Origin of the sequence: Citrobacter sp. RHBSTW-01044, assembly GCF_013781945.1 — a bacterium.
GTDB classification, from domain to species: Bacteria; Pseudomonadota; Gammaproteobacteria; order Enterobacterales; family Enterobacteriaceae; genus Citrobacter; species Citrobacter braakii.
Window position 1 is genome coordinate 2869299 of the sequence record NZ_CP056180.1, and the last position, 56551, is coordinate 2925849.

The 56551-nt window shown below is 48.9% G+C and carries 60 protein-coding genes and 3 pseudogenes (2 of these 63 only partly in view); 23 read left to right on the plus strand and 40 right to left on the minus strand.

Annotated features, from left to right (window positions below):
- A protein-coding gene (locus HV352_RS13995) for a terminase large subunit (protein WP_075847151.1) crosses the window boundary here: on the minus strand, nt 1-952 show its 5' portion. Its footprint begins 776 nt before the window's first position; the window shows 952 of its 1728 coding nt (coding positions 1-952); its start codon is at nt 950-952; its stop codon lies off the left edge, out of view.
- Nucleotides 949-1446, minus strand: a complete 498-nt coding sequence (locus tag HV352_RS14000; protein WP_016152730.1) for a phage terminase small subunit P27 family — start codon at nt 1444-1446, stop codon at nt 949-951. The genes HV352_RS13995 and HV352_RS14000 overlap by 4 nt, the downstream gene beginning before the upstream one ends.
- A gap of 214 nt (nt 1447-1660) precedes the next feature.
- On the opposite strand from HV352_RS14000, the gene HV352_RS14005 reads away from it, so the two are divergent.
- Complete coding sequence (locus tag HV352_RS14005; protein WP_003841965.1) at nt 1661-2176, plus strand: hypothetical protein; 516 nt, start codon at nt 1661-1663, stop codon at nt 2174-2176.
- 135 nt (nt 2177-2311) lie between these two features.
- Here the strand turns inward: HV352_RS14005 and HV352_RS14010 are convergent, their stop codons facing one another.
- Complete coding sequence (locus tag HV352_RS14010) at nt 2312-2674, minus strand: HNH endonuclease signature motif containing protein (protein ID WP_071886915.1); 363 nt, start codon at nt 2672-2674, stop codon at nt 2312-2314.
- A gap of 274 nt (nt 2675-2948) precedes the next feature.
- On the opposite strand from HV352_RS14010, the gene HV352_RS14015 reads away from it, so the two are divergent.
- Together HV352_RS14015 and HV352_RS14020 are read left to right on the plus strand one after the other, a co-directional pair.
- Nucleotides 2949-3488, plus strand: a complete 540-nt coding sequence (locus tag HV352_RS14015) for a cytochrome b (protein ID WP_088583146.1) — start codon at nt 2949-2951, stop codon at nt 3486-3488.
- A 115-nt stretch (nt 3489-3603) separates the two neighbouring features.
- On the plus strand, nt 3604-3963 hold the full coding sequence (locus HV352_RS14020) for a hypothetical protein (protein ID WP_137352520.1): 360 nt from the start codon (nt 3604-3606) through the stop codon (nt 3961-3963).
- Between the two features lie 9 nt (nt 3964-3972).
- Here the strand turns inward: HV352_RS14020 and HV352_RS14025 are convergent, their stop codons facing one another.
- The 3 genes from HV352_RS14025 to HV352_RS14035 are packed head-to-tail and all read right to left on the minus strand — an operon-like array spanning nt 3973 to nt 5298.
- Complete coding sequence (locus tag HV352_RS14025; protein WP_087050957.1) at nt 3973-4476, minus strand: hypothetical protein; 504 nt, start codon at nt 4474-4476, stop codon at nt 3973-3975.
- Between the two features lie 23 nt (nt 4477-4499).
- On the minus strand, nt 4500-5048 hold the full coding sequence (locus tag HV352_RS14030) for a lysozyme (RefSeq protein ID WP_075847143.1): 549 nt from the start codon (nt 5046-5048) through the stop codon (nt 4500-4502).
- Entirely contained in the window at nt 5020-5298 is a 279-nt protein-coding gene (locus HV352_RS14035) for a phage holin (protein ID WP_003832349.1), read from the minus strand. Before HV352_RS14035 ends, HV352_RS14030 begins: the two co-directional genes overlap by 29 nt.
- 258 nt (nt 5299-5556) lie before the next feature.
- Here HV352_RS14035 and HV352_RS14040 point away from each other — a divergent pair, with 258 nt between their 5' ends.
- The gene (locus tag HV352_RS14040) at nt 5557-5850 is read left to right on the plus strand and encodes a hypothetical protein (RefSeq protein WP_048233519.1); all 294 of its coding nucleotides are present in this window, start codon (nt 5557-5559) and stop codon (nt 5848-5850) included.
- A 136-nt stretch (nt 5851-5986) separates the two neighbouring features.
- Here HV352_RS14040 and HV352_RS14045 read toward each other — a convergent pair.
- Together HV352_RS14045 and HV352_RS23710 are read right to left on the minus strand one after the other, a co-directional pair.
- Nucleotides 5987-6094 (minus strand): annotated as a pseudogene (locus HV352_RS14045) (putative holin); the annotation flags it as partial.
- A 92-nt stretch (nt 6095-6186) separates the two neighbouring features.
- The gene (locus HV352_RS23710; RefSeq protein ID WP_049268779.1) at nt 6187-6375 is read right to left on the minus strand and encodes a hypothetical protein; all 189 of its coding nucleotides are present in this window, start codon (nt 6373-6375) and stop codon (nt 6187-6189) included.
- A 143-nt stretch (nt 6376-6518) separates the two neighbouring features.
- Between HV352_RS23710 and HV352_RS14050 the strand changes: the two genes are divergently transcribed.
- Nucleotides 6519-6893, plus strand: a complete 375-nt coding sequence (locus HV352_RS14050) for a FlxA-like family protein (protein WP_170975985.1) — start codon at nt 6519-6521, stop codon at nt 6891-6893.
- A 317-nt stretch (nt 6894-7210) separates the two neighbouring features.
- Here the strand turns inward: HV352_RS14050 and HV352_RS14055 are convergent, their stop codons facing one another.
- The 7 genes from HV352_RS14055 to HV352_RS14085 form a co-directional block, all read right to left on the minus strand.
- Nucleotides 7211-7810, minus strand: a complete 600-nt coding sequence (locus tag HV352_RS14055; protein WP_137366892.1) for a hypothetical protein — start codon at nt 7808-7810, stop codon at nt 7211-7213.
- A 13-nt stretch (nt 7811-7823) separates the two neighbouring features.
- Nucleotides 7824-8864: a DUF968 domain-containing protein gene (locus HV352_RS14060; RefSeq protein ID WP_137366893.1), complete on the minus strand. Its 1041-nt coding sequence runs from the start codon at nt 8862-8864 to the stop codon at nt 7824-7826.
- Nucleotides 8861-9220: a RusA family crossover junction endodeoxyribonuclease gene (locus tag HV352_RS14065; RefSeq protein WP_137366894.1), complete on the minus strand. Its 360-nt coding sequence runs from the start codon at nt 9218-9220 to the stop codon at nt 8861-8863. The genes HV352_RS14060 and HV352_RS14065 overlap by 4 nt, the downstream gene beginning before the upstream one ends.
- A 2-nt stretch (nt 9221-9222) precedes the next feature.
- On the minus strand, nt 9223-9423 hold the full coding sequence (locus HV352_RS14070; protein WP_003832333.1) for a hypothetical protein: 201 nt from the start codon (nt 9421-9423) through the stop codon (nt 9223-9225).
- Between the two features lie 128 nt (nt 9424-9551).
- Complete coding sequence (locus HV352_RS14075; protein WP_049268782.1) at nt 9552-9797, minus strand: hypothetical protein; 246 nt, start codon at nt 9795-9797, stop codon at nt 9552-9554.
- A 45-nt stretch (nt 9798-9842) separates the two neighbouring features.
- Nucleotides 9843-10076, minus strand: coding sequence for a DinI family protein (locus tag HV352_RS14080; protein WP_044700595.1), 234 nt, complete (start codon nt 10074-10076; stop codon nt 9843-9845).
- Nucleotides 10077-10359: 283 nt separating this feature from the next.
- Nucleotides 10360-11451, minus strand: a complete 1092-nt coding sequence (locus tag HV352_RS14085; RefSeq protein ID WP_044700597.1) for a permease — start codon at nt 11449-11451, stop codon at nt 10360-10362.
- A 100-nt stretch (nt 11452-11551) separates the two neighbouring features.
- On the opposite strand from HV352_RS14085, the gene HV352_RS14090 reads away from it, so the two are divergent.
- Nucleotides 11552-11848, plus strand: coding sequence for a metalloregulator ArsR/SmtB family transcription factor (locus tag HV352_RS14090; RefSeq protein ID WP_038641364.1), 297 nt, complete (start codon nt 11552-11554; stop codon nt 11846-11848).
- A 67-nt stretch (nt 11849-11915) separates the two neighbouring features.
- Here the strand turns inward: HV352_RS14090 and arsC are convergent, their stop codons facing one another.
- The 9 genes from arsC to HV352_RS14130 all read right to left on the minus strand — a co-directional run bounded on the left by arsC (nt 11916) and on the right by HV352_RS14130 (nt 18751).
- Complete coding sequence (gene arsC / locus HV352_RS14095) at nt 11916-12341, minus strand: glutaredoxin-dependent arsenate reductase (protein WP_038641366.1); 426 nt, start codon at nt 12339-12341, stop codon at nt 11916-11918.
- A 12-nt stretch (nt 12342-12353) separates the two neighbouring features.
- Nucleotides 12354-13643: an arsenite efflux transporter membrane subunit ArsB gene (gene arsB / locus HV352_RS14100; RefSeq protein ID WP_044711231.1), complete on the minus strand. Its 1290-nt coding sequence runs from the start codon at nt 13641-13643 to the stop codon at nt 12354-12356.
- A gap of 47 nt (nt 13644-13690) precedes the next feature.
- Nucleotides 13691-15442, minus strand: a complete 1752-nt coding sequence (gene arsA, locus HV352_RS14105) for an arsenite efflux transporter ATPase subunit ArsA (RefSeq protein WP_048235610.1) — start codon at nt 15440-15442, stop codon at nt 13691-13693.
- A gap of 17 nt (nt 15443-15459) precedes the next feature.
- On the minus strand, nt 15460-15822 hold the full coding sequence (arsD, locus tag HV352_RS14110) for an arsenite efflux transporter metallochaperone ArsD (protein WP_044711234.1): 363 nt from the start codon (nt 15820-15822) through the stop codon (nt 15460-15462).
- A 46-nt stretch (nt 15823-15868) separates the two neighbouring features.
- On the minus strand, nt 15869-16222 hold the full coding sequence (gene arsR, locus HV352_RS14115) for an As(III)-sensing metalloregulatory transcriptional repressor ArsR (protein ID WP_044711237.1): 354 nt from the start codon (nt 16220-16222) through the stop codon (nt 15869-15871).
- A gap of 123 nt (nt 16223-16345) precedes the next feature.
- A complete protein-coding gene (locus tag HV352_RS14120; RefSeq protein WP_135912879.1) occupies nt 16346-16891 on the minus strand; it encodes a replication protein P in 546 nt (181 codons plus the stop codon).
- Nucleotides 16803-17714, minus strand: coding sequence for a DnaT-like ssDNA-binding domain-containing protein (locus HV352_RS23715; RefSeq protein ID WP_048236453.1), 912 nt, complete (start codon nt 17712-17714; stop codon nt 16803-16805). Before HV352_RS23715 ends, HV352_RS14120 begins: the two co-directional genes overlap by 89 nt.
- Before the next feature lie 252 nt (nt 17715-17966).
- Complete coding sequence (locus HV352_RS14125) at nt 17967-18521, minus strand: toxin YdaT family protein (protein ID WP_181633803.1); 555 nt, start codon at nt 18519-18521, stop codon at nt 17967-17969.
- A gap of 2 nt (nt 18522-18523) precedes the next feature.
- Nucleotides 18524-18751 (minus strand): YdaS family helix-turn-helix protein, encoded by a 228-nt coding sequence (locus tag HV352_RS14130; RefSeq protein WP_047357952.1) that lies wholly within the window; start codon nt 18749-18751, stop codon nt 18524-18526.
- A 130-nt stretch (nt 18752-18881) separates the two neighbouring features.
- Here HV352_RS14130 and HV352_RS14135 point away from each other — a divergent pair, with 130 nt between their 5' ends.
- On the plus strand, nt 18882-19289 hold the full coding sequence (locus tag HV352_RS14135; RefSeq protein ID WP_167394269.1) for a helix-turn-helix domain-containing protein: 408 nt from the start codon (nt 18882-18884) through the stop codon (nt 19287-19289).
- Nucleotides 19290-19645: 356 nt separating this feature from the next.
- Here the strand turns inward: HV352_RS14135 and HV352_RS14140 are convergent, their stop codons facing one another.
- Entirely contained in the window at nt 19646-19960 is a 315-nt protein-coding gene (locus tag HV352_RS14140; RefSeq protein ID WP_071681809.1) for a hypothetical protein, read from the minus strand.
- 84 nt (nt 19961-20044) lie between these two features.
- On the opposite strand from HV352_RS14140, the pseudogene HV352_RS23720 reads away from it, so the two are divergent.
- The 8 genes and pseudogenes from HV352_RS23720 to roxA all read left to right on the plus strand — a co-directional run.
- Nucleotides 20045-20188, plus strand: a pseudogene (locus HV352_RS23720) (hypothetical protein); the annotation flags it as partial.
- Between the two features lie 45 nt (nt 20189-20233).
- Nucleotides 20234-20572: an Rrf2 family transcriptional regulator gene (locus HV352_RS14145; protein WP_249415444.1), complete on the plus strand. Its 339-nt coding sequence runs from the start codon at nt 20234-20236 to the stop codon at nt 20570-20572.
- A gap of 141 nt (nt 20573-20713) precedes the next feature.
- On the plus strand, nt 20714-23185 hold the full coding sequence (locus tag HV352_RS14150) for an exonuclease (protein ID WP_181635478.1): 2472 nt from the start codon (nt 20714-20716) through the stop codon (nt 23183-23185).
- Nucleotides 23186-23251: 66 nt separating this feature from the next.
- Nucleotides 23252-23467 (plus strand): excisionase family protein, encoded by a 216-nt coding sequence (gene xisR, locus HV352_RS14155; RefSeq protein WP_003832298.1) that lies wholly within the window; start codon nt 23252-23254, stop codon nt 23465-23467.
- On the plus strand, nt 23467-24753 hold the full coding sequence (locus HV352_RS14160) for a site-specific integrase (RefSeq protein ID WP_057064235.1): 1287 nt from the start codon (nt 23467-23469) through the stop codon (nt 24751-24753). Before xisR ends, HV352_RS14160 begins: the two co-directional genes overlap by 1 nt.
- A gap of 73 nt (nt 24754-24826) precedes the next feature.
- Nucleotides 24827-25498, plus strand: a complete 672-nt coding sequence (gene phoP, locus HV352_RS14165; protein ID WP_003846709.1) for a two-component system response regulator PhoP — start codon at nt 24827-24829, stop codon at nt 25496-25498.
- Complete coding sequence (gene phoQ / locus HV352_RS14170; RefSeq protein WP_046274777.1) at nt 25498-26961, plus strand: two-component system sensor histidine kinase PhoQ; 1464 nt, start codon at nt 25498-25500, stop codon at nt 26959-26961. The genes phoP and phoQ overlap by 1 nt, the downstream gene beginning before the upstream one ends.
- 92 nt (nt 26962-27053) lie before the next feature.
- Nucleotides 27054-28175 (plus strand): [50S ribosomal protein L16]-arginine 3-hydroxylase, encoded by a 1122-nt coding sequence (gene roxA / locus HV352_RS14175; protein WP_016152697.1) that lies wholly within the window; start codon nt 27054-27056, stop codon nt 28173-28175.
- Between the two features lie 104 nt (nt 28176-28279).
- Here the strand turns inward: roxA and pepT are convergent, their stop codons facing one another.
- Entirely contained in the window at nt 28280-29506 is a 1227-nt protein-coding gene (gene pepT / locus HV352_RS14180; RefSeq protein WP_080858658.1) for a peptidase T, read from the minus strand.
- 250 nt (nt 29507-29756) lie between these two features.
- On the opposite strand from pepT, the gene potA reads away from it, so the two are divergent.
- The 3 genes from potA (at nt 29757) to HV352_RS14195 (ending at nt 32806) form a co-directional block, all read left to right on the plus strand.
- Nucleotides 29757-30893 carry a spermidine/putrescine ABC transporter ATP-binding protein PotA gene (potA, locus tag HV352_RS14185; RefSeq protein WP_016152695.1) on the plus strand — a complete coding sequence of 379 codons (1137 nt, stop codon included), beginning with the start codon at nt 29757-29759 and terminating at the stop codon, nt 30891-30893.
- A complete protein-coding gene (gene potB / locus HV352_RS14190; RefSeq protein WP_016150058.1) occupies nt 30877-31740 on the plus strand; it encodes a spermidine/putrescine ABC transporter permease PotB in 864 nt (287 codons plus the stop codon). The genes potA and potB overlap by 17 nt, the downstream gene beginning before the upstream one ends.
- A gap of 832 nt (nt 31741-32572) precedes the next feature.
- Nucleotides 32573-32806, plus strand: a complete 234-nt coding sequence (locus HV352_RS14195; RefSeq protein ID WP_029139493.1) for a hypothetical protein — start codon at nt 32573-32575, stop codon at nt 32804-32806.
- 19 nt (nt 32807-32825) lie between these two features.
- Here HV352_RS14195 and HV352_RS14200 read toward each other — a convergent pair whose 3' ends face one another.
- The 6 genes from HV352_RS14200 to cspG all read right to left on the minus strand — a co-directional run bounded on the left by HV352_RS14200 (nt 32826) and on the right by cspG (nt 43522).
- Nucleotides 32826-41408, minus strand: coding sequence for a glucoamylase family protein (locus HV352_RS14200; RefSeq protein WP_181634823.1), 8583 nt, complete (start codon nt 41406-41408; stop codon nt 32826-32828).
- Nucleotides 41409-41564: 156 nt separating this feature from the next.
- Nucleotides 41565-41729: a YnfU family zinc-binding protein gene (locus tag HV352_RS23600; RefSeq protein WP_175299807.1), complete on the minus strand. Its 165-nt coding sequence runs from the start codon at nt 41727-41729 to the stop codon at nt 41565-41567.
- Nucleotides 41730-42426: 697 nt separating this feature from the next.
- On the minus strand, nt 42427-42600 hold the full coding sequence (locus tag HV352_RS14205; protein WP_016152691.1) for an addiction module toxin, GnsA/GnsB family: 174 nt from the start codon (nt 42598-42600) through the stop codon (nt 42427-42429).
- 206 nt (nt 42601-42806) lie between these two features.
- Complete coding sequence (locus tag HV352_RS14210) at nt 42807-43037, minus strand: hypothetical protein (RefSeq protein ID WP_019076503.1); 231 nt, start codon at nt 43035-43037, stop codon at nt 42807-42809.
- Nucleotides 43038-43110: 73 nt separating this feature from the next.
- Nucleotides 43111-43299 carry a cold-shock protein gene (locus HV352_RS14215; protein ID WP_087121842.1) on the minus strand — a complete coding sequence of 63 codons (189 nt, stop codon included), beginning with the start codon at nt 43297-43299 and terminating at the stop codon, nt 43111-43113.
- A 10-nt stretch (nt 43300-43309) separates the two neighbouring features.
- Nucleotides 43310-43522, minus strand: a complete 213-nt coding sequence (gene cspG, locus HV352_RS14220; RefSeq protein WP_016152690.1) for a cold shock protein CspG — start codon at nt 43520-43522, stop codon at nt 43310-43312.
- Between the two features lie 1350 nt (nt 43523-44872).
- Here cspG and HV352_RS14225 point away from each other — a divergent pair.
- Complete coding sequence (locus HV352_RS14225; RefSeq protein ID WP_181634824.1) at nt 44873-45964, plus strand: FUSC family protein; 1092 nt, start codon at nt 44873-44875, stop codon at nt 45962-45964.
- Nucleotides 45965-46454: 490 nt separating this feature from the next.
- Here the strand turns inward: HV352_RS14225 and HV352_RS14230 are convergent, their stop codons facing one another.
- Together HV352_RS14230 and HV352_RS14235 are read right to left on the minus strand one after the other, a co-directional pair.
- Nucleotides 46455-46643, minus strand: coding sequence for a cold-shock protein (locus HV352_RS14230; RefSeq protein WP_071600303.1), 189 nt, complete (start codon nt 46641-46643; stop codon nt 46455-46457).
- A 429-nt stretch (nt 46644-47072) separates the two neighbouring features.
- A complete protein-coding gene (locus HV352_RS14235; RefSeq protein ID WP_005127641.1) occupies nt 47073-47285 on the minus strand; it encodes a cold-shock protein in 213 nt (70 codons plus the stop codon).
- 553 nt (nt 47286-47838) lie between these two features.
- Here HV352_RS14235 and HV352_RS14240 point away from each other — a divergent pair.
- Complete coding sequence (locus HV352_RS14240; RefSeq protein WP_016152687.1) at nt 47839-48051, plus strand: KTSC domain-containing protein; 213 nt, start codon at nt 47839-47841, stop codon at nt 48049-48051.
- A gap of 138 nt (nt 48052-48189) precedes the next feature.
- Here HV352_RS14240 and HV352_RS14245 read toward each other — a convergent pair.
- Nucleotides 48190-48297, minus strand: a pseudogene (locus tag HV352_RS14245) (antitermination protein); the annotation flags it as partial.
- 238 nt (nt 48298-48535) lie between these two features.
- Between HV352_RS14245 and potC the strand changes: the two are divergent.
- Nucleotides 48536-49315 (plus strand): spermidine/putrescine ABC transporter permease PotC, encoded by a 780-nt coding sequence (gene potC / locus HV352_RS14250; RefSeq protein WP_003030794.1) that lies wholly within the window; start codon nt 48536-48538, stop codon nt 49313-49315.
- Nucleotides 49316-49342: 27 nt separating this feature from the next.
- A complete protein-coding gene (potD, locus tag HV352_RS14255; RefSeq protein ID WP_029139492.1) occupies nt 49343-50389 on the plus strand; it encodes a spermidine/putrescine ABC transporter substrate-binding protein PotD in 1047 nt (348 codons plus the stop codon).
- A 51-nt stretch (nt 50390-50440) separates the two neighbouring features.
- Here potD and cobB read toward each other — a convergent pair whose 3' ends face one another.
- The 5 genes from cobB to lolC all read right to left on the minus strand — a co-directional run bounded on the left by cobB (nt 50441) and on the right by lolC (nt 55468).
- Nucleotides 50441-51262, minus strand: coding sequence for a Sir2 family NAD+-dependent deacetylase (gene cobB / locus HV352_RS14260; RefSeq protein ID WP_016152685.1), 822 nt, complete (start codon nt 51260-51262; stop codon nt 50441-50443).
- Nucleotides 51263-51277: 15 nt separating this feature from the next.
- Nucleotides 51278-52189, minus strand: coding sequence for an N-acetylglucosamine kinase (gene nagK, locus HV352_RS14265; protein WP_016152684.1), 912 nt, complete (start codon nt 52187-52189; stop codon nt 51278-51280).
- Between the two features lie 141 nt (nt 52190-52330).
- Nucleotides 52331-53575: a lipoprotein-releasing ABC transporter permease subunit LolE gene (gene lolE / locus HV352_RS14270; RefSeq protein WP_016152683.1), complete on the minus strand. Its 1245-nt coding sequence runs from the start codon at nt 53573-53575 to the stop codon at nt 52331-52333.
- Nucleotides 53575-54276 (minus strand): lipoprotein-releasing ABC transporter ATP-binding protein LolD, encoded by a 702-nt coding sequence (lolD, locus tag HV352_RS14275; protein WP_003832278.1) that lies wholly within the window; start codon nt 54274-54276, stop codon nt 53575-53577. Before lolD ends, lolE begins: the two co-directional genes overlap by 1 nt.
- Nucleotides 54269-55468, minus strand: a complete 1200-nt coding sequence (gene lolC / locus HV352_RS14280) for a lipoprotein-releasing ABC transporter permease subunit LolC (protein WP_003030806.1) — start codon at nt 55466-55468, stop codon at nt 54269-54271. The genes lolD and lolC overlap by 8 nt, the downstream gene beginning before the upstream one ends.
- A 261-nt stretch (nt 55469-55729) precedes the next feature.
- On the opposite strand from lolC, the gene HV352_RS14285 reads away from it, so the two are divergent.
- Nucleotides 55730-56551 carry the 5' portion of an acyltransferase family protein gene (locus tag HV352_RS14285; protein ID WP_181634825.1) on the plus strand. The gene runs 243 nt beyond the window's last position, so the window shows 822 of its 1065 coding nt (coding positions 1-822); its start codon is at nt 55730-55732; its stop codon lies beyond the right edge, outside the window.

The following is a 56551-nucleotide window of genomic DNA, read 5'->3' on the forward strand; positions in this document are numbered from 1 at the left end:
GGGCGTTATTAATAGCTCTCTGTTGCTGGCTGAGGAGAAAGTCACGATAGACCGACACGCCCATATTCGGGTTAGCTTTTTCCAGCACTTTAGGATCGGTCCAGTCATCCCCCTCGTCGACGGTGTATATCACGCCGAACAATTCCTCATTCGGTACTGTGCCATTCAGCATCTCAATCACTTCACGCCGTTTGTCGTAGCATGGCCCCTCAATGTTGTAACCCGCCGTCGTGATCGCCCACATTAGTGGTTGTCGCCGCGCCCCCATACCCGTCAGCATAGTGGTGTAGAGCGAATCTGTGGGATGTTCGTGATACTCGTCAACAATCGCACAGTGCGGTGAAGCGCCGTCCCCAGGGTTACCAATCAGCGGCTCAAAACGCGCGCCATCTTCTGGCCGGTTCAGGTTGGATGCATTAACTTCGATCCCGAACGCTTCCACCAGCAGCGGTGTGCGCTTACACATCAGACGAGCGGGCCTGAATACTTCCCACGCCTGCTTTTCAGTTGTGGCCCCGGAATATACTTCAGCGCCAAACTCGTTATCACAGGTAAAACAGTACAGCGCCACACCTGCCGAAATAGCTGATTTCCCATTTTTACGCGGTATCTCCGTGTAAACCTCGCGAAATCGTCGAAGCTTCGACCCTTTCTGGACCCAGCCAAAGGCGCAGCACACAATAAACAGTTGCCATGCCTCCAGAGTGATCGGCATCCGCTTGAATGCCCACTCTCCTTTTGTATGTGGCAACAACTGGATAAATTTCGCGGCCTTTTCTGCCATGTCTTTATCGAAGCGGTAACGAAATTTCTTACTCTTTTCAGCCGCCATGTCATCGATATGACGCTGGCAGGCCTGAATGACAAACTGGCACGCCGGAATTTTCCCCCGCACAACGTTGCGGGCGTATTGATTCGCGGCGTTTACGTTGGGGTACGATTTCCGGCTCATGAGTTGATCATCTTCAGGAATGGGTTAGAGGCTTTCTTCTGTCCGGCAAGGCCGATCAGTCGTTGACGACTGCTGGGGTCAAGTCCAAGCATGGAGCCGGTAGAACTCATCTCCGATTCCTGCTCTTTCTTTGCTGTTAGCTCAGGGTTTTTTATCTTTCCCCCCATAGCACCAGTGATAGACAACCCATCTCTGGCGATATTTTTAACCGCCCTGCGCCAGAACTCGTAGGCAACACACCAGCGCTCGAGTACGGCAAGATCGGTAACACACAGTAATCCCTGCCCACATAATTCTTTCGTGGTCAGTTCCCACATGACGGACGCCATTGGCAGACCTTCATCCTCAGAAAACCAGTCAGGTGGTGCCACGCCTTTAATCGGTGTGAATACAGGTTCCTCTTTATTCAGGGCTCGTTTGCCGGGGTTCCCTGCCAGCTCCTTGCGCGCCGTTGGCTTGGGGCGACGCCCGGAACGCCCCGCCGTTCCAGCCATAAGCGACACTCCTGGTTAAATTTCATTTTTCGCGGGTATAAAAATACGAGGAAGCGGGCAGTCCTAAAGAGCGAAAGGTGTCAGGGATTTGATCCCCCCTCCCCCTTGAAGATGACAGCAAGAAAGCATGCAAAAGCAGATACTGGTCATCCATCAGGATGTTCAGCATAGTGTCTTCAGTTAATCTGAATAAATAAACGATGGAGTCTAAGAAATGGATAAAACTAGAAAATATGATAGAGCCTTACAACTTGAGATCCTCAACGCTCTTATAGATTGTGCTCCTAACTCTTTAAACAAGGCACAGGAGCGAGACCTCATTGAGAAGTTTGATAACTATGATCACTTTGTGGCGTGCATGCTATATCTTGAAATGCATAGTCTTGTTTCTACACCCTTCGTACGCAGCGAAACCATGGCTGGCGTTGATTTTATCTTCAACGCCCCATACTGCAACATTACAGAGAAAGGAATTGATTTTCTTCTTGATGATGGCGGCTTAAGTGCAATCCTTAAGGTTCAAACAGTTCGGTTACACAATGACACGATTGTTGCCCTTGAGGATATAATCCGTGTCGCAAATATATCTGAAGATCAGAAGAAGGGATTGATTTCAAAACTCCGAGAGCTTCCGGGAGACGCCATAAAACATTTGACCCTACAGTTACTGACTCAGGGGGTTCTGAATCTGCCGAACGCACTTCGACTAATTCAAACAACCCTCCAGTAGGGCTAAACTCGTCAGAGGGGCGAATTAACTCAAATTTGCCCCATCCCAGTGTTTTACTCAAAAACACCCAAAATTCCTTCCGGGTATCTGCATGAATGTAGAAACTGTTCTTATGCATTACAACAGTGAATATTATCATCGAGTACGTTCTCTTGCTGTCTTTGCTCTGTGGCATTCCCAGCACAACGACTCAAGGTTGGAATCGTCATCAGTACCGCCATGAGCTTTTGGAATGATGTGGTCAACGCTTGCCGCTTTCTTCGCTATCCTCTGTCGGCGATGGTTCTGACACAGGTATTTATCACGCTGAAGGATACGCGCTCGTTTAATTTCCCAGAGTCGCCCGTATCCACGTTCTTGCCTACTCTTTCCTGACTGATAATTCCGCCAGCCGTCACCAGCATGCTGCTGTCGGTGTTGGTCACAATATCCGCTGACATCATTGGTGATTGCCGCACACCCTTTGTGTCGGCATGGGCGTTTAGCACGTGCTGGCATCGGCATAGTCCTGTTTGTTGGATACAAATTGTGTAATAAGCGGAAAGTAAAAATGAACCAGTAGCTGATTAAAAGTTCTCATAAATAGCGAGAATCTGCGCAGTTCTTGCCCCGTAACATCACGGATTACCAGAAAGAAATAAAAATGATAATTATTATCAAAATATTCAAGTAAGATCGCTGGAATAACAAATTCTTAATCTCTCAACAAAATAAGGATTTGTTAAGCTTCATGATTTATGGTCGATGTAACACCCCGTTTGAGGCAAGAATAATGGTCAAATTCTCAAAACTTCAGATTCGCTTACACTGGCTAACCCTGATATTAATAGCGATAACCTATGCAGCTATGGAGCTTCGTGGCTGGTTTCCCAAAGGCAGCAACACCTACCTTCTCATGAAAGAAACACATTATAATGTTGGGGTGTTTGTCTGGTTTTTAATGATAATACGATTAATTATTAAACATAAGTATCATGACCCAGCCATCATTCCACCCCCACCAGCCTGGCAGATGATGGCGGCTAAAATAATGCATATCCTGCTGTACATTTCTTTTTTGGCTCTGCCATTATTAGGTATTACAATTATGGCTTACGGTGGGAAGGACTGGAGTTTCTTAAGTTTTAACATTGCACCTTTCGTTACTCCTGACGGGGAAACAAAATCACTTATTAAAGATATTCACGAAACACTGGCAAACGTCGGATACTTTTTAATCGCAGCGCATGCAGGTGCAGCGTTATTTCATCACTACGTCCAGAAAGATAACACTCTTTTGAGAATGATCCCTGATTGTAACGATAAGAAATAAATACAAATTTTAATGTTTAACATTACAGCAGGCACTCAGTGAATGCCTGCTGGAATGCTCTATGAGTTGGGTTCGTTAAATGATATGTTTCCAAATATAACCATAAGGAGATGAAATGTTTAATTTTCTCAAAACACTCAACAGGCTCATCAATCAAAAAACCACCCAAGAGGTACCGCAGGAATATTCAACCGAGCAGCTTCTGCAGTGGGCTACTGGGTGCATGTTAGAAGGTTTGCCGGACAAGTTTTACGAAGCGAGAATTTCCTGTTTCCGCAACATTGACAATGAAGGACGTACCGCAATCGCTTCAATACATGACGTCAAGTTGACCATAGAAAGCGAATACACTCCTTTCTATCCGCCCGATGATCTTTACGCCACACATTGCATAGAGAAAATGCTTGCTGGAAATAACTGGAGCCAAGCAACTATAACTTTCAACCCAGAAACGACAGCCTTCACATGGGAATAACTTTCTCTTCTATGGCGAGGCTCTGGTATTTTCTATTTCACGTATTCCGGCAAGCTGATTGTTTGCCTTCTCAATGGTGGCCAGTAGCGGGTTAATCCACAGCACTGCCTGGCAGTACGTTATTGAGCTGGCGGCAGCGGCGCTATCACTGACTGTGTCAGCCTCCCCGGTATCGGGGTGCATTGCATTGGCACGTAAACGGTGCGCGTATTCGAGCAGCCCACCAGCGACATCAGCAGGAACAGGCAAATCACAGGTTTTTTCACGTCGTAAAATCTCCCGGTATTCAATGATGGTTTTCTCTGTTCCGGCATCTATTAGCGAATTAAGGCGGTTGGTATTCTCTGCTATCTGGTTAAACCGGTTGAAGTTGAAGGCCTGAGTAGTTATCACCGCCGTCTGTAGCGCGTTGTCGCTACGCAAAACCCGGTTGTCGCTCTCTGACGTGGCCAGCGCGGCATTACTGCGGGCCAGCAGCACACAGAGCACCGAGATGAGGATGATAGCTGCCATCCCAACAAAAACGAGACTTCTGTTCACTGGTCTATCCCCCAGCACGTCAGCGCGCTTTCCTGGTCTCGCCGTTCTACCTGCCCATAACAGCCATTTTTCTGGCCTTTAGTCAGGCGACAATCACGGCCACCGTCTTTAATCCACCAGCGGATCGCTTCACAGGCTCCTTTACGGTCACCAGCGTTAATGCGCTTGTAAAACGTAGATGGGAAGCATTTTGCGGGACCGATGTTATAAGGGCAAAAAGATGCGATACCCGCTTTCTGCGGCTCACTCAGCGGAATTTTGATATTTCGCTCAACCCACGCCAGCGCTTTGTCGCGTTCGATGGCGTTTACCTGGGCACATTTCTCAGCAGAAAGCCTCATGTCCTGAACTACTGGCTTACCATCAACCATCGTGGCACCACGGCAAATAGTCCAGATTCCGCCACCGTCGCGATATGCTGTCAGGCTGTTACCCTCTTTCTCATCCAGAAACTGATCGAGAATCACGGGGGCGGAAGCCCCGGCAAGAATCAAACCAACGACCGCTGCGCTCAGTTTATTCTTCAGCTTTGGTGACATTACCATTAAGCCGGTCCTCCCTTTCCTTTTTCCTGTAATACCAGTTCACTGCACAGGTAATAACAGTGCATGCGATACCGACAATAATTGCCCAGTCGCTCAGGCTTAACCCTGCAATTCTGTCGGCCAACATCCAGGACACCTCTTTTGCTGTTTTAGCTGTTTCGGCATATGCCTTCGCTGATACACCGCAGCCGGTCAGCGTGGTTCCTGTTCCATATGAAAGTCTGCTGTAAATGGTGCTCATTCTGGTCATAGCCTCACCTCCGATTCTTCGGATGGCGCTGTGTGTGATTAAAGGGTCAGGCTTCACGGGCTGGATTTATCAACAAAGCACGTAGCGGATGATTCCCGTGAGCCTGAAATGAAAAAGGCCGCCAGTTGGCAGCCTAAAAATGATGTTTGATAATTTTTCCATCGAGCAAGGTTAGACTAGCCAATTACAGTAGCTTGCTCTCCAATTCAATTCCTGATCTACTACTTGGTTCTAGCAACCAATGAAAAAGGATAGATCGTGAATAATGGGAAAAATGAACGATTCAGAGTGTACTTATCCAGTTTTGATGCGGATATTGCAGCACTAACAGAAGCCTGTAAAAGTATCAGCAACAGTCTTAACTCTGTTTTGGAGAGCACAAAAAGAGAGGGGTTTATAAACCCGATTCAAGTTTTCATAGATTCTTTAACACTGAATCAGCCCGAAACACATTCTAATATCTGGGTAGCCGTTAATTCATCATGGCAGATTGCAGAAGAAGCCAGGCTAAAACTTGAGAAATTTGGTTATAAGACTGGTGAAATTATTTAAATATCCTCCGGCATAGCCGGAGGTTTTTCTGATACGCCTATAAGGCTCTGTTTCCAGTTGCGTCCTAACAGGCGCATACGATCTTACATATACATCACACTTCGTTACTTATGACCCGTGAACGGGCTACCCGGATAAATGCGCCAAACACCACACCGTAATCGGTTCCGGTTAACAGTTCATAGACACTGGCCCCCGTCAGGACACCACCAGCCAGCCCAGTACCGGAAATCGGATCGGGCATTTAGCCCCCTCTAAATTGCTGTGAGTCCTCTCAGGAATGAGGGGAATAAAAAAAAGGCCGCCATGCGGCAGCCTCGAAGTAAGTACGGTTGTTTACAATGGTGGAGAGAGAGGACCTTCTAACACCTCTGCTTCACCGTTATGGCAAATGTCATCGCCTCTGGTCAGATGCCAAACACCTGTGATTATTTTCCCCGTTTCCAAGTCATCAACAGTGTCATTCGTGTAGTACGCTACCTGTACAACACCGACATGCTGAATCCAGTAATACCCTTCTTTCATAAGCTCCTCCGCGATACTCAGCAGATAGTATAGAGCAGTACAAATAATGCTGTGGTGCAGGAAGCCACAACTTAATCTTTGCTATAAAGTAATTTCGAAAGATGACGATAATGGGTAATAAATGTAAGGCCAGAGGAACCACCATGAGCATGACAGTTAGCACTTTGGGTCAGGACATACTGCAAAGCACAGTAAAACAAGCACCTTCAAGTACTGGAAACTCTGTTTCACAACAAATTCAAAACCTTAAAAAACAAATTGGTGAGTTGACAAAAGAACTCAGCGCCATGGGTTCAAAAATAAATGAAGTAACCTCCGAGGAGGAGGCAAAACTGCTTAAAGAGCAGATGGAGATGATTCAAAGGCAAATCGAGTCTATATACGCCAAAATTGCTCAATTACAAAAACAAGAAGCAGAAAAAAACCAAATGGCATCGGTAGCATTACCTTCAGTAAGTGACAAATCAGGTTCGAACGCTGCAGGGAATAATACTAAAAATATTGATGTCTACGTTTAGCAGTGACCCCCTATCATTTTTCCTCTGAGTTAGAAACGAAAAAGGATTGCGAGAACTTGTTTTCGAGTTAACGATTTCAGATCGACGATATGACAGGGGTACTGGTGCTATGCACCTCGCGAATACCCCTGTCGTATCGCCGGAAACCAAAAACCCCGCGGTGGCGGGGTTCTCGTTATGTTCAAATTGTTCGCTTTTTGTCGCTGCCATAGTGGCGCAGCTCTGCCAAGCATGAATGAATTATCTGATTTTCTGGCCCGTTTTCAACACCATTATCAAAAAATAGCATCAATAGCTAAAAAATGATTTCAGTGAGTCTATTCAGATAACAGTTTGCGTGCTTCCAAAAAGACCTTTGCTCTGAATATTTCTAGGCACCAGCGCACGCGCTTTCTCGCCTCCCCATCAGTTAACCATGGCGCAATCGCCTGCAACTCCCGGGTTATGTCTGAGATTTTTTTTCGGGTGGTGTAATACTGAAGACCGACCACATAAACCGGATCATTAATATCCAGCGCCTGCAGTACGCATTGCTCAACAAAATCGACATCATCATTATGCAGGGCTTCATCAATCACACTAGCGGATGACTGCGGCCAGAGAATGCTATGTGCCCTGTTCATTGCCTGCTGTCCACGGAATCCCTCTTCTCTCGCCTGATTTAACGCAACAGTGAATCGCTCTAACGCCTTATCTGACCAATTCCGTCCTTTAATAACATTCCAGCATGCATGACTTCGCGGCAAACGGGGTGCAGTTTTCCCTCCCACACCCTCGCCCCATATAGTGAGCAGGGATTTAATCCATCCGGACTGGATCCCTGTAAGGAGAATACATTTACCCAGCCAGCTTTTGCGTGGAGCAGAAGCCGCTTTACCCAGCGCTTCCAGATGATTGCGGCGTTGACGTGGTGTCATCCTGTTCTTCTCCTTACGCCAGAACGCCAAGCCCATAAGCCCGGTCCAGCACTCTGATTATCATTACCGGCTGAGGAACATGTTTTTGCTCAAACTTCACCGGGTCGTTATGTAGTTCTGTATGGCACTGACGACACAAAGGGATCGCGAAAATATCATGCGCTTTCGTAGCCATCCCTCCCTGCCCCCAGCCGATTAAATGGTGTGGGTCATCTGATGGTTTGCCGCAGCATTCGCAGGGCTGTGTTTTAATCCATTCCAGATACCCGGGGGCCGTCCAGCGGATCCTCTTCGGACGTTTCATATAGGTTTGCGGGGACTCGGGATCTACCAGGACACCGACTACGGGTTTAATCGCTGGAACTTGCGCTGGTGGCATGTTCACGGTTACTGCGTTGGCTCTGGCTGTAATGATGCTGGTGGCGGTTACACCCGGTTCGATATCGCATTCACGCATGACTGAATGATGCTCTTTCGAAGGAATACGTAGCGACCGACTGGCTGCTGATTCGGGAATTGCGTCGGTAACTCCCATTCGAACCGCCCACCAGCAAAGCTCAGCCAGCGACAACTCTCTGGAAGAATCCATATTTAGCGCCACCATGATGCTGTTAATAATCCAGTTAATAACATTACGTCTCGCCAGCTCTGCAAGTTGTTCGCTGTAGTGGTCACGCAGATGGTTATCACAATGTCCACACAGGAGAACCGATCCGGGTTCATGACGCAGAGTGGTTAACTCGTGATAATGGTAATTGCTGTGTGGCCACTGGCAGCAGCTACCGCCATAACGCAGAAGCCAGTAATCAAGACCACTAAAACCACCAGCAGCCTTTATAACTTTTTCATCCTGGAAGAACGGCCACAGGGATTCGTCACTGGCCAGCGGCTGGCGAACGTCAGGAACAGGGCCTGCAGGCAACCTTTCCATGCTTGCAGGCTGACTTTCCACCAACACACGTTCACAACTGAATAATGACATTAGCTCGCTGCCCGGTTTGAGCAGCACAATTCCAAGCTCACGCGCAACCACCGGCTTCAGCAGCGCCCTCATTCTGCAATCTCCCCGATAATTATTTGTCCCTTCTCTCCCCATAATTTTGTGATGCGTGAATCCCAGATGTGAGCATCATCTTCGTAAATAGCATCCATCAGGGCTTTCATCATGTTGTCGAAATCAGGTTTAGCCTGATGTGGTTTACCATTGAACTCTGTCCGTTTCTTATTGCTCCAGCTCGCTGGCATCGGAAGAATGAAGGTGACATGCGAACCGCTTTCCGGCAGCTCAACACCCTGCAGACGAACTTCATCACAGAAAGCCCGGTAACGCAGAACCTCGGGGCGTTTTTTCCATTTGTCAGCGCGCGTCATTCTGGGCTTGCCCATTGGGGTGATATCGTAGACTTTCACATTCACCTCCAGATCCGTTGTTGCCAGGTTCTCTCCTGACGCGGAGGCTTAGATGCTTCTGGCAAGAACGCGCTGATCGTCCAGTGAATGAAGTCATTATCCAGACTACGCTCTGTCTTAATCTGCTTTGCGCGATAGCGGGCTTCCAGTTCATCAGCCTGCTCAGTGGTGAGTTGAGTATGTTGAAACCAGCTTTTCTTCATAACGCACCTCTGGATGCGGCAAAAAGAAAATCGCTGGCGTTAGTTAACGTCAGTATGTGGGATTGCTTGAATTGATCTTGCGCCATGGGCTTTTCTCCTGTGGCGCAGCAGGTATAGGTTGTTCAGGCCTATGACGGGAGTGTAACAGATTTTTGGGTAACGCGATAACCAGCCCTTTCCAGCATCTGAGTAAACAACGTAGGTGTACCAATAATTTCATTATCCTGAAGAGGCAAAAATGACACCATGCTATCGCGTCGGTACATCAGGGCGCGCTCACACTCAGGAAATGATTGCAGCCTGGCAACGATGACTCCATCGTGACATCTGATGACTGCGTAGCCTTTTTTGGGCAATCCTAATTTTTCTTTCACTTAAACTCCCCCATGCAAACGGGATAAAAGTAACACCCAAAATAATTAATAAAACCAGTCGTCAGCACTTTCCCAGGTTTCCTGGAGGATAGTCTCTATTTTCTTTTTATCTTCCTTGTCACCACCAAGAACACTTAAGCCATCAGAGCCTGTACGACGTATGCTCAGGCTGCAGTTCTCATACTGATTACCCAACCTTTTAAGTAACTCTTTCTCCAGCGCCGGCACTGCTCCCTTTGGAAGTTCTTTAGTACGATCAATGGTGAGTTCAACTTTCATATTAGCCTCCACTGCATATACTGTATATTTGTACAGTACACCGATACATTGAAATGATCAATGACTTAAGAGCACAAATTGCTAACCTTAGCCTATCAATTTGATGCAAAAAAACCCGCCGAAGCGGGTTCAATCCAATGCGGATTTGTTGTTTGAACACCATAGCAAGTATGGAGATATCAAAGCCCTTAAATTTGGATAACTGTATTGATTGGGATTGATTGCACAACTTTCATACGCTCGCCCCCCTGCAACTTTTTCTGGTTCTGTCTAACATTCCCAATCAAAATAACAACTGTGTCAGGTATCCCATAATAATCGCCATGCCCAAAATAACGGTCAGGAATGCAGCAATCAAGGGTGTTTTGAACATTGATTTAAGCAGTATTACTTCCGTCAGACTAGCTCCTGCGCTACCAATAATCAGAGCCATTACTGCTCCCGTTCCCATGCCTTTATCCATCAAGACTGATGCCAACGGAATTACTGCCTCAGCACGTATATACAACGGTATTCCAATAATTGCACTTAGTGGAATCGCAAACGGATTATCATTCCCAGCATGAGCAGCAATCCACTCTGCAGGTATAAAACCGTAGATAAACGACCCTATAACAATACCTAACATCAGATAAGGTAATACATCTTTAAATTGAGTCCAGGCATCCTGAAATGCCAGTCGTATCGCACCAGGCTCTCTTACTACACTTTTCGGGAAGAATTGTTTATTTGTTTGGCCCGTCTCGCAGCTCAATTCACAATTTGTGCCCCGAAATGCTGAGAAACTCTTAAACGTTTCTTGTGGTTTAGAACAACTATTAGCCCCTATGTCCTGTTGATTTGATACAGAACAGCAAGCTGAAACACTCTGTAGTTTAGTTTCAGGAGTTTTTCCACTGCTAACACCACAACAGCTAGCCAGCGGTTTTGATGTTTCGACAATATGTCGGTCAAAACCAAGCACATCTAACAAAATACTTGCCAGTACGGAAACTGTTGCAGCTATAACAGCGTATAGCAGGGTAACTTTCCAACCAAAAGTAACCCACATCAGACCAATGATTATCGGGTTGAGCAGAGGTGAAACAAACAAGAATGTAAGTGTTGGACCGAAGCCTGCTTTTGCTGATAACAGTCCGCGTAACATGGGAATTGTAGAGCAGCTGCAAAACGGTGTTACAGCTCCTAACAGCGATGCAAGTATGTAACCTCTCCCCTTTCTCGCCCCTAACATTCTTTGAATCTTTTGGTCCGGAATTTTTTGCCTGATAAGGCTAACACCCGCACTAATCAGAAAAAAAAGCGCAGACAACTCGACAGCAAGAAACAAGAACATCTCTGCCGCGTTAGTAAACATAGAAATCCAGCTATTCATGAAACCCCCTATAAACCATATTTCTAGAATAATCGAATTATTGAGGTTAGATCAACATATTTCTGGTATTATCGAAATATCAATAGATGAGGAAGGTACCATGCAACTAGAAGAAGTAGCTAAAGCTATGAAAGAATTAGGACATCCAACACGTTTGTTTATTTTCAAACACCTTGTTAAAGCCGGTGAACAAGGTTTACCTGTAGGTGATCTACAAAAACAACTTGCGATTCCATCTTCAACACTGAGTCATCATATATCCGCACTTGTTTCCGTAGGTCTGGTCAAACAAAATCGCGAAAGCCGCTCCTTAATCTGCGTTTCTCAATATGACAAGTTAGAGTCGATTATTGATTTTCTACGCGAAGAATGTTGCATCAACAGTCCAAAGATTTAAATCGAGGCAATCCATTGTTTTTATTTGATAAAGGAGCCGCCTAAATAACAGGCGGCTCTCCTGTCGCTTATTTCAATTTTTTGCCTGCATCATCAACGACTTTCTCGCCATCTTCCTTGGCGAAAGCCCCTTTCTGAGCATCAGGAAGGATATCCAGAACAACTTCAGAAGGACGGCACAGTTTGGTTCCCAGCGGTGTTACAACGATGGGGCGATTAATCAGGATCGGATGCTGCAACATAAAGTTAATTAACTGGTCGTCAGTAAATTTATCTTCGGCAAGACCCAGTTCCTCATATGGCTCGACGTTCTTACGTAGTAACGCCCGGACGGAAATGCCCATATCAGCAATGAGTTTGACCAGCTCATCGCGTGAAGGTGGAGTCTCAAGGTAAAGAATAACGGTCGGCTCATTACCGCTGTTGCGGATCATCTCCAGCGTGTTACGCGATGTGCCGCAGGCTGGGTTGTGATAAATGGTGATGTTGCTCATATCAGTATCTCATTACAAAGTGAAAGAGAGACGTAGCGCCAGCGCGGCCAGCGTTACAAACAGCACAGGCAGAGTCATGACGATCCCGGTGCGGAAATAGTATCCCCAGGTGATGGTCATATTCTTCTGTGAAAGTACGTGTAGCCAGAGCAGCGTTGCCAGGCTACCAATAGGGGTAATTTTCGGCCCCAGATCGCAGCCAATGACGTTGGCATAAATCATTGCTTCTTTGATAACGCCCGACGCGGTACTGCCATCAATCGACAATGCGCCAATCAATACGGTAGGCATGTTATTCATGATAGAAGAGAGGAATGCGGTCAGGAATCCCGTTCCCAGCGTGGCTGCCCACAGGCCTTTATCTGCGAGTAAGTTCAGCACGTCAGACAAATATTCTGTCAGCCCTGCGTTACGCAGCCCATAGACCACCAGATACATTCCCAGCGAGAAGATCACGATCTGCCATGGTGCCCCACGCAACACTTTACCGGTGTTAATGCCGTGACCTTTTTTTGCCACAGCAAACAGGATTGCTGCCCCTACTGCTGCAATGGCACTGACCGGAATACCCAGTGGTTCGAGTACAAAAAAGCCCACTAATAAAAGAATTAATACAATCCAACCTGTTCTGAATGTTGCCAGATCTTTGATGGCTTTTGCGGGCTCTTTCAGTCGTGCAATATCATAAGTGGGCGGGATATCTTTGCGGAAAAATAGATGCAGCATCACCAGAGTGGCGACGATGGCGGCGATATCCACCGGCACCATTACCGAGGCATATTCCGTGAATCCCAGTTTGAAGAAATCAGCCGAAACGATATTGACCAGGTTCGATACGATAAGCGGCAAGCTGGCGGTATCGGCAATAAACCCTGCGGCCATCACGAAAGCAAGTGTGGTGCTTTTACTGAAGCCAAGCGCCAGGAGCATAGCGATAACAATCGGCGTCAGAATAAGTGCCGCGCCATCGTTGGCAAACAGTGCCGCGACTGCCGCGCCGAGCAGAACGATATACGTAAACAGAAGGCGGCCACGACCGTTCCCCCAGCGAGAAACGTGCAGCGCTGCCCATTCGAAAAAGCCTGACTCATCAAGCAACAGACTGATGATAATAACGGCGATAAATGTTGCCGTCGCGTTCCAGACGATATTCCACACCACCGGAATATCAGCAATGTGAATCACACCCGATGCCAGAGCCAGTACGGCCCCCAGCGTGGCGCTCCAGCCAATCCCTAATCCCTTTGGCTGCCAGATAACCAATATGATGGTCAGGATAAAAATGGCTCCTGCCAGTAACATATAACCTCCTGAAAGGGCAGCAATGCTGCCCCGAATGATGGTAATAACTAACCCGCGAGTTGTTTGAGTTTATCGATGCCGGTTGGTTCTGACGCCAGTACGGGTACAAGTGCTACACGGCTGGCATGTAGATTTTTAACGCTCTCGATCTGCGGACGTTCCTGCTGCGCTCGCAAGCGGAGCAGCGGTGAACGGGTATCCGCGATGGAAAGGCTGTTATTGATAATCCAGCCCCAGGGGTGAATTCCTGCACGTTCAAGGTCGGCCTGTAAATTTGCCGCCTCAAGTACCGGCGTGGTTTCCGGTAGCGTGACCAGTAACACTTTGGTTCGCTCCGGGTCCTGCAGTTGCATCATCGGTGTGGTGAAATGGCCTTTTTCCCCCATTTTTCTGGCAATCTCGCGGTGATATGCCCCGGTGGCATCAAGCAGCAAGAGCGTGTGTCCGGTCGGTGCCGTATCCATCACCACGAAGCGCTTACCCGCCTCGCGAATCACCCGTGAAAAGGCCTGGAATACCGCAATTTCCTCGGTGCAGGGTGAGCGTAAGTCCTCTTCCAGCAGGCGTTTTCCCGCATCGTCCAGTTCTTTTCCCTTCGTCTCAAGAACATGCTGACGATAGCGTTCAGTTTCCTCGAGAGGATCGATCCTGCTGACCTGCAGATTGTTGAGGCTGCCGTTGAGGGTTGTGCTGAGATGCGCTGCAGGATCAGATGTTGTCAGATGGACATCAAATCCCATTTCGGCCAGTCTGACAGCAATGGCAGCCGCCATCGTGGTTTTCCCTACACCACCTTTACCCATCAGCATGATCAGGCCATGCTCATTACGGGCAATATCATCGACCAACGCAGAAAGTGACGGAATGTCAGGGCGCTGTTGAATGTATTCTTCAGAGAATGACGCCTCTATAGGCTGAGTGGAGAGAAGTCCGCTGAGTGCAGACACGCCGACCATATTGACCGGCTGGAGGAATAACGTGTCAGTTGGCAGACCGGAAAGATCAGAGGGAAGATTGGACAGCGCCTCCTGTTCACGGTCCCATATTGCCGCAGCCAGTGTATCGTTTGCTGCTTCAGTTTTGGGCAGAACGCCGTTGATGACCAGGTACTGATTTTTAAGACCGATGGCGGCAAGCTCCAGATGAGTCCGGGCAACTTCCTGCAACGTGGATTTTTGCAGACGAGCAACCAGAACCAGTCGGGTACGTGCTGGATCAGATAATGCTTCAACAGCCTGGGCATACTGTTCACGCTGTTTTTCCAGACCGGCCATCGGGCCGAGGCAGGACGCACCCTCGGGATTGCTATCAATAAAGCTACTCCAGGCACCTGGCAACTGGAGAAGGCGAATGGTATGACCCGTCGGTGCGGTATCAAAAATGATATGGTCAAACCGGGTCAGTAGAGAAGCATCTGTCAGTAATCCGGTAAATTCATCAAAAGCCGCAATCTCTGTTGTGCATGCCCCCGACAGTTGTTCGTTGATGCTGGAAACGACGTCATCAGGCAGGATGCCTTTAATGGGGTCAACGATTCTGGCCCGGTACTGTTGTGCAGCGGCCTGAGGATCAATCTCAAGAGCCGATAATCCTGGAACAGAAGCTACTGGCTGAATGGTATTGCCAATCGTCTGTCCAAACACCTGACCTACGTTTGAGGCCGGATCGGTACTGACCAGCAGCACCCGTTTCCCCTGTTCTGCCAGACGGATCGCCGTGGCGCATGAAATAGAGGTTTTACCAACGCCTCCTTTACCAGTAAAAAACAGATAAGGGGGGATATTCTGTAAGAAGTTCATATGTCCTCCTGACATACTTAACAACAAGAAGTATTACCACCACAGCAGATTGTTGGCGCTAATCCCACTTTCTCCAGTGGAATGCCAAACCAGCGAGCCAGCTCAGCGCGTTTCGGATAACGCCCAGCCATCACTGTTTCGCCATCCAGTAACAACAATGGCAAACCTTCTGCCCCGGAAGCCTCTATAAACGCTTTGACCTTCTCGTTCTGTACAAAGCTCATCGGTTGTTGTGCGAGATTGAAACGCTCAATTTGTACACCACGTTGTTTGAGCCATTGTACATCCGCAGAAAAATCGACCAGAGCCTGATCAACATCTGTACCGCAGACTCCGGTGCTGCAACACATCGCTGGGTCAAATACCGTTAACGTTTTCATTTCAATACCTCACATTTGAAAAAACATATATGTTCAGGCAAATTTTTTAGATGCAGACAGCCTTCCCGCTACCAGAGCAGTTGGCTGAAGCCAGCTTACGGGCGATGGCCTGAACGTCGTCCTGTTGGCTTAACCAGGCCTGCTCAATAATCTGAGCAGCCCAGGAAGGAATATGCGGGGATAAGCGGTAATGAACCCATTTCCCCTGCTTGCGATCCAGCAATAATCCACTTTCCCGAAGCATCGCCAGATGGCGGGAGATCTTGGGCTGAGATTGTTCCAGCGCAGTGCAGAGATCGCACACGCACAACTCTCCCATCTCTCTAAGCAATAACACGATACCCAACCGGGTTTCATCTGAGAGATTTTTGAAAAGTTGTAGAGAAGTTAGTTCAACCATTTTAATCTCCTGAATTCTCTCCGTAGTTTCCTGCAATAGTTGAGTGCCGTCAACTATCATATTCGAAAATTCAAATATGATAGTTACGTGAATTTCATTTCGTGTTTACAATTTGTTTATTCTTCAATTCGTTAACCCTGCCGCTTTTCGACGCCTGTATTCATCCATCAGTAGTTGCGCTGGCGTTGGTCCCGCCGGATGGTGCGGCGCCGCCAGTTGACGTCGAATTGGTGGCACACTTAGTCCGTTACCAACATGCTTCGACCACTTCGTAAGTAACTTTTCCGCCAGTCGTTTCAGTTCCCCCTCTGTCATTTGTCGTTCAACGCCCGTTCTGCGCATTTCGATGCAGATGTGATACAGCACGGGCTGAGGCCATGGATATTTATCGCTTCCTGAATACCGATATGACTCATTGCGCCAGCGCCGGTATTCCGTCATAACCTGCTCCGATGTCAGTCCGAATGGATTCGCCCCACTCTCTGAAACCAGAGAAACAAACTCAGCCAAGTCAGGCGGCCATGTATTTCCCATCGCGCAGCGCTCCATGCACTGCTGACAGACCAGCCGAATTTGAGGTTCAGTCATCGAACCTATCTGGGCTATCCAGATAGGCGAAGGCTCCGCCCCGTTTTTCTGGGTCCATCGGTTCGAATACACCTCCCCCATGACCTGCCACAGTCGCCAGGCTGTTTCCGTCGCCATCAAGTCCATTCCTGCGGCGCCACTCTGCGTGTGCTGACTGAATTTGCTGAACTGCCCGGGATGCTGTTGGTTCGGATCCTGCTCCCACATGACTGTTACCTCCGGTTTCTGGTTTTACCTGCGTTCTAACCCGGGCTACATGTCGGGCAAATTTTTGTTCCCACTGGATTTGTGTAAAAACTTTCCCTTCCGACTCCCAATACGCGGTGAATTCTGCGAGTTCAGTCAGAAGGTAATCTGGTTCAGGCAGGGAGATACCCCACGATGCAGCGCGCTGTCGGAAGTCTCTGGAGGGAAGCCAGCTATCTGTCATGCTGAATTTCCCGATCGGTTCATCAACACCGTCCAGGTATCGGGGCATGGCCGGGGATGGCAGTACATCCCCATTCGGATTTTTCATCGCGCCCGCGTTAAGAGAGGGGTTTAAGATCTGTTTACTGCTTACTGCTTTCTGGATACCTGATGGCAAAGGTTTAGCCAAAGACTTAGCCTTATCCTTAGGCAAGGCGAAAGCCTTATCAAAAGCCGTCCCCATAGCGTCAGAAACCCCGTAGCAGGCGGCTTTGAGAGCTTCATATGCTTTATCTTTCAGTGAACATTCAGGCAGTAATTCAAACGATCTTGCCCATGATTTGATCACGTTCACTGATGCTGGCGGGTTATGTTTCACCGCGTTAGGCAACCAAAAAACTCTGGCTTTAAGGTCGGCTTCCACCATACCTAACGCTATGGCTTCGCCTAAGGCTAAGTCGAAGGCTTCGACATCCCAGTTTAATTCTTCGGCCATAGCCGCCCTTCCCGCCTTATACAGCCCGGGAATAATCCCTGTGAATGGACCCGTAAGCAGGTAAATAAACAGACTCTGCCCACTTGGCGGGAGTGGTGATAAGGCTCGAAACTTAGGATCATCCCACATGGTGATCTTCACCTTACGGTAAGGCTCGTTACTAGCCTTACTCTTAGGCATGGCCTTAGCCAAAGGATTAGGCATACTTCACCCCGCGAGTTGCAGTAATAATGGTCATTGGTCAAAACTCGATTAAAACAATTGCGGCGCTACGGCGCTTATGCTCGCCAGTAGTGGTCCCGCCGCATCAGCAGGTAACATGTTGAATAATGCGATTGCCGCCTCACGAATTTCCTTCTCGAGCTTTTGTAATGGCGCGCCAATTAATTTCGCATGGTGTGCCTCACTGCATTCTTTGATAGCGTTCGCCACCAGCTCTGCTTCTGTGCTCGCATTACTTAATCCGTGCTTTCTGGCAATCTGAACTGGCATAGCAGCAATAATTGAACCTGACAGTTGCATAACGTAAGCCGTGTACTTTTCCGAACCGCCCTCGTTTTTCAGGTATCGGAATAAATTCTGTTTATTAACAGCAATTCCCCGTCCATCTGCTTTGGCCCACTCTTCAGCCACCAGCTGAGTGATCCGTTCCTGTGCCTGTCCTGGTAATGTCGATTCCCATTCACGAACGGCGGCCAATATGGCACGGTGCTGAATGCCGTCACGGCGCTGGGGTTTAAAATGATTTTCCGTTTTCAACGGAATAGCTAAACGTTGGCTATGATGTTGATACGTGGCTGATTGCATGATTAAGCCTCCTTTTGAGGTAAACCATCAGTGGGGTTTGGATAAAGGTCCGGTCGCAACTCGTGTGGCGTAATTTGCCAATTGAGAGCTTTGGATACACGAACAACAAGCTCGCCGGGTACCTTTTTCTTGAACCATCCATTAACTGTTTGAGCTCGCCGATTTAGACGGCGCCCCAGTTCTGCCTGACTGCATATAGCTAACATTTTCTTTTGTGTTGTGAGCTTCATTGATTTGTCTCGAGTAGTGAACGTGAAACGAGTAAATCAAATTATTTCGATATCGTCAAATTATATCGATAGGTTGAGCTACAGATAAAATCTGTATAATCGGATGTATGTTTTTGAGCGGGCTAGGAATATGAACTTCGGAAAGCGATTACAAAAAGCCATCCATGATCTTGGAATATCTCAATCGGAACTTGCACGCAGACTGGGAGTAAAAGCCCAGTCAGTAAATGGCTGGTGTAACTCTAATATACTTCCAAGAGCTGACATCCTAGATAGGCTACAGTCCGCTACAGGCTATCCACTCTATTGGTTTTTTCTTGAAGAAACTGAAGCTGACACTATTCCTGCCATAACATCAGAAAAAAAACGTCAACCTCAGTCGGCCCAGGAACAAAAGCTACTGGAGCAATTTGAGCTTTTGCCCACTGACGATGAGAGAGAAAAGATAATTAAGTTGATCGAACTGCGTCTGCAAGAGCTAGATGATGTAGCCACTGCTTACCTAAAAAAACGAAAGATAATCCCCAGTAACGAGTAACCCCTCCACTCCTGCACCCTTCATAAAGCACGCGAAATCAATCCGATAAACTAATCGGTGAGCTGTTCACACTCATTAATATCGATTTAATTTGACATATATCGATTCAATCGATAATACTATTTCCAACACAAAGACAGTCATCGAGGCAGGACGCCCACGAAGTAGCTGCCGGCGGCATACGAATCACCGGATGAGATGGCGAACATTAATGCGCAGCAGTCAGTACCGTTCCGCTTGCCAGCGATAAGGCTAAATGAAGAACCGCCCTGTATCACTGTTACTGGACACAGGGACAGAGTGTTGAGGGAAACATTATGAGGATCGAAATAACTAAAGTTGGAGGCAAGGTTTGCTTAGTCATATCCCCTATCAAGTTCTCTGTCGCGGATCGCATAGCTACTGCCATGGAAAACAGCGAAATCGTTGCAGCTCTTGGTGCTTATTTCACAGCCATTGGAGAGGCACCAAACGGAGAACTCGTTGGGCTCTATCTCTATTTTAATAACTTGGATACCGCTACGTTCGTAACGCTCAATCATTTGATTGAAACGGATGAGCCAGTCCCGATAGTCATCAGGTAATACCCACGAATCGGTCAGAACTTCTTTACAGGAATCATACTGTGCGCGGTTCTTGAACCAAAAAACACTTATTGGTCGAGCGGCCATTTTTATGTCCTTGCTGGCTAGATGGGAAATACCAGCTTACCACCGAGCCTGAAATGGAGAAATGACCGGTAAAACAAGGAAACCAAAATGATTGATTTTGCGCGTAGACCAGCGCGGTGTCAGGCCGTACATCTAAATCGCATTGAAGTAATCATTCGACTGATTTGCTACATGCTCGCCCAGAAGGGCGACCCGTCTGCCGACCAACAGACTGCAGTTCGTTCATAACGAGTTTGACCAATGGCTGTTGCCAGCATCAGTAAGGAAGTGACTATGGAGTTTGGAATGAAACGTGTGGTGGCTTCAGTTCAGGCCGTTGCCATCCTCAACAAGATTTACAACGGCAGTCCGGTTTCCATCGCATCAATCAGCAAGGAATCAAAGCTGTCTGTGTCTTACCTCGAGCAGATTTTCTCGAAGCTGCGCAGCAGTGAAATCGTCACCAGCCAGCGTGGTGCTGGTGGCGGATACCACCTTAGTAAAGCAAATCCCAGCGTGGCTGACGTCGTTCGGGCCGTTACTCACACGCCTGATTCATTTGAGCCCGTGCTGAATGCTCTGGAGTGGGTCCCAGTCGCACAGCTGGTACAGGGAAAATCCCCTACCCCATAAAGCACAAAACCCGCGCAAGGCGGGTTAAGTACCCGGTCAGCCGACCAAAGCTTTCCGGAACGAGTTTTGACCAATAACCACTACCTTAGGCGGCGATCATCAGCTGCCGGGTATCTTACAATCCTATGGAGCCCGAACGCAATGTTAACGTATGCGTATCTTATTAAAGCCAAAGCGAAAGCAACTGAGGCAAAAAACCTGTTTTGCTGGTTCTCTGCGAAATCAGATTCCCGTGCAGAACGCGAAATCCTCAATATTCTCGAAGACAACGATATTGCCGTCGGTCGTGGCGCCGACTATCAATTACCTGTCCGCACCAACTGGTTTGTTGTTGACGATCTTCCTGAGGAAAGCACACTTGATGACACATGGTGCGATCGTTACGAACTGGCAGAAGACCAGCAGACGTGGCAACCGAAACAGAAGCCTGCTAATGAAAATCTGGAGACTTCCGGCCAGCAAACACCTGAAACTACCAGTGCCAATGTCCCCACCAGCGATGCACCAGCATTGCTCCGCCCCATATCTCGCCTGCGCCTGTCTCAGCGACTGATTGCGCACCTGGTCAATGACACTGAAGAGAAGGAAATCAGTGAAGCGCAGCACATCCAGATCGGGCAAATGGTACTGAACGAAAATGATCTCTATGTACAAAACCTGTTACAGGCCGTTTCGAATGTGCCAGCGGTGAAAGAGCTTTCTGCTCATGTCGAGTGGAAGCTGACAAGCGCTGTAAAAGAAGTCTTCGACCGTGAGCAGGTCTATACCGTTGCTTCATTTGAGCAATTTATTACCGAATGGATTGAAGAACCAGAAAAGCGAGCTCTTACCGTTCAGGAGTGGGTTAATCAAAAGAAAGCAGGAGTTGCGGGTGATGAACATGCCACTCCACCTGTAACGCCAGAGCTTATTACCGTTGCGACTCTGCCGCTACGCCAGCGCCTCTTAGCTCAGTTTATTTCTGAAGAATATGCTTACCATATTGATACTGAGCAGAAGAAAACCATTCAAGAACTCGAGCTGGATGTGGATAACAGCTATGTGCAGAACCTGCTGCTTGCCGCCGAGAATGTAGAACCATTCAGGAAGGCGCCAGAGATCGATATCTGGAAGATTGTCAGCGCGCTGAAAACCGTTTTTCCGGTTGATGGAAAACGAGTTGAACTGGTCACCGTCATTCAGTTCTTTAAGGCCTGGTTCAATACTGAGCACATTGACCGTGGGCTGCTGGTTAAAGAGTGGTGTAAGGGCAATCGTGTGTCGCAGATTCAGCGCACTGACTCCGGAACCAACGCTGGTGGAGGCAATAAGACCGATCGCAACCCGGAACTTGTCCACACGCTGGATACTCTGGACATTGATATTGCGCTGGCCACACTTCCAATGGATTTCAACATCTACGATATTCCTGGTGGCGTTTTCCGTCGTGCAAAAGAGATCATTTCTAAAAACGAAAGCCCTTTCAAAGAGTGGTCCGCCGCCCTGCGCAAACGCGCTGGTATCCTGGATTATTCCCGCGCCGCTATTTTCGCGCTTATACGTAGTGCAGAAGAAAACACTCACCATTTCCCGGAACTGCTGAGCCGTTACATCAACAAAAACCTGACTGAAACCGACCACCAGCACCCAACTGAAGAAACTCTGGCGGCAGCCGGTCACGTACCAGAAAAAAGCTGGGAAAACGAGATTAAAGAGAAGTCCACAGCTGAACAGAAGGCAATAACCGAGCAACCAGAAATCGCCAACATGGGCAACGGTGTTTTCTCCATTGATGGCCTGATGGGTAACCAGCCGGCGCCAGCGCTTTCTGTCGTAGACCAGGTACGCCAGCGCGCGGTCGAAGAAAAATTACATCAAGCCAATACCGAGGAAACCACCAGCGATGTGCAGATGGAAAAAACTGACAACAGCGAAATCAAAGCCAATCCTGATGTGCCTCAGGGCGAAGCAGCAGCTTTGCCAGTTGAAAGCACTGATGCAACTGGTGAGCCTCCAGCTTCCCTGAATAATGAACCCGTTCACTATGTAGATACGGATCACCTGAACGCTTTTTATACTCACCTGATGGTTGATTTGGAAACTATGGGCAGCGGTCCTGATGCACCAATAGTCTCTATCGGCGCTGTATTTTTCGAGCCTTCAACTGGTAACACTGGTGCCGAATTTTACCAGGTTGTCAGTCTTGAATCATCGATGTCGTTTGGCATGAAACCGGATGCGTCAACAATTCAGTGGTGGTTGAAACAATCATCTGAAGCCCGTTCTGCAATTCTGGTTGATGAGGCCATGGGGCTGCGTGAAACCCTTGAACTACTGGCTGACTTTATTGCTGAAAATGCTGCTAACGGTAGCCACACTGTTCAGCTGTGGGGTAATGGATGCTCGTTTGATAACGTCATTCTCCGCCGCGCATATGCATTAACAGAAACTCCCTTCGCTGTTCCGTTCTGGAATGACAGGGACGTAAGGACCATGGTTGAACTGGGTAAATCTGTCGGTATCAACCCGCGCTTCGACATCCCGTTTGAAGGCGACATGCACAATGCGCTTTCTGACGCCCGGCATCAGGTCAAATACGTATCTGCAATCTGGCAGCACCTGACAAAAAACTGATTTTAGGTTTTCACTTACAGCCAGCTGCAGCATGTACTGTTGTGGCTGGCGGCATCGGAGTTATGTATGTCGCAACTCATTTTCAGCGAAGAGTGGATGGTTGAAGCGCGACTAACAGAAAAGACCGGCTTGTCGGAAAGACAAATTAAAAGTTATCGGTTGAATTTGTGGATCGAAGGCGTGCATTTCAAACATCTGACAGCTCTCGGGGAAACTGACAATTCGAAAGGTCTGCTTTGGTACAACTATCCAAAGATTAACCAATTAGTACAGGAAGCATGATGGACTTTCCAACCGGCGTTGAGCTGCATAATGGAAAAATACGGATCACATTTACCTATCGCGGCAAACGTTGCCGCGAAGTCCTTCGGGGCTGGACGGTGAACAGCAGCAACATCAAAAAAGCTGGAAATCTTCGCGCGCTCATCACAAGTGAAATACAGCTCGGTAAGTTCGACTATGCGGAACGCTTCCCGGAATCCAAAGCGCTTAAGAAGTTCATCACAACCAAAAAAATCACCACGTTTAAAGAACTGAGTGATTTTTTTACAGACACCAAAGCCTTAGAGGTATCTGGTGCAACACTGCTATCGCTTACTTCGGTCGTAAATACGTTACTGCGTGTAATCGGAGAAAATACCCGTCTGGTAGATATTGAGCATGCCGATATTTTGCATTACCGAAAGGAGTTATTGACCGGGACAATTATTAACCCGGCAATGCCGAATCTGGCCAGGCAGGGCCGCGCGCCCTCAACAGTCAATAAACAGATGGCAGTTTTATCAGAAATGCTTAAGCTCGCAAACCGAAGCCAGTTTATATTGCATGCTCCTTATGAAGGAGTGTCGCGACTCAAGTTATCTAAAAATGATCCCGACCCACTTTTACTTCATGAGTACCAGGCACTGATAGCCGCCCTTCCCCGTAGCCAGGCATTAATCATCATTGTTGCCGTACATACGGGGATGAGGCCGGGCGAGATATGCGCCCTGGCATGGGAAGACATTGATTTGGTAAAAGGTGAAATCCACGTATCCAGAAGTTTGACGAATAAGCGAGTATTTGTACCCCCTAAGACAGATGCCGGAATAAGGACGATAACGTTGCTTAAACCTGCTCTGGATGCACTGAAGGAACAATACGAAGTCACCGGCGCTAATCCGAAGCAAGAAATTCGATTTCACCATCGGGAGATCGGAAAAACTGAGCAGCAATCTCTTCGCTTCGTTTTTTCACCGACAGCATATTCGTCAAAAAAAGGCAGTTACTTCTCCAAGAACTCGATTGCCTATGGCTGGAAGCGAGGCACTAAACTTGCCAATATCCGCGAAAGGAATCCTTATCAGTCACGGCATACCTACGCATGCTGGACGTTGATGGCCGGAGCGAATCCGTCATTCATAGCGAGTCAGATGGGACATGAAGATGCGCGAATGGTGTACGAGGTTTACTCCAAGTGGATTGGCGACATGAACCAGGATCAGGTCAACATGCTGAACAATCAGATGCCAACGGCATTGCCCCCAGGACGCCCCCACGGGCAGGGGAGCATGAGAAAAGTTATTTAATTTCATAGCGCTGCTTCCAATCCACATAATCAGCGTTAAACTATTTATACCGTTATTTTAGGGAGAAACGATGATGCGCGTACTGGTTGTCGAGGATAATGCTTTATTACGCCACCACCTCAAGGTTCAGTTACAGGATTTAGGGCATCAGGTGGATGATGCAGAAGATGCGAAGGAAGCGGACTATTATCTGAATGAACATCTGCCGGATATCGCGATCGTTGATTTAGGACTCCCCGATGAAGACGGTTTGTCATTGATCCGCCGTTGGCGTAGCAATGAGGTTTCGTTGCCGATTCTGGTGTTAACCGCGCGTGAAGGCTGGCAGGACAAGGTGGAAGTACTCAGCGCCGGAGCCGACGATTACGTCACCAAACCGTTTCATATCGAAGAGGTGGCTGCGCGCATGCAGGCACTTATGCGTCGCAACAGCGGTCTGGCATCGCAGATTATCTCTCTTCCTCCTTTCCAGGTGGACCTCTCTCGACGCGAGTTATCCGTCAATGATGAAGTTATCAAGCTCACGGCGTTCGAATACACCATTATGGAAACACTTATCCGTAATAACGGCAAAGTGGTCAGTAAAGATTCGCTCATGTTACAGCTTTACCCGGATGCCGAGCTGCGTGAAAGCCACACCATTGATGTTCTGATGGGGCGTCTGCGTAAAAAAATACAGGCGCAATACCCGGATGATGTCATCACCACCGTGCGTGGCCAGGGATATCTTTTTGAACTGCGCTAATGAATAAATTATTGCGTCATTTTTTCCCGTTATCACTGCGGTTGCGCTTTTTACTGGCAACCGCGGGCGTGGTATTGGTGCTTTCGCTGGCCTACGGCATGGTTGCCCTGGTGGGCTACAGCGTCAGCTTTGATAAAACAACGTTCCGCCTGCTGCGGGGTGAAAGTAACCTGTTCTATACCCTGGCAAAATGGGAGAACGGTAAGATAAACGTCGAGCTGCCTGAGAATCTCGATATGCAAAGCCCAACAATGTCGCTGATCTATAACGAAGACGGTGAGTTGTTGTGGGCGCAGCGCAATGTTCCCTGGCTGACGCACAGTATCCAACCGGAATGGCTAAAAGCGAACGGTTTTCATGAGATTGAAGCCAATGTAGATGCCACCAGCACCTTACTGGGCGAAGATCACTCCGCTCAGCAGCAGCTAAAAGAAGTCAGAGAAGATGACGACGATGCCGAAATGACCCACTCGGTCGCCGTGAACGTCTACCCCGCCACTGCCAGAATGCCACAGTTGACCATTGTGGTTGTCGATACCATTCCTATTGAGCTAAAGCGCTCGTATATGGTCTGGAGTTGGTTTATTTATGTGCTGGTCGCCAATCTGTTGCTGGTCATTCCGCTGTTATGGGTAGCCGCCTGGTGGAGTCTGCGGCCTATCGAATCGCTGGCGCGTGAAGTCCGTGAGCTTGAGGAACATCATCGAGAGATGCTAAACCCCGCCACCACGCGCGAACTGACCAGCCTGGTCCGCAATCTTAATCGACTTTTAAAAAGCGAACGCGAGCGCTACGACAAATACCGTACGACGTTAACAGACCTCACCCATAGCCTGAAAACACCGCTGGCGGTATTACAGAGTACGCTCCGCTCGATGCGTAATGAAAAAATGAACGTAAGCGACGCGGAACCCATCATGCTGGAACAAATCAGCCGTATTTCCCAGCAGATTGGCTATTACCTGCATCGCGCCAGCATGCGTGGTAGCAGCGTGCTGCTTAGCCGCGAACTGCATCCGGTCGCGCCGTTGCTGGATAAACTCACCTCGGCGCTAAATAAGGTGTATCAGCGTAAAGGCGTGAACATAAATCTCGATATCTCACCCGAAATCAGTTTTGTGGGCGAACAGAACGATTTTGTCGAAGTGATGGGCAACGTGCTGGATAACGCATGTAAATATTGTCTGGAGTTTGTCGAGATTTCAGCGCATCTGTCCGAAGATCAGCTACACATTCTGGTTGAAGATGATGGTCCAGGTATTCCGCAAAGCAAACGGGAAGTGGTGTTTGACCGTGGACAACGTGTCGATACGTTACGACCAGGGCAAGGCGTTGGACTGGCGGTGGCGCGAGAAATCACCGAACAGTATGACGGGCAGATTATTGCAGGCGATAGCCTGCTGGGTGGCGCGCGCATGGAAGTTATTTTTGGCCGCCAGCAGCCGGGGCAAAAAGACGAGTAATCGCCGCATGTAATAAATATGTACTGATTTCCCGCTTGCGGTTAAGTATCCGTTATAATCGGTTGCATATACCAGCCTGCGGGATGCTCATTATGGAATACCAACTCACACTTAACTGGCCCGATTTTCTTGAACGCCACTGGCAGAAACGCCCGGTGGTCTTAAAACGCGGGTTTAACAACTTTATTGATCCACTCTCTCCTGACGAACTGGCTGGACTGGCAATGGAAAGCGAAGTCGACAGCCGACTCGTCAGCCACCAGGACGGTAAATGGCAGGTTAGCCACGGTCCGTTCGAAAGCTATGATCATCTCGGCGAGAACAACTGGTCGCTGCTGGTACAGGCGGTCAATCACTGGCATGAGCCAACCGCCGCGCTGATGCGTCCGTTTCGCGAACTGCCGGACTGGCGGATTGACGATCTGATGATCTCCTTCTCAGTACCCGGCGGCGGCGTTGGCCCACATCTTGATCAGTACGATGTGTTTATCATTCAGGGAACCGGGCGACGTCGCTGGCGCGTGGGCGAAAAACTGCAGTTGAAGCAGCACTGTCCTCACCCGGACCTGCTGCAGGTCGCCCCGTTTGAAGCCATCATCGATGAAGAGCTGGAACCCGGCGATATCCTGTACATTCCACCAGGATTCCCGCACGAAGGCTATGCGCTGGAAAACGCCATGAACTATTCGGTCGGTTTCCGCGCGCCGAATACTCGCGAACTGATCAGCGGGTTCGCCGATTACGTTTTGCAACGTGAGCTGGGCAGCACGTATTACAGCGATCCTGACCTGCCGCCGCGCGATCATCCGGCTGACGTTCTGCCGCAGGAAATGGACAAGCTGCGTGAAATGATGCTCGGACTGATTAATCAGCCGGAACATTTCCAGCAGTGGTTTGGCGAGTTTATATCTCAGTCTCGTCATGAGCTGGATATTGCTCCACCGGAGCCGCCGTATCAGCCAGACGAAATTTACGATGCCCTGAAGCAAGGGGATGTGTTAGTGCGTCTGGGCGGATTGCGCGTATTGCGCATCGGCGATGACGTCTACGCCAACGGTGAGAAAATTGATTCCCCGCATCGCCCTGCCCTGGAAGCGCTTGCCAGCCATATTGTTCTGACGGCCGAGAACTTTGAGGATGCGCTGGAAGATCCGTCTTTCCTTGCCATGCTTGCCGCACTGGTTAACAGCGGATACTGGTTCTTCGAAGGATAATACGAACGGTGCCTGATGCGACGCTAGCGCGTCCTATCAGGCCTTTTGGAGTGAAATACTGTAGGCCGGAAAAGCAAAGCGCTATCCGGCATCTATCGATAAATTTACAGCTGCTTTGCGGTTAATTCCGCAATACGTACAATCACCCGCACCGCTTTTTCCATTCCTTCCAAAGTTACAAACTCATGTTTACCATGATAGTTGTAGCCTCCGGTGAACAGATTCGGACACGGTAACCCCATAAACGACAGCTGCGCGCCGTCGGTGCCGCCACGAATAGGTTTCAGCACCGGCTCAATATCGCAATCGCGCATCGCCTTCTGAGCGATATCCAGCACGTGCGGATGCTCAATCACTTTTTCGCGCATATTGTAGTAGCTGTCTTCAATCACCAGTTCGATATAGCAATCCGGGTGTAACCCTTTGCCGACCTTTTTGGCGATCTCCATGATCTTGCGTTTGCGCGCTTCAAACTGCTTGCGGTCAAAATCACGGATGATGTAGTGCATATCCGCCCGATCGACCGTCCCTTTCATGCTCGCCAGATGATAAAAGCCTTCGTAGCCTTCCGTCGTTTCCGGGCTTTCGTCTGCCGGAACCTCAGCATGAATACGAGCAGCCAGCGACAGCGCATTCACCATCACCCCTTTTGCGGTACCGGGATGGACATTGTTGCCGACAATTTTGATATTAACCGACGCAGCGTTGAAGTTTTCAAATTCCAGCTCTCCCACGCCACCGCCGTCAACGGTATAGGCCCACTGCGCATCAAATGCCGCAACGTCAAAATGCTTCGCCCCTTTACCTACCTCTTCGTCCGGCGTAAAGGCCACGCGGATATCACCGTGCGGAATATCTTTTTGGATGAGCACCGCCAGCGCGGTCATGATTTCCGCCACGCCTGCTTTATCATCCGCGCCCAGCAGCGTTTTACCGTCTGTGGTGATCAGCGTCTGACCCAGAAGTTGATGCAGCACCGGGAACATCACCGGCGACAGAACTTCATCACCAATGCCTAACGCAATATCGCCGCCGCGATAGTTTTCAACGATTTGCGGATTAACGTTTTTACCGCTGAAATCCGGTGAGGTATCCACATGGGAAATAAAGCCGATCGCGGGAATATTGCCAGCAACGTTAGCGGGCAACGTGGCCATCAGCGTCCCCTTTTCGCTCAGTGAAATGTTAATCAGCCCCATCTCTTCGAGCTGTTGTTTGAGCAGTTGTAATAACTTCCACTGTCCTTCGGTGCTGGGTACCTGCCGCACGCCCGATTTTGATTGGGTGTCCAGCGACACGTAGTGTAAAAAACGCTCAAGTAGTTTATCCATGCAGTCACCCTCACTTTTTGTGACAACATTATCAATAAGCAACAAAAGACAAATATTGCGTCAGGTCACTTTTATCCCCGCAAGTGAGAATATTTCGCCCTGACATCCCCTCTGACTATAGGGCTAAGTCAGTAATTCGCAACAAGGATTGGCGATTACCATGGTTTGCCGTAGAATAACGGCCCTCATTAAGAGTCATCAAGGTGGTTAACCACGAACCCCGCAGCGGTCAGCCATCCGTTGCGTTTACATGGGACAGAGTAAAAAATTGAATAAACAACCGCGTTCGCTTTCTCCACTGGTGCAATTAGCGGGAATTCGCAAAAGTTTCGATGGCAAAGAGGTGATTTCCAGCCTGGATTTGACCATCAATAATGGCGAGTTTCTCACGCTGCTTGGCCCCTCTGGCTGCGGTAAAACAACCGTTCTTCGCCTGATTGCCGGTCTGGAAACGGTTGATTCCGGTCATATCATGTTGGACAACCAGGACATCACTCACGTTCCTGCGGAAAACCGCTACGTGAACACCGTCTTCCAAAGCTATGCGTTATTTCCCCACATGACCGTTTTTGAGAATGTGGCCTTTGGCTTACGCATGCAAAAAACGCCCGCAGCCGACATTCCTCCCCGCGTTACCGAAGCTCTGCGCATGGTGCAGCTGGAAGAGTTCGCCCAGCGAAAACCGCATCAACTCTCCGGTGGACAGCAGCAGCGCGTAGCGATTGCCCGAGCGGTGGTCAATAAACCCCGTTTACTCCTGTTAGACGAATCTCTCTCTGCGCTGGACTACAAACTGCGCAAGCAGATGCAGAACGAACTGAAAGCGCTGCAACGTAAGCTTGGTATCACCTTTGTCTTTGTCACTCACGATCAGGAAGAGGCGCTGACCATGTCAGACCGTATCGTGGTGATGCGCGATGGCAAGATTGAGCAGGACGGTACGCCGCGTGAAATCTACGAAGAGCCGAAAAATCTGTTTGTCGCCGGGTTTATCGGTGAGATCAATATGTTTAACGCGACGGTGATAGAACGTCTGGACGAACAGCGCGTTCGTGCTAACGTTGAAGGTCGCGAGTGCAATATTTATGTCAACTTCGCGGTGATTCCCGGGCAGAAGCTGCACGTCCTGTTACGCCCTGAAGATCTGCGCGTTGATGAAATCAACGACGACAATCATATCGAAGGACTGATCGGCTACGTGCGTGAACGCAACTACAAGGGCATGACGCTGGAGTCGGTTGTGGAACTGGAAAATGGCAAGATGGTGATGGTCAGTGAATTCTTCAACGAAGACGATCCTGACTTTGACCACTCTCTCGACCAGAAAATGGCGATTAACTGGGTAGAAAGCTGGGAGGTCGTACTGGCTGATGAAGAACACAAGTAAATTCCAGAGTGTGGTGATCGTCACCATTGTCGGTTGGCTTGTGTTATTTGTCTTTCTGCCCAACCTGATGATCATCGGCACCAGCTTTTTGACCCGCGACGACGCCAATTTCGTCAAAATGGTCTTTACGCTGGAAAACTATACACGCCTGCTCGATCCGCTCTATTTTGAGGTACTGGTTCACTCCCTCAATATGGCGCTGATTGCCACGCTCGCCTGTCTGGTGCTCGGCTATCCGTTTGCCTGGTTTTTGGTGAAACTGCCGGAAAAAGTGCGTCCATTGCTGCTGTTCCTGCTGATTGTTCCGTTCTGGACCAACTCGCTTATTCGCATCTACGGACTCAAAATATTCCTCAGCACCAAGGGCTACCTCAACGAATTTCTGTTGTGGCTCGGCGTTATCGATACCCCCATTCGCATCATGTTTACCCCCAGCGCGGTGATTATCGGCCTGGTGTACATCCTTCTGCCGTTTATGGTGATGCCGCTCTATTCCAGCATTGAAAAGCTCGATAAACCGCTGCTGGAAGCCGCGCGCGATTTGGGCGCCAGTAAACTTCAGACCTTCACCCGCATCATTATTCCGTTAACGATGCCGGGAATTATCGCCGGATGCCTGCTGGTTATGCTGCCCGCAATGGGGCTGTTTTACGTTTCCGACTTAATGGGCGGGGCGAAAAACCTGCTGATTGGCAACGTGATTAAAGTTCAGTTCCTGAACATCCGCGACTGGCCGTTCGGTGCTGCCACCAGCATTACGCTGACCATCGTCATGGGTCTGATGCTGCTGATCTACTGGCGCGCCTCCCGCTTGCTGAACAAGAAGGTTAGCGACATTGATAGTTAACCGCTATTACTCAATAAGTTAAAATGATCATGGCATGTTTTTTACCCTCAAGTAAACTGCATGCCAGGTCACGGACGGGGATAAGATTTGTAAAATCAGAAAGGAATTGTAAACGCGCAAAATTATGCCGTCATGATACGCATGAATTTATTATCGATATTCAAGAAATTGTCTTCTGGATTCATCATCTTCAAGGTACTCAAATGAGAGAAGGCGAATTTTGGTAAGGTTATAAAACCACTCGCAATCGTTTCGTTGAATAATTTCGCCAGGCTTGAAACATATTCCTGATGCTTCCCGGATAATCGCATATTTACCATTATTAAACCTGGCCCTGTGGATACAGAAAGATTGACCAACCTGCCCATGACAGCTGTTCGAAAGGATATGTCCTTCAATAAAAATAGATTTTTTAGATTTCATCATCATATCCTCTCAAACTGCAGTACAGGAGCAATATTGTCATTTCCCAACATCACTCACGTTAGGTGGCAGAAGCCGATCAGCCGCCGATACACCAGCATTCTGATGGTCTGAACAACAGCCCGCAGGCAGGGCACTCCAGAACCGCATCTTTTCTTAGTTTACCTGCTTTCTGATCGGCTCTGTATGCGCATACCGGGCAGGCAACATGCACCGGTCTTTCTTTAAAGTGCCTGAGTCCTTTTGTATAAGACATAAATAATTCTCTGAGGAACACAGTAATTATTATACGCCTTAATATAAAAATAACTGGCTTAAGTTATGTTAATTTATGATTAAATCAGGATATCAGATATTGAAAATTAAACGTCTGATTTATGATATAATACCCTTCCGTGAGAAATTTATCATGAAATCAGAAGACACCCTTGACTGGTACCCGGCCCAATTGCCACCAGTGAAAATTATTCTTGGCGAAGCCGTGCTGGCAGTGGGAAAACAGGGCCGACCTATTAATACCCGAACTTTGCTGGAATACCTTCAGGTCATGCAGGACAAGCAAAAAAAACGAGATGACAAAATCGCCATGCAGACAGCGATTGAGGTTCTCAGGGATAATCAGCGCATTAACGGCAGACGTTAATGCGCGTCCGGACTCAGTGTCAGTTCTGAATAATCTCAACCGTATGGTTTTGTCCATCATTCCGCAGCGGTATTCTGTCATCAGGGAGGAGAACACCATCCAATGTAACGCGATATTCTGCATCGCCGTGTGAGACACTAATCTGATAATGGCTTTCGCCATATTGATAAGTCATAGAAAAAGACGGCCACCCATCCGGCAACCGGGCATGAACCGTAAGGTCAGCACCGGAACGTTTTATCCCCAGTAATTCCTCGGTAAGTAAACGCCAGGCCCAGCCTGATGAACCGGTATACCAGCTCCATCCGGCACGTCCGATATGGGGAGCGACGCTGTAGACATCAGCGCTCATGACATAAGGCTCGGCTTTATAGATCCCGACTGAGTTCGCATTCAGAGTATGATTTATCGGGCTGAGCATCGACCAGAGTTGCCAGGCACGTTCGGCATTCCCCATTCGGGCAAATGCCATTACAGCCCAGATAGCGCCATGTGTATACTGCCCTCCGTTTTCCCGCACACCAGGCAGGTAGCCCTGTATGTAACCCGGATTTGGACCGTGCCCATCGAAAGGCGGTGTTAATAGTTTTATCAGTCCCCCCTCGCTATCCACAAGATGCTTATCCAGCGCCTGCATGGCCTTTGCGCACCGTCCCGGGCTAGCGGCCCCGGACAATACTGACCAGCTCTGGGCAATCGCATCAATCCGGCAGTCCTGTGAGGCTTTCGACCCCAAGGGAGTACCATCGTCAAAATATCCACGCCGGTACCATTCGCCATCCCAGGCGTGGGCTTCGAGATTGCTTTGCAAGCGCACAGCCTGTGAACGGCACATTGAGGCGACACTTTCATCCAGCCTGCGATCAGCCAGCGCCGCAAACCGCTGCAAAATGTCGAACAGAAAGAAGCCCAGCCAGACGCTTTCACCCTTGCCTTCGATCCCCACCCGGTTCATGCCGTCATTCCAGTCACCCGCCCCCATCAGCGGCAGACCATGCTCCCCGAACTGTTGTCCATACTTAATGGCTTTGACGCAGTGTAACCAGAGAGTCTCTTCGGTACCGCTGATCACCGGCGTATCATAGGCAGACTCTTCACCAGGCTGAAGCGGACGTCCCTCCAGATAAGGAATACATGTTTCCAGTACATCCATATCCCCCGTCGTTTCAACATAGTGGCAAACGGCAAGCGGAAGCCACAGATAGTCATCGGAACAGCGGGTGCGCACCCCGTTGCCGTGTGGCGGGTGCCACCAGTGCTGTACATCACCCTCAATAAATTGCCGTGATGCACACAGGATTATCTGTTCTCTCATCCGGTTCGGATCAGCATGACTCAGCGCCAGCGTATCCTGCAGTTGATCGCGAAAACCAAATGCGCCGCCGGACTGGTAGTAACCGCTGCGAGCCATCAGGCGACAGGCTACCGTCTGGTACAATAGCCAGCCATTCACCAGTAAATTTACCGATGTGTCGGGGGTGTTAACCACAATTTTATCAAGCACATTGTGCCAGTGGTTGTGAACCCGGTTCAGCTCCTCGCGGACCGTCTCCTCATTCATATAACGGGCAAGCGTCTCCTGAGCTCGAATATGATTCTCCTCTGCGCCGAGGATAAAAATAAACGTCCTCTGATCGCCATCAATTAATGTTACCGCCGATTGTACTGCCCCGCAGGGATCCAGACCGGCGCCCGTTTTACCTGAAAGCCTGCGTAGCTTCATGACCGACGGGGCGTACAGAGAACCATTACGACCGATAAATTCCCGGCGGTCCCCGGTCAACGAACAGTCATTACCGCTGACGGCAAAAAAGGCAGTACGACCGCTACCGTTATCACCATAAAAGTTGTTCGCCAGCACTCCGCAGCCGCCAGGCGGTCTGGCCGCATGTGTCACAATGTGAGGGGCTGAGCGAGTTCGTGTTTCTCCGAGCGTCCACTCCACATAGCCGGTGACGGAAAGTTTGCGTGTCCGCCCCGAAGAGTTACTGAGCGTCAGGAGCGCCAATTTAACCGGCGCCTCTTCGGCAACCAGAACCGTCAGCTCGCTGTCTATACCACTCTCTCGATGGGCAAACACGCTGTAACCAAAACCATGGCGGGTCAGGTAATCACCATGTCCGCGAACAGGTAAAGCCGTCGGTGACCAACACTCACCACTCTCTTCATCGCGCAGATAAAACGCCTCGCCGCTGCGATCGCTCACCGGATCGTTCTCCCACGGTGTCAAGCGGTATTCATGTGCATTCTCGTACCAGGAGTAGGCCTGTCCCGCCTCTGAAATCACAGTGCCAAAACGAGCATTTGCCAATACGTTTGACCAGGGGGCCGGTGTCTGCGCATCTTCCCGCAGGACAATCTGATATTCCCGACCATCCTGAGAAAATCCACCGTACCCATTGAAATGGCATAACTGACTGATATCGGGACTCCAGTCCGTATGTTGATTACGCTCGCGTACAGCCCGTGGAATGAGTGCTCTGGCCTGAGGTTTAAGGGTATGAGTACGCTGATTAAGCTGCTCATTGATACTGCCTGTGCGGTCATCAAGATAAAGACAGGCCACGCTCATCAAAAGCAACTTATCCTCAGCAGAGAGATGCTCGCCATTACGAACAAAAATACCGCCCGTTTTGTCCAGCAGACTGGCTTCAGACCCGGCATAAATTAAGTCCATAATCTGATTTTGTAAGCCCTGCTGGTAGCCGCCGGGACTGTTATTCAGGATAACCAAATCAACATCCAGTCCTTTCTGTCTCCAGTAACGGTGCGCCTGAATCAGTGTGGTCACTGAGGCAATACTTTCCTCGCTGGTAATACTGAGCAGCACTATCGGCAGATCGCCTGAAATTGCCCAGCCCCACAGACCGGACTGACCACGCCGGTTGCGGCTGATCGCCTGGCCTTCGGCGCGCAGCTCCTGGACAGGGTAAAGCACCGCGCTGGCAAGACGATTAAACAAAGTGGCATCATCTTCACTGGCGTTCATCTGGCGTAATACCACCAGACTGTGAGACCAGGCCAGTTCAAAGACGCGATCAGCGATAGGGTAATCGCGGTATTTTTCCAGCAACGCCAGGCTCTGCTGGCGGGTCTCACTGATGCCATAAATGATATCAATCGTGACCGGCTGCCCCGGCTGCAGAGTGATGGCGTGGCGTATTGCCAGGATCGGATCCAGCACTGACCCCGACGTATTGCTGAGCGCCCCGCCTGCCTTTATTGCCTGGGCATCCGCAGGGTTTCTGCCACGACCAAGAAATTTTGCCCTGTCTGTTTCAAACGAAACGTTATGACGGTTATCGCCATGCACCACCATCATGTGAAACAGGCAGGGACTCGCTTCACCCGGTGAACGCGGGCGCCGGTGGCAAAGAATAGCGTCACGCTCAGGATCCAGTTCCGTCTGAATAAACAGATTGCTAAATGCCGGGTGTGCCAGATCGCTGGCTTCAGGTGCCAGTACTACTTCGGCATAGGTTGTCAGTTCCAGAGAGCGAGGCTGGCGACCACGATGAATCAGTGTGAGTCGTCGCAGCTCAATATCATCCTCCGGGGAGATCACAACCTGAGTTTTGACGCTGAGCCCATCGAAAGTGCGTCTGAATTCAGCACTCGCATCGGTGAATATTACTTCTTCGTCATGCCCGCTGGTGTGGGCTGTCGGTTGCCAGGTATTGCTCGACACATTCCCCGTCTGTATATCGCGGATATAGCAAAATGCTCCCCAGTTATCGCGAGTGGTATCACTGCGCCAGCGCGTAAGCGCAATATTATTCCAGCGACTGTAGCCGCCGCCGCCCGTGGTCAACATCAGATGATAATGGTTGTTGGACAGCAGTTGAATATCCGGGGCCGGCGTGTCCACACCATAGAAAATACGGGGTTCATAGCGAACGGGTTTGACCCTGCCCTCATGAGATTCAAAATGACGGCGCGGACTGTACAGATCGACTGCATCCGGCACGCGTTCCTGTAACAGCAGGCTCGCTGAGCGGAAGACCGTACTGGACATGAAGCGTTCAGTCATCGGGGCGTCAAGTAGCACATGAGCCAGCGCCTGAAACGCCATGCCCTGGTGATGCGCCATCCAGGACTGAACCACCGCATAGAGCTGACCGGTTGCGAGGCGTGAGGGAGTATAGTCCAGCGCTTCATAAAAACCGTATTCACCATGTGCGCCATTTTTTTGCAGCCTGATCAGGTTCTCACAGGCTTTTTGTGGGGAGACCATCAACGCCAGCAGTGTGGCGTAAGGGGCGACAACCATGTCATCAGCAAGCCCCCTGCGCAGGCCGAGACCCGGCACACCAAATGCCTGATATTGATAATTATGCTGAACATCAAAAGCATGATAACCAGACTCTGAAACGCCCCACGGTACTCCGCGTTCTTTCCCCCAATGAATCTGGCGCATAACCGCCGACTGACTCATTTCATCGAGCAGGCTGCCAGGCCAGGCGGGCATTACCAGATTCGGCATCAGGTATTCAAACATTGACCCGCTCCATGACATCAGGGCTGTTTCATTGTCAATGGTGGTGAACAGTCGCCCAAGCGCGTACCAGCTTTTAAGAGGCAGTTGATTAGTGGCAATGGCAAGAAAGCTGGTCAGGCGGATTTCAGACGGCAGAAGATCGTAGTGGCTCTTGTCAGGCATATTCGTGTCACAGTTATAGCCAACACTGAGCAGACTGGTTGCTTCGCTGTACAGAAAGGCGAAATCCATCCGGGCATGCTCATCCAGCCGTTGTTCAAGTTCAGTGATAATATTGAGTCGCATCCGGGCCTGCTCCGTCGCTGACGCCGGGGGGGTTCCTACACCTGTAAATGTTGCGCGGGCAAGCTCGCATAAAGTCGGCAGCGTCTGTTCGTTCCAGGAGGCAGGTAACCAACCAAGCAGCAGCGTCCACTCATGGCAAAGCTGAACCAGTTGATGCTCCAGATGTCCTGCCCAACGCATCTGAAGAGGAGATCCCTGATGGCATAGCGTGTTCAGGTGATTGCACTGGGTGCGCATATTTTTCAGCTCGCTGAAAAATGTCTGCGGAGAGAGCGACACTGCGCTCAGGCAGTGTTTTCGCAGCAACCGCAAGCTGTCAGGCGGGTTCTGACCCCACTGTTTTTCCAGAATATCCAGCGTATCGTTCAGTCCTGCCAGTATCTGTTGGCGGTTTAAAACTGGCTGATGACGCATGGCGGACAGCCCTGCACGCAGCGTCAACAAATGCCCTGCCATGTTGCCGCTGTCAACGCTTGAGATATAGCGTGGGCTGAGGGGGGCCAGCGTACGAGTGTCATACCAGTTGTAGAGATGGCCCCGGTAGTGCTCCATTTTATCCATTGTGTCGAGCGTGAGCGACACGCGCCGGAGCACTTCCCCACCGGGCAGGTAGCCAAAGTCCCATGCTGTCAGGTTAGCCATGAGGGAAAGGCCAATATTGGTAGGAGAAGTTCGATGGGCCACCGTCGGCTGCGGTATTTCCTGGTAGTTATCAGGCGGAAGCCAGTTCTCTTTTTCTGTGGCAAAGGTTTCAAAAAACGCCCAGATTTCACGGCTTGTCTGGCGCAACAGCTGTTTTTGTTCCTGATTGGGTGAAAACACCTTACGCGCAGGCTGGCGACTCAGCCAGCTCATCAGCAGCGGTGCCACACACCATAACAAACCGATCGGCAACGCAATCCCCAGCAGTTGTGGAGCAAATTGTCCGGTCAGTATTATCAGCATCACACCACATGCAACATTCAGCCACATCGCCTGATAAAAACGCGCGACAGTGGGTCCGGCCTGATTGCTGTCCTGGCTGTGGCTGACCCACTGGCTGAGGTGACGCCTGCTGAACCCCAATCGCCATAAAGTCACGGCGATCGCTTTTAGCGAATATCCGGCTTCGTGCGGCAGTATCGCAAAATTAAGGCCGATACCTGACAAACGCTTCAGCGCACCCGCCCCTACCAGTAACAGATGCGGCTTCAGGCGGCGACGCAGAGGTTTATGCAGCAGGTCATGGGTGATGCAGAGGATGGTTGGCAACAGCCATATCAGCGACAGTACGCCCAGCCAGTAAACCGGATTAGGTACCCCAAGCAGGGTGAAGAACAGCAATACCAGTAATGAGGGGGCGACCAGACTGCGACGCAGATTATCAAGTAATTTCCAGTAAGAAAGCGCGGTCAGCGGATTCCTGGTCTGGGTTCCATCGGCTCTTCTGACACGTGGTTTCAGCCAGTTAAGCAGTTGCCAGTCACCCCGGATCCAGCGTGAACGGCGTGCAACATCCGACAGATAATTATTCGGGTACTGTTCATAGAGTAACACCTCACTGAGCAGACCCGAACGTGCATAGCATCCTTCGAGTAGATCATGGCTGAGAACCAGGTTTTCCGGGCAGGTGTTGGCAGTGGCCTGCATAAAAATGTCAACATCGTAAATCCCTTTGCCCACGAACGATCCTTCCCCAAAAAGATCCTGATAGATATCCGAAGACATCATCGAATAGGGATTATTGCCCGGTATGCTGCTGCGCATGGCGGCGTAACGTCCCTGACCGTTGCGTGGTATCTCCTCCGCAAGGCCAGGTTGTAAAATGCCAAATCCTTTGACAACCCTCTGGCGTACCGGATCATACTCTGGCGTATTCAGCGGATGCGCCATCGTCGCGACCAGTTTGTGCGCCGTATCGCGCGGCAGCACCGTATCACTGTCCAGGGTAATGACGTATTTAATATGGCCCGGTAAAAGGTTAGCAGGCATGTCTGCAACGCTGACGAATTGTGTCCCTGGATGGCGCAACCAACTGTTCAGTAACGCCAGTTTTCCCCGCTTGCGTTCATAGCCCATCCACGTTCCTTCCGCAGGGTTCCATTCAGGCTGGCGGTGTAGCAGGTAAAAACGCGGGCGGCTGGAGGGATAGCGGCGATTCAGCGCCTGCGTATCGGCGATCGCCTGTCTGAGCAGCATCTGGCTTTCCGGCGAGGGTTCATTTGCAGAATCAGCGAAATCAGTGAGCAGCGCAAACCTGAGATTTTCGTTTTCATTCCCCAGCCAGCAGACTTCAAGACTGGTGAGGAGTTGGCTGAAACTTGCGTGGCTGGTCAGCATGCAGGGGATGACTAACAGAGTGGCGCTGTCAGGGGGAATGCCGGTTGAGAAATCCATCCGCGGCAAGGGGCGAGGAACGCGAAAACGGGTGGTGGCGTCACTGAGTAAATCGCTCATTAACTGAGTTACAGCGATAATCAGAGGGAATATCACCGCGATCAACAGCCAGTCTGCGCCCTGCATGGCTGTTTCGTGCAAAATCGCTGCGGTCGTTGCGGTTGTCAACAACGCCAGGCTTCCAAGCCATGACAGCAGGGTTATTCTGTTGAAACTGTGCCGCAAGCGCATGAGCCTTGAGGTGTCTGCTAACAGATGAATTTCCAGCGCCTGCCGACCTTCGCCTGCGAGATAATAACCAATATGATGTTCCAGTGAATCGGGAGCACTGTTTCCTGAAAGCGTCAGCACCCTGTCAGCAACTTCAGGCTCGCTGAGACCACTGTCTCTGGCCAGGACCTCAACAACGTGCCGGTAATGATCCCGGGTATTGAAGTGCATCCGAGGATAGATACCGGCAGGATCATTGCGTAATGCCTGTTCGACGACACTTATCGTTTCGGCGAAATCAGCCCAATCCGTTTCACTCAGTAATCGCAGACCCGCGATACTGTTACTGACAGATAGCTGGCTGGCGGCAAGCTGTTGATTGAAATTATGTATGAGAACGTCGGTGGTGATCCCCTGTTCCCGAAGGCACTGATCAACCCAGGTCAGAGGTAACGACAGCGCATTGCCATGCCCCTGCAGGCGCCGCACCAGCTCTGCGACAAACGCACTGGTTAACGTAGGTCGGGAGCGTGCCATATCGGCAACCACCATGATTAAATCGCCAGGGGCATTCTCTGCACATCCGAAAATCTTTGTTATCCACATATCAGCCAGCGTTCTGTCCTGCTGCGCTTTGATCACTTCGATACTGATACGACGAAGATTTTCTATCAGCGCCAGGCGCAGCATTCCCGGTAACGCCCAGACTTCACCTAATGTCAGCGGGGTCACCTGTTGATAGGCGGTGAGATAGCTGGTCAGGCTGGCGGCATCCCAGCGCCCGTCACCGTGAGCAATGGCCTCTGATGCAATATTGTAAATTCGTGGGCAATTCAGCGGCGACATCAGCGACGGGAGACCTTTACCAAAGCTTTTCGGCAAGTGCTGGCGGACAGTGCGGATTTGTTCCTCAATCAGATAATAATTGTCCAGTAACCACTCCCCGGCAGGCATGATACTGGTCTTTTTACCCGCGTTAAGCTCATAACAACTTTGGGTAATGATGGCCTCATTCTCGCCGAGTCTTTTTAGAAGATAATAAGGATGTTTATCCGGCGATAATTTATGGGTCCGTGCGAGCTTCTGACCGTAGCGTTCCATCTGGGCGGTCGAAAAGAGTTCTGACTGCAGCGTGCTTTCACCGGCAGGATCGTTCGCCGAAAACGTTACGCTTTCGGGAGCATTCATCGGAATATGGGAGCGGTTAAACCACGCCCTGGGGTTCATTTTCATAGCATTGCTCTGATGCAGAGTTAGCATGCAGGAGCAGTTGCGAAATCAGTTCAGAAACGTTCTCTCAGGATGGGCGTAAGGCATCAGGGATTTAACAGCTGCCGGGATTTGACTTAAGTATAGAACACCGGGTTTAGGTGCAACTAAGTGTCAGGATTATCGTGGTGAAACAAACAGTGTTTTACAGCCAGGGCACAGCATTGTCTGCTTAAGGCGAATTTTAGAAATAGATTGGGATGAACGTAAGCCGCAGGCCGGGCAGATGACAGTAGTCGTCGATACGCCGCCGAGGTACTTCATTGCGTAATCGATGAGAGACATGATGATTACCCTTTCGATGAATGAGATTCACTGTACCACGTTTGGATAAAATTTAACCATTTAATTTATCTTCCTATTTTTTATCCAAAAGGGGGATATCACAGGGTAGATGACGACGTTTGCCAAGATAGATATTTGCAGCCACAGGGGCCGTTGAGACCGTTGCTCCGCCACTCTTCGATACGGCTCTCTGCAGTCCGCTCTGGTATACAATGACCCGCTTCGATATTTCTTCCGGGAAATACTATGATATTTACCCTGAACTTTTCCTTTATTCCTTAGTCTAATAATCAAATCCATCTGAAATGAAGAAAATTTATGATTACCAGCCTTTCATTGGTATTTACCGTCATTACCGCTCTGTGCATTATGTTGTTTGCTGCGGTAAAAGTAGGAGTTGGGTTATCTAACAATCCCGACCGAAATGATAATTAACCCATTCGCAGGCTACTACGTCATCCCACTCCCCTCAATGTGATACCCACTGACCACGAAATATTCGACAAGTGCATTCCCTGCCCTGAGCCAGCAGTAGCCCGATAGCGCGGGCTGGCATCGGAAAGGCCCCATTAAAAAATCAGGCCTTGTCTCTATGGTTAAAAATGAAGGTTTTGACAACATCCAAATTTTTTGACAGTAATAAAAAAGCATTACCTTTTAAGATAATGCTTTTCATTCAAGCTGGGTCTTTTAACAATTAGATCAATGTAATTTTAATATCATAGCTTTCAAGCCCAGTCATTTTTTCACGAGCAGTAAACTGGATGTCGGAAACTTCTTTTCCTGTCTTTTTTTTGAGTTCAACAATTTTTTTTGTAATGAATTCAGAAATATCCGCTTCAGTTTTTGTTTTTAACTCTTCGACGTTCATTATTTACCTCTCTTGATCTCTAACGTATCAACGCCAAGTATGTAACATTCCCCGTGGAGCACTTATAACAGCGCTGACATGTTTAAAAGATAGAATGGAAAGACTCAATAATCAAGAGGTTGCAGTGCAATCTTCATACAAGAAAAGCGCAAAAAACCTGCAAACCACTGGACTACTATCTCGGTCGGTAAAGAAACAATCAGATGTCACTTCAAAAGCTTCGATGCTGCCTCGAGAATCTCTTCGGAACTGACATCGCGATCAGAGGCAACATAAACTATTTTATGGTCTCCTGTCAGAGATGGAAATCCTGCTGACATCACGGACAGGTGTGCTTTTTCCCCATTGGGAAACTCACGCATTATCGAAGTAATTCCCTTCATTACGGATACAACAACTGCCGGTTCTGAGTTAAAAAAAACGATTACTTTTTTCATAATGATACCGTGATTGTTCGTACAAAGATGAACGGTTTAGCATACAAAAAAGGCTCCATAAGGAACCTGAACTTTATTTTCTAAAATCTAACAAAGTCTGACCAGAACGAATGTATAGCGCAATATTGTCAAATGTAATCATTACCGATTTGCAAAAAATACATTTTGCTCCGAAAGGATTTTTTTCAGTAACATCAAAGCTCGACGTTCTGTACTGAGATCCGTGGCAACACGGGCATCTGAAGTGAATATGATGTGTAATAACAGTTACCTTATACAACCACGACATTAACTGCTGAGGGGCCTTTAGGTCCCTGTTCAACACTAAACTCAACTTCCTGATTCTCATTCAGCGTCTTGAAATCATTACTCTGGATAGCAGAAAAGTGTACAAACACATCTTTACTGCCATCTTTAGGGGTGATAAACCCAAAACCTTTTTCAGGATTGAACCATTTAACTAAGCCAGTCATTTTATTAGACATAATTATTACCTTTCTTGAGTAAGCCCTTGGGCAGAATGGTCCGAAAAAATCATCAGAGAGAAAAGCCAGCAAGGAAGTCTCAACAGGAACAAGAAATAAAATTATTACAGCACTTGCTTTAGATAAATTCGTTACAAACCAAGAATTCATTAACGCATGATTAACCAAACATAGCAAGATTTAGTTTTATAGGGAAATCGCACATGATTCTTATCATAAAAATGAATTTAAATAGCTTAAATCGAAAATTATGTCATGCTGCTTAAGACCTTTATCTATCACCCTAAGTTTTCAGGGATTTTGACTCACGGAAGAGTCGTATTTCCTCCATCTCAGCATAATATTTAGGGTCTACCACGAAATTTCCGAGCATGTCAGAGAGGATTACAACGTCAGCTCCGGCTGTTTTGCTTTTGGCAGGAACGGCAAGATTTCCGGTGTGCTTTGCGGCATTCAGGTGGCGGGCAAGATTTGTGGTATCGGTGTGCGGCTGGCAAAGAGTAACAGACAGGATAGAACAAGCCGCATATGGCTGCCTGGGTTATATTTATCAGTAGATTGATCGCGTCTTAATGCCCGGCTGACACTAAGCTCACCATAACAATGCAAGAATCTTATTGTTGGTGCAAACGCACCGTCATAGCACATCACTGAAACAATATGAAACAATATGAAACAATCAAACAATCAATACCCATGCTTTTTTGTTTGTTGTTGACATTTAAATCTGCCATTAATTAGGAACCGAATCTGTGGAGGATATTTATGCTCAAACTTTTCCATTACCATTCTCAATACTGGATATTTCTCGCACTTGCACTTTCTGTTTACGTAGTTGCTTTTCGATAACACATGAATAGGTTGTGTACTGCTTCCATCTAATGTAGCCAGAACTTATATCTCATGAGCTTTGGTCCGGGCCTTAGCTCATCAAAGTGCATATGTTATAAATATAATGATACCGTTGCTGATATAAAGCCGTGCACAGAAACCATCTGACCTGTTTTGCTTAGCCTTATAACAACCTGAAAAAGAAAACGTTTTAAACATGCTAACCAGTATTTTGGAAGTCCACAACTTTTTAATATCTGTCAAAGTCAACATGTTGAATTTAAGTCAGGGGCCACTCAAGATGTGTAGAACCGCTTACCACCATAATGGCAAATCCAAAGATAATGTGGGTATTAAAAATTACTTCTTCTTTCGCTACTGCATTAGCAATTGATTAACAATAACCTATATCAGGCATCGCCCTCCTTTTTTATAAGTTAAAAAAGTAAGACGAGTTTATTTTTTCAGTGTATATCTGAACATTCTTTATAATTCTGTCTATGTTAAAGATTTTAACCAATGAAAAACAATATTTTTTCCATTGAACGGAATAAACCGATAAGTCCTTTAGAACTTAAGATTTACCGCAACTATCGCGTAGTTCATGGGATCCGTATTGCTTTAGCATTTGTTATAACTTTCTTACTGATAAGAATGTTGAATTTACCAGACCACTCCTGGCCCCTGATTACACTGGTTGTGGTCATGGGACCAATTAGTTACATGGGCAATGTGATACCCAGGGCACTTGAACGTATGGCGGGAACTGTAGGGGGTGCGATTTTGGGGATCATCGCATTACACATTGAAATGTACTCTCTCACTATGATGATGCTGTGGTGTGGATGCGCAGCTTTCCTTTGTGGTTTTCTGGCCATGAGTAAACGTCCCTATGCCGCATTATTGATTGGTATCACGCTGGCGGTTGTCAGCAGCGCTCCTGCAGGAGACTTACAAACAGCATTGTGGCGAAGCACCAACATTATTATAGGATGCATTCTGGCGATGTTGTTTACCAGCATTTTTCCCCAAAGAGCATTCATTAACTGGCGTATACAACTTGCTGACTTTCTTTCTGATTATCTAAAAATAACAACGGCGGGAGTCTCCCGAAACGTTCTTGCGCCCCCGAGAATGGCCAAACTTCAAACGCGAGCGCTGAATAATGTAGTAAAAATGCGCAGCCTTATTACACCAGTAAATAAAGAAACAAAGATTGCGAAGAGTCTACTTGAAGATATTCAATCGATAACCCGCGATATGATAGCGGCGCAAAAATTTCAGATAAATGCCCACTGGGCATCCCGTGGCAGTCGATTTCTCATATTGAATACTCACACGCTGTCAGATATGGAAAAAATGACCCGTAGCACCCTCAACACCCTCGCACATGCCTTGCATGAAGGAAACCCAACGCCGATAGCATCAAATAGCGAGCATCTTCTCGAAATTACTAAAGAGTTGCATTGTCTTTTACTCGCCAATGAGGGCGAGGAAATCATTGAAAGCGCCGTTCACGGATATGTCTGGTTGAGCATTCAGCTTGCTATCCAACTTGAAGCACTATCAACCTTAATCACAAAAGCGCTTACAGAACAGATTTTTTCCTGATAAATATCAATATTTCTCTTATCTCATCGGCCTTTTGACCGTGCAAGGCATGACTTTTCCGTTCGAGCAAATCAATGATATTCTCTGTCGTAACCCTTTTGCCATTTTCAAGTAGCTGGATAACTGTTTCACCAATTTCCTGGGCCATAATATGGTTTTGTATGATTCTCAATGCGTTGCCCTTTATATGGTTATTAGTAATACCGTTACACATCAGACATGATGTTAAAAGCAAAACAAAAAATACAATTCTTTGCCCAACTTACTTGTATGTTGCACGGATAACCCTGAAATGACGAAACCCCGTTAGAACGAGGTTTTTATTCATGGTGTAACCATAGAGGATCAAACCCTCGTCTCCTGCAAGTTCAAAAGTCGCCCGCTCAATTCGATGAGATAGTAGCAGACTGACGGCCCTTGTTGGACTTAAACCAGTGCCTGGCAATGATAATGAATCTTGCCGCCTTAACTGGAAGGTCAGAGCCAAATGTTACTTTCGCAACACCTGTTCATTTGATTTACTGGAAGTATATGGCGCATAGTTATCAGGTGTGATCATTGATGATTTACAAAAAATACACTTTGCACCAAAGGGATTTTTCTCAGTCACATCAAAATGGGAAGTTCTGTACTGTGACCCATGACAACAAGGGCACTTAAAATAAATATGGTCGGTCATGATGTTAGCCTTTATTTGCTACAACACTCACTACCGCAGTGATATCCAAAAGATCTATTTAACTATTAATTTTTCTTGGTTTTCAGTATCAGGTTACAACTCACTATTAAAAGCAATAAAAAAATAAATATTTCTTATCAGTTCACATGAGGAATCTAAAATAATATAATTTTCTTTATATTATAGCACCAGCGATTTTTGGGATGTTGTTAGCTTTTACGAATGCACTTAAGCGTGCAAGAAAAACTACAGAGGTAAAACAACAAATGACATTCATAAAATAATCATTTCAACTGTTCTACCCAATGATTAGACTCAAACATCTGTTCAGCTTTATGTCGACAGATGTTGAGTTTCTGAAAAACTAATATATCTACTCAGGCATTCACCGTCTTCGCTATCGTATATTAGTTTACATCAGGAAAAATATCAGGCAGCTACAACGTTTTCAGCTGACGGCCCTTTTGCACCAGCAGTAATGCTGAACTCAACTTTTTGGCCTTCATTCAGCGTTTTAAAGCCACCACTCTGAATAGCAGAGAAGTGTACAAACACATCTTTACTACCATTGTCAGGGGTAATAAAACCAAAACCTTTAGACTCGTTAAACCATTTTACTAAACCAGTCATTTTATTAGACACAGGTAATTCCTTAAATTCTATGTAGCCTTACGGCGAAAAGGGCTTCGCACACAATCTAATTAGTAACGATAAGAAGGCTCAAAAGAAAGGATTATCTGTGGATAACGCTTGAGATGAGAACTGCTTTACTAAACCGCTTTAATGGGTCTGTGTACCTAACCAACCCCTCATTAATCACACACCCCACAAACAATAGCAAGTTATTTTTTCATTTAATTTTTCGCAAAATCTTAGAAATGGAAACTGAGACAGCATAATCAAAGAGTTCTGTTCACCCGCAATAACATACAGCCGGTCGTCCCCTGGATAACGAAAAATAAAATAGAATATATTTATCAGCAACTTAAAGGAAACCCCGTTTCAATCCGTAAAAATCCAGCAACGAATTTTCGTGCTATTTTTCGCAGCTGAGGAAATTAATAGCAACAAAGAAAATCATTTCTTCCAACCAGTAAATTCTGAAACAGCCATAACATTTACAAAACTATGCTCCTTTTGTTTCATATCAGTGTATTATCAGAGAAGGAAAATTAAAAAAATTGAAGGAGAAAAAATGCAACGACAGGCAATGATTTCATCAAAAATAAAATTTATTGGTTACTACCCATTAGAAAAGATACTGGAGATTGGTTTCGTAAATTCTTCAACTTTCCAGTATGTGGGCGTTCCTGAAAGCATCTATAACTCTTTTCTCACGGTGCAATCTAAAGGCCGTTTCTTTGACGGTGTCATTAAAGGTAAATTCTTGTGTCGTAAAACAGGGTGATTCAAGAAATTTACGCTGTAGATAGCGTAAAACGCCGTTCTGGTGTTTTCTGTTTTTGTTACCACCGGGCCAGGAAATTGATATCCCAAAAACCACTATTCCCGTCAATTTCGTTACCCTTCGTTAAGCATGCTCCCTGCAGCGTTCACAGGTTTCAAACACTGGGACGCCATGCTCTTTCGTGGCTTTGCAGTCAAGTACCTCCCCTTTACCACCACAGCGGTAGCTTGCGCTAATTGTTCCCTGAACCGATTGCTATACCGCCACTCGCAGTCAGCAATGAGTAAAGCTGGTCATTTAAATGGCCTTTTTTTCCCGATCATCCTAAAAATTGTTGTAAAATTCGCGGCCTTAGTGATAGCTGCTTCTTTTTGGCTATCTGTTTTGGCGGGAAGTTTTGGAGAGATTTTGGAGAAGAGAAAAAGTTGATTATTTTCAATACTCTGAAAACATCGCGCCTTCTGAACAAGAAGGTGAAACGCGAATGATCGGTCGGCTGCTCAGAGGCGGTTTTATGACCGCCATCTACGCGTATCTGTATATTCCAATCATTATTTTGATTGTGAACTCCTTTAACAGCTCGCGCTTTGGCATCAACTGGCAGGGTTTTACCACCAAATGGTACGGCCTGCTGATGAACAACGACAGCCTGCTACAGGCAGCGCAACACTCGCTGACGATGGCGGTGCTATCCGCCACGTTTGCCACGCTGATCGGCTCACTCACAGCGGTTGCACTGTACCGCTACCGTTTTCGCGGTAAACCGTTTGTCAGCGGCATGCTGTTCGTGGTGATGATGTCGCCGGATATCGTAATGGCGATTTCTTTGCTGGTGCTGTTTATGCTGATCGGCATTCAACTGGGTTTCTGGTCACTGCTGTTCTCGCATATCACTTTTTGTCTACCTTTTGTGGTGGTGACGGTTTACTCACGTCTGAAAGGTTTTGATGTACGAATGCTTGAAGCCGCCAAAGATCTCGGCGCCAGTGAAGTGACTATTCTGCGCAAGATTATACTGCCTCTGGCAATGCCTGCAGTGGCTGCCGGCTGGTTGCTGAGCTTTACGTTGTCGATGGATGATGTCGTCGTGTCGTCCTTCGTTACCGGGCCTGGTTATGAAATTTTGCCGTTAAAAATCTACTCAATGGTAAAAGTCGGCGTATCACCAGAGGTGAACGCGCTGGCGACCATTTTGTTGGTTCTGTCGCTGGTTATGGTGATTGCCAGCCAGCTTATTGCACGTGATAAAACCAAGGGCCGCTAAGGCCCTTAATTCAGGGGACGTTAAATGATGAAAAAATGGTCACGCCACCTGCTCGCGGCGGGTGCTCTGGCACTGGGCATGAGCGCCGCTCACGCTAATGACAACAACACGCTCTATTTCTATAACTGGACCGAGTATGTCCCGCCTGGACTGCTGGAGCAGTTCACCAAAGAGACTGGCATTAAGGTTATCTATTCGACCTACGAGTCGAACGAAACCATGTACGCCAAGCTCAAAACCTATAAAGACGGCGCATACGATCTGGTGGTTCCGTCCACCTATTACGTCGATAAAATGCGCAAAGAAGGCATGATCCAGAAGATCGACAAGTCGACGTTGACCAACTTCCACAACCTCGATCCGGAAATGCTCAACAAGCCATTCGACCCCAACAATGACTACTCTATCCCGTATATCTGGGGTGCGACGGCCATTGGCATCAATAGCGATGCCATCGACCCGAAAACAGTAACCAGCTGGGCCGATCTGTGGAAACCGGAGTACAAAGGTAGCCTGCTGTTAACGGATGATGCGCGAGAAGTGTTCCAGATGGCGCTGCGCAAGCTGGGATACTCCGGCAATACCACCGATCCTAAAGAGATTGAAGCCGCCTATAACGAATTGAAGAAGCTGATGCCTAACGTTGCGGCATTTAACTCTGACAACCCGGCCAACCCGTATATGGAAGGCGAAGTCAATCTGGGGATGGTGTGGAACGGCTCCGCGTATGTTGCGCGTCAGGCAGGTACACCGCTGGAAGTGGTATGGCCGAAAGAAGGTGGGATTTTCTGGATGGACAGCCTGTCTATTCCAGCGAACGCAAAAAATAAAGAAGGTGCGCTGAAGCTGATTAACTTCCTGCTACGCCCGGACGTGGCGAAAGAAGTCGCGGAAACCATCGGTTATCCGACGCCAAACCTGGCAGCACGTAAGCTGTTAAGCCCTGAAGTCGCGAACGATAAAACCCTCTACCCTGATGCAGAAACCATCAACAAAGGGGAATGGCAGAATGATGTCGGTTCCGCCAGCGCTATCTATGAAGAGTATTATCAGAAGCTGAAAGCAGGACGTTAATTCAGCGTTGTAAGGAATGCCCGATGGCGCTGCGCGTATCGGGCATAAAAATCACAGTCCTTTCAATAATTTCTCAACAAACTCGGGCACCACCTGGCTTGCCGGACCGTAATACTTCTCTTCAAACTCGCTTCCTACCTGGCTCGGTTCGAGATTTAGCTCTACCGTATGCGCCCCATGTAGTCGAGCTTCATGCACAAACCCCGCTGCCGGGTATACATGGCCCGATGTACCAATCGCAATGAACACATCGGCCATTGCCAGTGCCATATAAATTTCATCCATGCCCAGCGGCATTTCACCAAACCACACCACGTGCGGGCGCAGTGGCGCCGGAAACTGGCAACAATGGCATTTATCTTCCGCAGTCACATCGCCAGTCCACTCCAGAATCTGCCCGCTTTGAGAACAGCGAACCTTGAGCAGTTCGCCGTGCATATGGATTACGTTCTGGCTGCCCGCACGTTCATGCAGGTTATCAATATTCTGCGTCACCAGTAAAAAACGGTCGCCCAGCTCGGCTTCGAGTTTTGCCAGCGCGATATGCGCCGCGTTAGGCTGGATTTCTGATTGTTGCAACTGATGACGACGGGCGTTATAAAACGACTGGACCAGTTGCGGATTACGACTAAATCCTTCCGGAGTCGCAACGTCCTCTACCCGATGTTCTTCCCAGAGACCATCCGCCGCGCGAAAGGTTCGAATTCCTGACTCAGCGGAGATTCCCGCTCCCGTCAGTACCAGCACTCTTGGTTTTTCCATCAATTCAGGCACCACTCTGTCTCTGAAAAAGATTCGTTGACGCAGGCGATCGCGCATATGGCGTTTATTTTTACGAAAGCGGCTTAACCGATGACCCCGGCGCGACAGCATAACAACCTCTTTGTATTAATCGGTAAGATGTAGGAAAGCGGCTCCGCGCATCCCGCCCGCATCACCGTGCCGCGCCTGCTCAATACGCGGCACCCGGGCAACCGGCAGCAGATGACGTGGCAGTCGGTCCGCCAGTTGCGTCGTAATAGCGGTAAAATTCGACAAGCCTCCGCCAATCACCACCAAATCAGGATCGACGATAGTCAGGATATTCCCAAGGCACACCGCCAGCAAATCCAGATAGCGTTCAACATGGGCACGTGCTTGTTCATCACCCTGCTCCCACAGCGCGATAATTTCACGGGCATCCAGCGATTGATGGTAGTAATGCTGATACAACCACGCAAATCCACCGCCGGAAAGATAGCTTTCGATGCATCCCAGTTGACCGCACCCGCAGCGGCGCAATGGGAAATCAAAGCCCATCAACGTCAGCGCATCGACTGGCAAACGGATATGACCAAACTCGCCGGTGATATAGCTGCGCCCGGTGATGGATTTCCCGTTAAGCACCAGACCGCCGCCAACACCGGTACCGAGGATCAACCCCATCACGAGCGGATATTGGGTGAACTCGTCATCCCAGGCTTCGGAGAGGGCAAAACAGTTAGCATCGTTATCCAGACGCACATCGCGGTCAAGGCGAGCGCTGAGATCGGCGCGGAGCGGCTTACCACTGGCAGCAGGAACGTTGGCCGCATACAGCGTGCCGTCTTCCGTTTCTGGCATACCAGGAATGCCGATGCCTACCGAACCTTTAACGCCGAACCGCTGGTCCGCTTCCGTCACCAGATTGCAGACCGCATCAAGGAAAGCGTCATAGCTGTCGCGAGGCGTAGGGACGCGTGTTTCCCATTGCAAACGACGTTGCTTATCAAACACGCCCAGCGCAATTTTGGTCCCGCCGATGTCAAATCCGTAATACATCACCGCTCCTTGATACACGTCATCCTTCAAGATGCCTTGGGGTCGGCTGCGCCCTCACCCTCCAGTCACATCGTTATCTATGCTCGTGGAGATTTCGGTTTGCCGCCTTACCGCCGCATGAATGCTTTCGTGTATATATTGTTATTGGCCGCTAAGTACTCTCGCAGGATCAATATTGCTGGCGCGACGCGCCGGATACCAACTTGCCAAAAGACTCAGCACGAGTGCTGTCACCAGCACGTAAATCACATCCAGCCAGTGTAATTCCGATGGCAGGAAGTCAATGAAATAGATATCGCCGGACAGGAACTGATGGCCGATAAGCGCCTCAATCCCGTTAATGATCGGCGTCAGTTGCAGCGAGACAACCACCCCAATGACGACGCCTATCAGGCTACCGAACAGCCCCGCCAGCAGGCCGTACCAGACAAAAATGGCACGGATAAGGCCATCTTTAGCCCCCAGGGTTCTTAATACCGCAATATCGCCGCTTTTGTCTTTTACCGCCATCACTAACGTGGAAACGATATTAAAACAGGCCACGCCAATCACCAGCACCATCGCCAGATACATAATGGCGCGGATCATCTGGATATCGCGATACATATAACCATAAGTACCGATCCAGCTCTTAATGTACACATAGTTATTGGTGACTTCACCCGCGTCTCGCACCAGCTTATTGGCGTTAAACACGTCGTTCACTTTCAGCGCGATCCCGGAAACGCTGGATCCCATATCCAGGTATTGCTGCGCATCTTCCATTGGGATCATGGCAAAGCTGTGATCGAGCTGACCGCTCAGTTGCAGGATCCCCGTGACGTGCAAACGCACGCGTTTAGGCTGCTGTAACTTATGATCCGCACTGGCGTTAGGGATCATAATCGATACCCAGTCGCCCTGCTTCACCTTCAGCGCATCGGCAATTCCCTTACCAATAATGATTTGTTGCTCACCCGCTTTGAAATTATCCCATGCGTGGTTTTGCACAAACGAGGGTAGCGCGCTTAAACGCTGCTCCTGCTGCGGATCAACGCCCTTCACCTGCACTGCGCGTAGGTTCGCCCCACTCTCCACCAGCCCGGTAAAGTTAATATAAGGCGCCGCAGCGGCAATGCCTGGTACCTTCTGTACCTTGTCGAGCGCTTCCTGCCAGTTGTTCCACGGCTGATTCACGGCTTCAATCTCACCGTGCGGCACCACGGCCAGAATACGGTTGTTAAGCTCACGCTCAAATCCGTTCATGGCGCTTAAGCCGACGATCAACACCGCGACGCCCAACGCAATGCCAACGGTGGAAATCACGGAAATCAGCGAGACCATGCCGCCGCGCCGCCGACCACGGCTAAAACGCAAACCAATCAATAACGATAAAGGCGAAGCCATTACTCAGCTCCCATCAGGCTCAGTTCAGCCGTCAGGCGACCATCGCGCATTTCAAGCTGGCGGCTCATGCGCTTCGCCAGTTGCAGATCGTGTGTCACCACCAAAAATGCCGTGCCCTGAGAGCGGTTCAGCTCACCCAGAAGCTCGAAAATGCTGTCCGCGTTACGCGCATCAAGGTTACCCGTTGGCTCATCCGCCAGTACCAGGCGCGGGTTATTCACCAGCGCACGAGCAATGGCCACGCGCTGGCGTTCACCGCCTGAAAGTTCAGACGGGCGATGGCTGGCACGATGGTCCAGCCCTACTGCTTTCAGCATATCCCGTGCGCGCTCGGTGATTTCAGCCGGTTTTTTCTTGCCGATCAGCAACGGCATCGCCACGTTTTCCAGCGCGGTAAAGTCCGGCAGCAGATGGTGGAACTGATAAATGAAGCCCAGCTTCTGATTACGCAGTTCCGCTTTCGCCGCCGACGAGAGTTTGCTCATCGGCTGACCGCTAAAAATGACATCGCCGGAAGTTGGCGTATCCAGACCGCCTAACAGATGCAGCAACGTACTCTTACCGGAACCGGAGCTGCCGACAATCGCCATCATCTCACCTTCACCGACGCAAAAACTGACATCGTGCAGTACATCGGTCTGGACTGTGCCTTCCTGATAGCGTTTGCACAGGTTGTCGCATTGCAACAGGATCTTATTCATAACGTAAAGCCTCAGCGGGTTGAGTGGCGGCAGCGCGCCAGGAAGGATAAAGCGTAGACAGCAGCGCGATGGCCATCGCCACCAGCGCAATGACGATAACCTGCAGCGGCTCAATGGCGACCGGCAGCGCAGCCCCATCCAGAAGCACACCGATAATTGGCATCAGGTTGTTCAGTTGACTGGCGAGTAATGCGCCCAGCACCGCGCCCAGCAGCGCGCCGATAATCCCGGCACTGGCCCCCTGAACCATAAACACCATCATTATCTGCCGCGGCGTCAGCCCCTGCGTTTGTAGAATCGCCACTTCCCCTTGCTTCTCCATTACCATCAGACCCAGCGAGGTAATAATATTAAATGCCGCCACCGCCACGATCAGGCTAAGCAGCAGCCCCATCATGTTTTTCTCCATACGCACGGCCTGGAACAATTCCCCTTTGCGCTCGCGCCAGTCCTGCCATTTGGTACCTTGCGGCAGCGTTTGCTGGCTCAGCGTATCAACCTTTAACGGTTCGTTGAGCCACAGACGCCAGCCGGTAATATTGCCCACCGGGTAACGCATCAAACGTGACGCATCCTGGATGTTGGTCAGCATCTGGTAGCCGTCGACTTCGCTGTTGGCGGCGAAGGTGCCAATTACCGTAAACAGACGCTGGCTCGGCAGACGCCCCATCGGGGTAAACTGGCTGGCTGAGGGCACCATCACGCGAATTTGATCGCCACGATTAACACCCAGTTGCCCGGCAAGCTGCTCTCCGAGGATGACATTATACTTACCCGGCTGCAGATCTGTTTGCTTCACATTGACCAGATATGGCGTTAATGGATCTTTTTGCGCCGGGTCGATACCCAGCATCACGCCGACTGCCACGCTACGCGCACTTTGCAGTACCACATCCCCCGTGGTTATCGGTGCAACGCGGTTGACGCCGTTCAACACCACCGCTTTTTCCGGTAGCTGTTGCGGGTTTAGAGAACCCTGTTCAGACGAGAGGACGGCCTGAGGCATCAGGCCAAGAATATTGTTTTGCAGCTCGCGCTCGAAACCGTTCATCACCGACAACACCGTAACCAGCGCCATTACCCCGAGAGTAATGCCAATGGTGGAGAGCCAGGAAACGAAGCGACCGAAGCGATCTGCTGCACGCCCACGCATATAACGCAGGCCGATGAATAGAGCGACAGGTTGGTACATGAAATCCGTCTGGTTGCTGTTAGCAAAGTCACGAGTATATAAGCGAAAGCGGAATGGGTAAATGACTGAACCGTAAGTGTTCGTCAGCACTATTCTTAAAAGTATAAATAAATCAAACCGCTAAAGTTGTCCCTCTCCCCTGCAACCCCGATCCCTGACCTTTATCCTAAAAAAACAAAATGCAGACAGTTACGCATTACAGCTCACAGCGGGTTGCGCAGGATGGCAGGCTATTGCAATCAATATGGATGCGCCGTCTCAATGAATAAAAAAGAACTATGGATTAATCAAATCAAGGGGTTATGCATTTGCCTGGTGGTGATTTACCACTCGGTGATCACATTTTACCCGCACCTCACCACTTTTCAGCATCCACTGTCAGAGGTGTTGAGCAAATGCTGGATTTACCTCAATTTGTACCTGGCACCGTTTCGCATGCCGGTGTTTTTCTTTATTTCGGGGTATCTGATCCGTCGCTACATCGATAACGTCCCGTGGACAACCTGCGTGGATAAACGGATCTGGAGTATCGCCTGGGTGCTGGTGCTTTGGGGAGTGGTGCAATGGCTGGCGTTGGTGGCGCTCAATAACTGGCTCGCCCCGCAGCGCGATCTGACCCATGCCGCCAACGCCGCTTATGCGGATTCGATTGCGGATTTTACCCACGGGATGCTGACCGCCAGCACCAGCCTGTGGTATCTGTACGCGCTGATTGTCTATTTTGTTCTGTGTAAAATTTTCAGCCGTTGGGCGATGCCGTTGTTAGCATTATTTGTGGCGCTGAGCGTGGCGATCAATTTTTTCCCGACCCCGTGGTGGGGAATGAACAGCGTGATTCGCAATTTGCCCTGGTATAGCCTCGGCGCATGGTTTGGCGCAACGCTGATGGCGTGGATCAAGGAGGTGCCCCTGCGCCGCCATGCGGTCATTGTTCTGGGTTGCACAATCGTCGCCGTCGTCGCGTGGCTGGCAAATGTCTCGCTATTGCTTTCTCTCCTTTCCATTGTGCTGATCATGAAGCTGTTTTATCAGTTCGAGCTCCACTTTGGCATGCGCGCGTCCAGTCCGTTAAGCGTGATTGGC

Excerpts from the sequence above, each read along its gene's own strand:
- HV352_RS14000 (WP_016152730.1), bottom strand. The coding sequence starts at position 1,446 with ATGGCTGGAACGGCGGGGCGTTCCGGGCGTCGCCCCAAGCCAACGGCG.
- HV352_RS14005 (WP_003841965.1), top strand. The coding sequence starts at position 1,661 with ATGGATAAAACTAGAAAATATGATAGAGCCTTACAACTTGAGATCCTC.
- HV352_RS14010 (WP_071886915.1), bottom strand. The coding sequence starts at position 2,674 with ATGCCAGCACGTGCTAAACGCCCATGCCGACACAAAGGGTGTGCGGCA.
- HV352_RS14015 (WP_088583146.1), top strand. The coding sequence starts at position 2,949 with ATGGTCAAATTCTCAAAACTTCAGATTCGCTTACACTGGCTAACCCTG.
- HV352_RS14020 (WP_137352520.1), top strand. The coding sequence starts at position 3,604 with ATGTTTAATTTTCTCAAAACACTCAACAGGCTCATCAATCAAAAAACC.
- HV352_RS14025 (WP_087050957.1), bottom strand. The coding sequence starts at position 4,476 with ATGGCAGCTATCATCCTCATCTCGGTGCTCTGTGTGCTGCTGGCCCGC.
- HV352_RS14030 (WP_075847143.1), bottom strand. The coding sequence starts at position 5,048 with ATGGTAATGTCACCAAAGCTGAAGAATAAACTGAGCGCAGCGGTCGTT.
- HV352_RS14035 (WP_003832349.1), bottom strand. The coding sequence starts at position 5,298 with ATGACCAGAATGAGCACCATTTACAGCAGACTTTCATATGGAACAGGA.
- HV352_RS23710 (WP_049268779.1), bottom strand. The coding sequence starts at position 6,375 with ATGAAAGAAGGGTATTACTGGATTCAGCATGTCGGTGTTGTACAGGTA.
- HV352_RS14050 (WP_170975985.1), top strand. The coding sequence starts at position 6,519 with ATGAGCATGACAGTTAGCACTTTGGGTCAGGACATACTGCAAAGCACA.
- HV352_RS14055 (WP_137366892.1), bottom strand. The coding sequence starts at position 7,810 with ATGACACCACGTCAACGCCGCAATCATCTGGAAGCGCTGGGTAAAGCG.
- HV352_RS14060 (WP_137366893.1), bottom strand. The coding sequence starts at position 8,864 with ATGAGGGCGCTGCTGAAGCCGGTGGTTGCGCGTGAGCTTGGAATTGTG.
- HV352_RS14070 (WP_003832333.1), bottom strand. The coding sequence starts at position 9,423 with ATGAAGAAAAGCTGGTTTCAACATACTCAACTCACCACTGAGCAGGCT.
- HV352_RS14080 (WP_044700595.1), bottom strand. The coding sequence starts at position 10,076 with ATGAAAGTTGAACTCACCATTGATCGTACTAAAGAACTTCCAAAGGGA.
- HV352_RS14085 (WP_044700597.1), bottom strand. The coding sequence starts at position 11,451 with ATGAATAGCTGGATTTCTATGTTTACTAACGCGGCAGAGATGTTCTTG.
- HV352_RS14090 (WP_038641364.1), top strand. The coding sequence starts at position 11,552 with ATGCAACTAGAAGAAGTAGCTAAAGCTATGAAAGAATTAGGACATCCA.
- arsC (WP_038641366.1), bottom strand. The coding sequence starts at position 12,341 with ATGAGCAACATCACCATTTATCACAACCCAGCCTGCGGCACATCGCGT.
- arsB (WP_044711231.1), bottom strand. The coding sequence starts at position 13,643 with ATGTTACTGGCAGGAGCCATTTTTATCCTGACCATCATATTGGTTATC.
- arsA (WP_048235610.1), bottom strand. The coding sequence starts at position 15,442 with ATGAACTTCTTACAGAATATCCCCCCTTATCTGTTTTTTACTGGTAAA.
- arsD (WP_044711234.1), bottom strand. The coding sequence starts at position 15,822 with ATGAAAACGTTAACGGTATTTGACCCAGCGATGTGTTGCAGCACCGGA.
- arsR (WP_044711237.1), bottom strand. The coding sequence starts at position 16,222 with ATGGTTGAACTAACTTCTCTACAACTTTTCAAAAATCTCTCAGATGAA.
- HV352_RS14120 (WP_135912879.1), bottom strand. The coding sequence starts at position 16,891 with ATGGGGGAGGTGTATTCGAACCGATGGACCCAGAAAAACGGGGCGGAG.
- HV352_RS23715 (WP_048236453.1), bottom strand. The coding sequence starts at position 17,714 with ATGGCCGAAGAATTAAACTGGGATGTCGAAGCCTTCGACTTAGCCTTA.
- HV352_RS14125 (WP_181633803.1), bottom strand. The coding sequence starts at position 18,521 with ATGCAATCAGCCACGTATCAACATCATAGCCAACGTTTAGCTATTCCG.
- HV352_RS14130 (WP_047357952.1), bottom strand. The coding sequence starts at position 18,751 with ATGAAGCTCACAACACAAAAGAAAATGTTAGCTATATGCAGTCAGGCA.
- HV352_RS14135 (WP_167394269.1), top strand. The coding sequence starts at position 18,882 with ATGAACTTCGGAAAGCGATTACAAAAAGCCATCCATGATCTTGGAATA.
- HV352_RS14140 (WP_071681809.1), bottom strand. The coding sequence starts at position 19,960 with ATGGCCGCTCGACCAATAAGTGTTTTTTGGTTCAAGAACCGCGCACAG.
- HV352_RS14145 (WP_249415444.1), top strand. The coding sequence starts at position 20,234 with ATGGAGTTTGGAATGAAACGTGTGGTGGCTTCAGTTCAGGCCGTTGCC.
- HV352_RS14150 (WP_181635478.1), top strand. The coding sequence starts at position 20,714 with ATGTTAACGTATGCGTATCTTATTAAAGCCAAAGCGAAAGCAACTGAG.
- xisR (WP_003832298.1), top strand. The coding sequence starts at position 23,252 with ATGTCGCAACTCATTTTCAGCGAAGAGTGGATGGTTGAAGCGCGACTA.
- HV352_RS14160 (WP_057064235.1), top strand. The coding sequence starts at position 23,467 with ATGGACTTTCCAACCGGCGTTGAGCTGCATAATGGAAAAATACGGATC.
- phoP (WP_003846709.1), top strand. The coding sequence starts at position 24,827 with ATGCGCGTACTGGTTGTCGAGGATAATGCTTTATTACGCCACCACCTC.
- phoQ (WP_046274777.1), top strand. The coding sequence starts at position 25,498 with ATGAATAAATTATTGCGTCATTTTTTCCCGTTATCACTGCGGTTGCGC.
- roxA (WP_016152697.1), top strand. The coding sequence starts at position 27,054 with ATGGAATACCAACTCACACTTAACTGGCCCGATTTTCTTGAACGCCAC.
- pepT (WP_080858658.1), bottom strand. The coding sequence starts at position 29,506 with ATGGATAAACTACTTGAGCGTTTTTTACACTACGTGTCGCTGGACACC.
- potA (WP_016152695.1), top strand. The coding sequence starts at position 29,757 with ATGGGACAGAGTAAAAAATTGAATAAACAACCGCGTTCGCTTTCTCCA.
- potB (WP_016150058.1), top strand. The coding sequence starts at position 30,877 with ATGAAGAACACAAGTAAATTCCAGAGTGTGGTGATCGTCACCATTGTC.
- HV352_RS14195 (WP_029139493.1), top strand. The coding sequence starts at position 32,573 with ATGAAATCAGAAGACACCCTTGACTGGTACCCGGCCCAATTGCCACCA.
- HV352_RS14200 (WP_181634823.1), bottom strand. The coding sequence starts at position 41,408 with ATGAAAATGAACCCCAGGGCGTGGTTTAACCGCTCCCATATTCCGATG.
- HV352_RS23600 (WP_175299807.1), bottom strand. The coding sequence starts at position 41,729 with ATGTCTCTCATCGATTACGCAATGAAGTACCTCGGCGGCGTATCGACG.
- HV352_RS14205 (WP_016152691.1), bottom strand. The coding sequence starts at position 42,600 with ATGAACGTCGAAGAGTTAAAAACAAAAACTGAAGCGGATATTTCTGAA.
- HV352_RS14210 (WP_019076503.1), bottom strand. The coding sequence starts at position 43,037 with ATGAAAAAAGTAATCGTTTTTTTTAACTCAGAACCGGCAGTTGTTGTA.
- cspG (WP_016152690.1), bottom strand. The coding sequence starts at position 43,522 with ATGTCTAATAAAATGACTGGCTTAGTTAAATGGTTCAATCCTGAAAAA.
- HV352_RS14225 (WP_181634824.1), top strand. The coding sequence starts at position 44,873 with ATGAAAAACAATATTTTTTCCATTGAACGGAATAAACCGATAAGTCCT.
- HV352_RS14230 (WP_071600303.1), bottom strand. The coding sequence starts at position 46,643 with ATGACCGACCATATTTATTTTAAGTGCCCTTGTTGTCATGGGTCACAG.
- HV352_RS14240 (WP_016152687.1), top strand. The coding sequence starts at position 47,839 with ATGCAACGACAGGCAATGATTTCATCAAAAATAAAATTTATTGGTTAC.
- potC (WP_003030794.1), top strand. The coding sequence starts at position 48,536 with ATGATCGGTCGGCTGCTCAGAGGCGGTTTTATGACCGCCATCTACGCG.
- potD (WP_029139492.1), top strand. The coding sequence starts at position 49,343 with ATGAAAAAATGGTCACGCCACCTGCTCGCGGCGGGTGCTCTGGCACTG.
- cobB (WP_016152685.1), bottom strand. The coding sequence starts at position 51,262 with ATGCTGTCGCGCCGGGGTCATCGGTTAAGCCGCTTTCGTAAAAATAAA.
- nagK (WP_016152684.1), bottom strand. The coding sequence starts at position 52,189 with ATGTATTACGGATTTGACATCGGCGGGACCAAAATTGCGCTGGGCGTG.
- lolE (WP_016152683.1), bottom strand. The coding sequence starts at position 53,575 with ATGGCTTCGCCTTTATCGTTATTGATTGGTTTGCGTTTTAGCCGTGGT.
- lolD (WP_003832278.1), bottom strand. The coding sequence starts at position 54,276 with ATGAATAAGATCCTGTTGCAATGCGACAACCTGTGCAAACGCTATCAG.
- lolC (WP_003030806.1), bottom strand. The coding sequence starts at position 55,468 with ATGTACCAACCTGTCGCTCTATTCATCGGCCTGCGTTATATGCGTGGG.